The following is a 42,649-nucleotide window of genomic DNA, read 5'->3' as shown; positions in this document are numbered from 1 at the left end:
AATGACTCCGGCAGCATACCGAAGTCATTTAATCGCTGTTTAATGTAGCAAATGGTCTTTTATTAAACTGTCTACTTTATAGGGTTCAGTTCATACCACAGTAGATGAGCTTTTTATTAGTGACTCTATTAAAAAGTGATAAAAAGACCTCGTATCGAGGTCTTTTTATGTACTCCTCAACATCTGAACAGTCCTGTAATTTGATTTTTGACACGCCGAAATAAGCATTTGTTCTACACGATTTTAAAATGCTACATTTTTCCCTAATTCAAGCCAGTGAAACCAAAATAAGTAGTTATCCAGATATTTCGTTGCAACCCCATGGAAACGTTCCATCCAAGTTTTTAAACGAATATGGAAGTTATTAACATGCTGTATATGAAATATGCCTTTGGTGTAGATCGATATTTTGTTTGTAAAAATATCTCTAAAAATATTTAATTATCTTATTTTTGAGTTTTTTTTCTAAAGTATAAAAATAGTTAACTTTCGATATATTAATAATTTGTTTATAAAAATGCCATAATAATGTGGATAAAAATTGTCTGATACTATTTTGATATTATTTTATTGGTGCTATTACAGTATAATCCGCTCAGTAACACCTCAATATCGAGATACTAATATACAAAATAAGGAGGAATTTTGAATGATGAACTGGTTACGTACCAATGTGTATGCTTCATATTTTATTTTATTTCTAAGATTATATATCGGATATCAGTGGGTTACTGTTGGGATGGGCAAAATCAATGGAGGATTCGAATCTACAGGTTATCTAACAAATATAGTAGCTAACCCAGTAAAGGGAGCGGATGGTGCGGTTGTTTATCCGGTGTACAATTATTTTATTGAACATTTCGCTCTACCTAATGCAGAGCTTTTTAATGTATTAGTTCCATGGGGTGAGTTATTAATAGGTTTAGGCCTTATTTTAGGTATTTTTACTACTACAGCAGCATTCTTTGGTTTATTAATGAATTTCATGTTTTTCTTTGGTGGTACTGTTTCGACAAACGCAACATTTATTTTAGTTCAATTTTTCATCCTGGTAGCGGGGGCAAATGCAGGACGCATTGGTGGAGATCGTTGGGTACTTCCATGGCTTAGAACAAATGTATTCAAGAAAAAACAAACAAACAAACAAAATGCTTAATTAGCAATTATAAATTGGATATCAAATAATAGAGCTGTCATCTTGACAGCTCTATTATTATTTTTCCTAACTTTTTCTATTAACATCTTCGAGTAAGGGCATTAGTTGTTCGAAATTCAAAGTAACCACCGCTAATATGATATAAGAGGTTAACTTATGGACCATCTACTATTTGTAAGTAAGTATTATTTCACATCTTTTTTATAAGCAACAAATCGTAAACGCCAATAATCAGCAACCCATTCGTCCCCATGATAGTATGTTGGCTTTAATAGCTCTTCACATTTTGTATAGACTTGTTCTTTCTCAACATCGGATAAATGTTGCAATATATTATGACTAAACATCTTAAGCCAATTTCTTAGGCCATCTTCGCTCTGAAGCGGTGTAGGGCGTTCATATAAATAAATTGTTTCGACAGTGAAGCCAGTACTTTCTAATCGTGTTTGATACTCTTCAACTGATGGAAAATACCAGGGGAAGTAGTCTTCAATATATGGGAAATTTAGGGCAAACATGCTTTGTTGCAGGGCACCAACAATGGAAGCGATGTTACCTTGTCCACCCATTTCTGCGACAAAGCGACCATTTGGTTTTAATGCATTGTAAATATTTTGGATAACCTTGTCTTGTTGCTTCATCCAGTGGAGGGCTGCATTTGAGAAAGCGGCATCGAATTGATTGGTAAAGTCCAAAGCTGCAGCATCCTGTGTCTTGAATTCAATTGTTGGATATTTTTGTTGTGCAGCAATAATCATATCCTGTGAAAAATCGGTTCCAAGCACGATGGCTCCGCGGGTTGCGATTTCATGTGCCAAATCCCCTGTACCACAGCCGACATCTAATATCATTTCTTTTTCCTTTGGAGCAAGAACGTCGACTAAGTTTTCTCCAAATTTTGAAACGAAGTCGTGCTTTTGATCATATAAACTAGCATTCCATTTTGTTTTCATCATTTCTTCATCTCCTTTGTATGAGCATAACAAAGAGATTGAGAGAGCGAAAATGCTGAAAAATAGCTGTTTTGATTCCGAATTGGAATATGTTACAAATAATTCGCTTGTTAAACTGAATATTGAAACTTTATTTTGGATGTTTCGTATACAAATTAATGAAAGGGGATTATGAAATGAGCGAAATACAAATGAAAAGTAAAGATAGGAATGGACGCATGCTATTTTCAGTGTTTTTTGGTGCTTCAATAGGTGCGGTTCTGGGAGTTATTGCTTATGTGAATAATTGGTTAGGATAAAATAAAAAATGCCTACAAAGGGAGCTAACCCACTGTAGGCATTTTTATTTACTTTTCAAGTTTTGTTAATGTTTTACCAGACCATCCAAATGCAATTGTTAAAATCGGACCGAGTAGGCAGAAGAATGTGAAGGGTAGGTAAGTCATTGTTGGAATATCAAGTACACTTGTAATGAAAATACCACATACACTCCATGGAACAAGTGGATTGATGACTGTTCCCGCATCCTCCATAACACGTGATAAGTTTTTCGGTGCCAAGCCAACTTTTGCAAACTGTGCTTTAAATGCTTCACCTGTTAGTAAAATTGATAGGTACTGCTCACCGACAAGTGTATTAACACCAATACCAGTAACAGCTGCACCTGTAATAACAGAGCCTGCACTAGTGAAAAGACTTTCTACTTTCGCTAATAGGCTTTGAATAATCCCGAGTGTGAACAACAACCCACCCATAGTTAAAGCTAGTAATACTAATGCTATAGTAAATAACATACTATTCATACCGCCACGTGTAAGAAGGGCATCTACTTCTTCGATACCAGTTGCAGATTTATAACCGTTAAACAACATATCGAATACGCTTGATAGGGCAATAGGTTCATTCACGTAAGCAAGTCCAATACCAATGATTGAAACAACTGCAAGAGAAATAAGCGCTGGTGCCTTGTAAAACGTCATAATTACAAGTACTACAAGTGGCAATAATGTATACCAATGGACAAGCCCTGTTGCAAGTAAGCCTTCTTTAAACTGTTCGACTGTTTCAAAAGAAGCGCCTGTACCTGTTGGTGAAAGAATTGCGTATAACACAAAGGAAATTACGAAGGCAGGAATTGTCGTCCAGCCCATGTTTTTAATATGTTCGAATAAATCAACGCCAACTGTGCCTGATGCTAGGTTTGTTGTATCTGAAAGAGGTGACATTTTATCACCAAAGAATGCACCTGAAACGATGGCACCAGCCGTAATCGCTAATGAGATATCCATTGCACTTGCAATGCCGATAAATGCGACCCCAACTGTTGCGACTGTCGTAAGTGAACTACCTACTGAAATACCGACAATGCTACACACTAAAAAAACAATAGCAAAGAAAAAGCTAGGAGACACAGTTGAAAAACCGTAGTAAATGAGTGTTGGAATTGTACCGCCCATCATCCAACTAGATATTAAAATGCCGATGAAGAAGAAAATAAAAACAGCGCCAAGTCCAGCACTTGCACCTGCAATCATGCCTGCTTCAAGATCTCGAAATGAAACTTTTTTTATAAGTCCATAAGCTATTAATAAAGAAATTACAAGGACAATTGGAATATGGGGTGTGGCTTTCAAAAAACTAATACTAATCCCCATTGTAATAATAATTAATAATGTAATGATGCAAGCCTCAAGAAAACGAGGATTGCTCTTTGCTGCAATACGAAACATGATGATCCTCCTAAACACTTTTGCGCTTCAATGCGTTGAAGTCTAAAAGTATTATAACATGCTATAAAATTAAGTCAATTAACTGAAAATTTAATTTATTTAATAGATTTTGAGAGGGGAAAGTAAGAGATTACACTCAAAATTTATCATTAAAAAGTTTACTTCGATAGAATGTATCACACTCTCAATGAAATGGAACATTCCTGAATGGAACGGATTACTACGCCCACAAACGGAACATTCCTCAATCGAACGAATCTCTCTGCAAAGAAAAAAATTGTGTCCATATTAAATTATTAATGTGCGCCGAAATAATCCCATGCATTTTTTAAGATTAATGTACAAGTGACCGCAATAAAAATATAACGCATCATTGTAGCATCACGCTTTAATGCGAATTTCGAACCTAAAATCGCACCGAAAATCATAATAAAGCCCATAGGAAGTCCGTATGAAAAATTGACTTCACCTAAAGCTAAGAACATCATAAGTGCAGCTAAGTTTGATGTGAAATTAAATGCTTTCGCATTGCCAGCAGCTTGTAAAAAATCATTGCCCATCATTAAAAAGACAAAGATAAAAAATGAACCAGTGCCAGGACCAAAGAAACCATCATAAAAGCCTATTGCCGCAAAAGTGACCAAAAATAGTATTTTTTTAGTTGTATTAAGTACTTTTTGCTCAGGATCTTGACCCCAATCCTTTTTCCAAATCGTATAGCTTGCTACAAGTACGAGCATAACTAACATTAGCGGTTTTAAAATAGTAGGTGATACGAGGTGTACCGAGTAAGCACCAATTAACGATCCGATGAAAATAAATGGAAGGATTTTTCGTATTTTTGTAAAGTCTACTTTTCCCGCTCGAAAAAATGTAAGCATACTTGTTCCATTACTAATTGTATTAGCAAGTTTATTAGTTGCAATGGCAGTACTTGGTGGTAAACCAATTGCCATAAGCGCTGGTAATGAAATAAGGCCACCACCACCTACAATCGCATTCAAAAAGGAAGCGATGAATCCGAAAAATAGTAGTATTGCTAGAGATAGTAAATCAATGTTCATATGAATCGCCTCGCATCCTTTTTTTACTAAGCGTACTGTGTACGGTAAAAAATAACAATGTAATATGCAGATTTCGAGAAGAAAAGTTTACAATCCCTTAACATTTGACAGAATTATAAAGAAGTGTTTTTATTGAAAATTCCTATAGAAAATGTTTGTTTTCATAGCAAAAGTAATGTTTATACTAGCATAAATTCAATGAAATGGAAAAATCTACATGATGTTTTATAAATGTGACGATTTTTATATTACAGTATTGTAAAATTGTTTTTTTATGTTTAAAGTTCTGTAGACTTATGTTAGGAATTTGTTATGATTGTCTCGTTATTCGATAAAAACCTATTCAACTGGAGGAACACCATGTTCAAGTCAAATAAGCAAGATCCATTTTTTCAGGCGTTACTAAAAATTGCGAAAAATGTCAATGAAGGAATTTACTATGCACATAACGCACGTATTCACGACATTGATGCACTAAAAGAAATTAATGTGACAATGAAACGATATGAAACTGATGGCGATTCTCTTATTCACGAATTAATCGTGATGCTGAATAAATCTTTCATGACGCCGATCGAGCGTGAGGATATTCTTTCATTAGCAAACAAATTAGATGATGTAATTGACGGTATGGAGGGTTGTATTGCGCATTTTGATATGTACAACTTAACAGAAGTTACTGAGCCAATGCGTCAATTCTTAACATACATTGCAAAGAGTACAGATGAAATGGTACTTGCAATGGAATTACTGAACAAAAAGAAACTAGTCGAAATGCGTAAACACGCAATTCAAATTAAAGATTATGAACGTGAATGTGATGAAATTTTCCGCTCTTCAATGAAGCAATTATTTATTCAAGAAAAAGATCCTATGCGTCTTATTGTATTCAAAGATATTTACGAACAATTTGAAGAAATTGCAGATATCTGCCAAACTGTAGCAAATACAATTGAAACAATAATTATGCGTAACGCATAAAATGGAGTGTACTAGATGAATACGATTTTACTCATTACTATATTAGTCGTTGTTTTCGCATTAGTATTTGATTTTATCAACGGTTTCCATGATACAGCCAATGCGATTGCGACGTCCGTATCTACACGTGCATTAAAGCCACGTAAAGCAATTTTTATGGCGGCTATAATGAACTTTGTTGGAGCGATTACGTTCGTTGGGGTTGCCAAAGCATTAACAAAGGACATTGTAGACCCGTTCAGTTTAAATGCCTTTGATGGTGATATTACAGGTTCAGTCGTAATTCTAGCGGCTTTACTTTCGGCCATCACATGGAACTTGTTAACATGGTACTTTGGAATTCCGTCAAGTTCATCACATACATTAATTGGTTCAGTTGCCGGTGCTGCAATTGCAGCTGCGGGCTTTAACGTGTTAAACTACACAGGCTTTATTAAAATTATTCAAGCACTTATTTTCTCACCAATATTAGCGTTTGGAGCAGGTTTCTTGATGATGTCCATTTTTAAAGTAGCATTTAAAGATTTGAACTTATATAGAACGAATAAAGGTTTCCGAACGACGCAGATTTTCACAGCTGCCCTTCAGTCTTTTACGCACGGTACAAATGATGCGCAAAAAGCGATGGGTATTATTACGCTAGCATTAATAGCTGGTGGCTTGCACCAAGGCGAAGATATCCCATTTTGGGTTCGTTTAGCTGCAGCTACTGCGATGGGTCTTGGGACTTCTATTGGTGGTTACAAAATCATCAAAACAGTTGGTGGTAAGATTATGAAGATTCGCCCAGTTAACGGGGTAGCAGCTGATTTAGCATCTGCGACTGTTATCTTCGGGGCGACATTAATCCACTTACCAGTATCAACAACTCACGTTATTTCATCATCTATAATGGGTGTTGGTACAGCACACCGTGTGAAAGGTGTTAAATGGGGCATGGCACGTAAAATTGTGACAACTTGGGTAATCACAATGCCAATCTCAGCCGTTATGGCAGCTTCCATTTACTTTATATTAAGCTTATTCTTTTAATGGATATAAAGGAATGCACAATTGCGTGCATTCCTTTTTTTATTCAGCAATAGTAGAGGAGAATCGGATAAGTGATGGATAAACTCAAATTTGCACTTTTTATTGCTTAAAATGCCCACTATGGTAAAAATAAAGAAAGTGTAAAGTTAAGAAAATCAGCATGTATACATAGTAAGGTAAGTGCAGGAGGAAAAAACATGGGAGAGAAGATATTGTTAATTGAGGATGATGCGGCGATTGGGCGTATCGTAAAAGATACACTGACAAAAGAGGGCTATGCTGTTACTTGGGCAACAACTGGACTTGAAGGATTAGCGGATTTTCAAGTTGATGGTTTTGATTTAGTACTTGTCGATTGGATGCTGCCAGAAATGGATGGGCTTACAGTGTGTCAAAATATACGCTGGCAAAGTGAATTACCAATCATCATGATAAGTGCCCGTGAGGAAGAAGCGGATAAGGTGGAAGGCTTACAAGGGGCTGATGATTACTTAGCAAAACCTTTCAGCTTAGAGGAATTGAAGGCGCGTGTGGCATCACATTTACGTCGTTGGAATCGCTATAACAAAAAAGAGATAAATGAGGATAGCTCGTTTTTTGAGCATGGTCTAAACATCAATTGGCAAAAGGAAATTGTAACCTTGAAGGATGGAGAAATCTCCCTGACTCAAAAGGAATTTGCTCTCTTAAAACTATTGGCGAAAAATCCGGGCCAAACGTTTACAAAGGAAGAATTATATCAGCACGTTTGGCAACAGGCAGGGCTTGAAGATACACATACGGTAACCGTGCATATTAAGGCACTACGTGAGAAGCTGCAGGACTCTATAAAAACACCACATTATATTCAAACTGTATGGGGCAAAGGCTATCGTTTTATCGGAGAATCACTATGAAAATTAAATTTTGGCTACTAATCACGTTTTTCATTGTGATGATTTTACCAATTGGCAGTGTTTACGGTTTATATGTGTGGATCAATACCTACTACCAAGACAAAAATGTCGCAGAATATCTCGAGAAGTGGACTGAACTAGAGGCGCTAAAAGTAATGCTAGATGATCCAACATTGTACAACAAAAATAATGATTTTAGCGCTGTAGAAGCACTTAGTAGTGATCAGGTGGGAATTTCACTGTACTCGCAAAACGGTTTTATTTATTATAGTTCAAATCCATTGTCTTCAGTTTTTATTTCGAAAGATGACCTGTTCAGAGATTTATTTGAATTTCAGAAAAAGTATAACGCTTTTACATATAAAGAGCCTATCTATCAAAAGGGTGAACTTGTAGGGCTATATGAGGTACAACTTGTTCGTACGGATTGGGTGCAGGAGGTTGAAAGACGTTCATTCCTAGTGATTGGAGGAGTAATTACATTATTTATCTTAATTTATGGCATAGTAATTTGGTTACTTCAGAGTAAGTTGAATCGACCATTACAAGAGCTGATGCAACAAATGCGTGCTTTTGCTAAAGGTGAAGATGTGAAATCTGATTTTAGTGTACGAAAGGACGAAATTGGTGAGGTTGCACAAACCTTTTTTGCCATGCAAAGGGAAATTGAAGCTTCGCGTACACTATTAAAGAAAGAGCAGGAACAAAAAGAATTGATGATTGCTAGTATCTCACATGATTTAAAAACGCCGTTAACAGCCATTCAAACCTATGCAGAAAGCTTGCAAAACAAGAAGTTAACTGTTGAAGAGCAATGTGAATATCGACAAGTCATTTTAAAAAAGTCTACTCTAATGAAACAAATGCTAGAAGACTTACTCATGTATACATTGTTGCAATCAACAAGCTATGATTTAGAACTTGTTGAAGTAGAGGGCGCTGAGTTTTTTGAAATGGCTTTATCTGAATATGAGCCACTTTGTATTAATAGAGGCTTTGCTCTAGATGTCATGTGCGAAGTAGAAGGTATATATGCAGTTCACCCGAAACAGTTACAACGTGTAATTGATAACTTGATGAGTAATGCTTGGCGTTACGGTGAACCAGGAAGTGTCATTGGATTAGCTGCTGTAAACGCAGGAGATGTCCCAAAGTGGTGCTTTGACTTTGTGAAATTAGCATTAACAAAGCGTGATGGCATGTATATCATTGTCCAAAATTGTGGGCAAGGAGTGAAAGAACAGGAAATTGCAAAGTTATTTGAACCGATGTATCAAGCAGATGATGCGCGTACAAAGGCTGGACAGCGGGGATCCGGGCTTGGTTTAAATATTGCGAAACAAATTGTAAATAAGCATGGAGGGACAGTAGAGATGGTGTCACAAGATGGTATTGGGACAGCTGTACTTTGCTGGCTTCCATAACAAAGGAGATAATAAAAATGAAATGGAAAAACTCACTACGTGCAGCTGGTTTAGTTGCGACATTATCTATAGGACTCTTTGCGTGTAATACGGAATCTCCGTTTTCACCGCAGGAAGTCATTGCACAAGTATTACAGGAAACGGAAGCAATTAGTTCATATTACGGTGAATATACTATGGATATGGGTGAAGTTGGTGGTCTTGCAAAAGTGAAAGAGTGGACTAAGGATGGTAAACGTCGTATTGAAATGACAACTGAAGATGGAGAGCATAATATTACAGTTTATGATGGTGTACACACGATCTCTTTTGATGTAGTGAAAAATCATGTGCTGAAAATGGAATTACCAGAAGAACAGTTAGAGGGTTTAAACAGCCAATCACCTAAAGAACAAGCGGAAATGACACTAAACATGGTGAAGGATACGCATACTATTTCAATTGCAAATGAAGAAAAGATTGCGGGGCGTGATACCTATCATATCGTAGCAAAAACAAAAAAAGCAGATACTTTATTTGGCGATTTAGATATATGGATTGATAAGAAAACATGGCAAACGTTAAAAATGACAACTATCAGTTTTGGCAACAAAATGACGACTGAATATACAAAAATGGACACTGATATCAAGATAGACGATACAAAATTTATACTGGATATTCCTAAAGATGCAACTATTGAAGAAGTGAACTTAGAAGATAATCTCCCAGAAGAAGTTTCACTAGAAGTACTAAAAGAAAAACTTGGTGAATTTTTAATGGTTCCTGAAGCAGATGGTTTGCAGGCAATAAAGTTTGAAGATATGCGTGTAGAAGAACGCCCAGAGTTTGCGATTACGTATGTAAAGGATGATCTACCTGCCTTTAGTGTTTCGGTCTTTAAAATTGTCGGCAATTATACAGAATTTGGTGGAGAACAAACGCTGATGGAAAAGGAAATAGAAGTGCGTGGTAAAAAGGGTACACGAATAGAACAAGGAGATTTCCGTCTTATTAACTGGCAAGAAAATGGCTATCAATACAGCATCATGGCAGAAAATAAAGACCTAACTGTGGAGGATTTGCTCGCTTATACAGAAAAAATGAGTATTGTTCAGTGAGGTGAGGTACATGCAAAAAGGTGGCTTTGTAAAATGTTTAGCTTTATTTTTATTTAGCACGATATTTTTGTACGGCGTTGGTGAGACGTATAATATAGAGTGGCTACAATTTCAGTTGTTATCTGAAAGTAGTGAGGGTGGATTTAGGATGAGTTTTAGTTCACTCACGCCGGTGATCGGTGGTTTACTTGTTGTCGCGTTATACGAAATCGCACTTAAGCGGATAATATAACAGACTATTTTATTAAACGCGACCTAGTCGTTAAAATCCACTCGTGAAAGCGGAGTGGATTTTAACATGGTAGGGTAGATGAGAGCTAAACTTGAATAAAATGTTGATTAGCTAGTTTATTGTTGAGCCTCATTACAAGGGGCTCCTTTTTTATTGTGAAACGGTGGAAGCGTGGGAATCGTTAATATTATAGGAGGGGGAGGTGAACGATATTCTTGAAAAAATCATCGATGATCATGCGGAGCATTTACTGCGTTTAGCTTATTTTTATGTAAAAGATCGGCAAGTTGCAGAGGATATTGTGCAGGAAGTTTTTATTAAGTTTTCGTCGCAAGCATATGAGGAACGAGGGCTTTTGCGTGCGTATTTATCGACATTAACAATCAATAAAAGTAAAGATTACTTAAAGAGCTGGCATTATAAAAAAATTATCTTACAAGAGAAATTATTCCCCATGCGTGCAAAAAAACATAAGGATGCACTCGTAGAGGCAGAAGAACGTTCGCAAATTGGTGCTGCGATTATTAAACTGCCACTTCAATATAGAGAACCAATATTGCTTTATTATTATGAGGAAATGAAGGTTGCAGAAATTGCGACTACACTAGGTATCCCTGAAAATACGGTTAAAACAAGGCTAAGGAGAGCTCGTGAAGCATTGAAGCCATTTTTAAAACAAGAAGAATGGGAGGTGTTGATGCATGAATGATGTCAAAAAAGAACTGGTGAAAGTCGCGGGAGATATGACTAATAGTAAAGCGCGTATTAAGGAACGTGTACGCCATCAACATGCTCCCAAGTTGAAAAAACCACTTCGATTTATGACAATGAGTGTAGTTGTAACATTATGCTTAGTTAGTTTTATCGTAGTGCAGTTGGTAGAGAAGGACTCGAAGCAGATGGCGCAATTATTTAACGATACACAGCTAACATACTTTAAGGATTTAGAGCGCATCATGTATCTTAACGAGGAGTTAAAATTGGAGAATGCTTATGCACGATATGAGCAAAAACTAGCGTCCTATTATTATGCACAGTTTCTTGGATTTGAGAGTACAGTAAAGGAGATAGCAGCAGAGAAGTTCCAGCGCTACAAGGAGCTTCAAGACTTACCTGATACCCCTATATATGCAGTGTTCAAAGACAATGGGGTAGATAAATATTTTGCTACGTACATTGAGCCGATGTTACCGATGTTTGTTGCGGAAAAGAAGTTAATAAATTTATATAAGGAAAGATATCCAACTTTTCCTCAAACGATGGTACAGCAAATAGCTGAACAAGATGCGATCCGATACTTTAATAAGCATTTTACTGAAGAGGCACAGTCTTTTCAAGAAGAACTCGGCTTGGAACATTATGTGAATATTCCGTATAGCTCACCCTTTGTAGGGACTATTGTTGAAGTCGAAGATAATGCCTTTTTATTTGTTGAAGGGGCTATTCCAGAAGAATTGGAACAATTATCGGTTAAAGAAATCATTGAAAAATACGCGAATGCAACCTGGTATCCAGTAGAAGAGGGGGTTTCGGTAAAAACGGGAGACTATGTTGAGGTTTCATCATCGAGTTCGGTTTCAGAAAATAGCAACATTGAACGCTATGGCTTACTGCATAGTATGACAATTGTGGATCCTACTATCACAACAAAGCTTACGCTGCAAAATACTAATGATGTTGCGCAATTTTTGCAACAACTAAATTGGAAACAAGATAAAGCTAGTATCGTTCGACCTCCTGACTATTCATTTATGCTAGACAAAGTACGGGTGGACGTATGGGTTACTCATGCCAAGACACTCCGCTTATATGCACTAGAGTATGGTGAAGTTAATCTTGGTGACAAAAGTTCGGACCGATTAAAAGGATTGTTAGGTATCTAGAGTTCACAACAAGTCTCTTACGGAGAGGCTTGTTTTTTAGTTCAAAAGAAGTGGTATTAGGCTGTATTACTCATTATTTAGAAAATAAAGAGGTGTAAAGTATGGTGATATTTTTCTATTTGATATAGTATAAAAGAAGTGAGAGGTTTTAAAAAAAGGAGGAAGCTGTGTGGTTAGGGAAGAATTTGAAGAACTACTTCTAACATTAAAAGCTTTATATAGCGCGAATCGCTATTTAGAATATATTGAGTTGAGTAGTGCTGCCATTGATAATGCTTATGCACTGGAGATGTATGATCAAGCAATGATATTGCTCCGTTATCGTTGTGCGAGTTATTTTCAAATTGGCGATTTGCAAATTGCGATTAATGTTCTTGAACAATACCGTGAACTTACCTTTAAATACGGCAATGATATTGATTTAATTCAGTATTTTTCATTGGCCTCCACTTACTGGGGAACTTTCGGCCATCGGAAAAAATCCGAAGAGCTCATGCTGAAGGGTCTTGAAATTGCTAAACGCATTGAACATGTAGAAAGCATGGGGAAAATTTATAATAACTTAAGTGTTTTAGAAATTGAATTAGGTGAGTTTCGTCAGGCTAAGGAATTTGCATTGGAGAGCCTTTATTATTGTAATACATTCGAAACCAAACATGTACAACCTTTTACAGAAGTAATCCATCCAAAGACAAATTTAGCACTTGCACATATTGGGTTGGAAGAATTTCAACAAGCGGATGAGTTATTACAGGGACTACTAGCCGATATTCATGACCCGCCATACAGTAAAGCACAATTAGAGGTGTTCATTGCTCATGCCCTACTATGTGAAAAACGGGGGGATGTTGGTGAAGCGATTGATATTTATCAAAAATCAAAACACTATGCATTGCAAAATAACGATTTATCCTTGTTACAGTCAATATACAATTCATTAGTAAAGTTAATTGAGCAACAAGGGAACAAAATAATATTATGTGCTGTGCAAAAAGAATATATTAGCATTTTATTGGAAATCCAAAAAGAAAATTATACACAACTATTATTTGAAATGGAATATAATGATCAGAAAAAACAATTTGAAAAAACAGCGTTTATCGATCCATTGACAAACATTTATAATCGACGCTATTTTGACGAGCATGCACAGAAGATGCTTAAAATGGCCGCGAATGAAAAGCAGCAATTAGCGTTACTAATGATCGACTTAGATCATTTTAAATCGATAAATGATTCAAATGGTCATTTATTTGGCGACGATGCGCTAGTATTAACTGCGACAACATTACAGCAGTATTTTGAGCAATATGAAGATTCAATTGTTTCGCGTTTTGGTGGAGATGAATTTATCGTGCTGACAAAAATAATTGCGGGGCAAACGGAACAGACGGTGACTGAAAACTTATATAAAAAACTGACGTCGCTTGCTTTATCGGTAGGTGCAGAAGTTGTGAATTTAGAATTTAGTATTGGAGTTAGTACAAATGATGAAGCTAGAATTACAAATATTGGACAAATTATTAAAAACGCAGACAATGCATTATACGCATCCAAGCGCAATGGACGTAATCAAATTACAATTTATAACCACTATAGTAATGTTGGAAATGATAAATAATGAAACATAATGTGCAAGTACTCGAGTAGATGAGGAGTACTTGCACATTATGTTGTTTCTATTAGTAAATATGAAGATGGTATTACAATGACTATTTTTCATTGGAGAGGAATGGTGCATGTTCAAGGGACGTAATCTGTTGTGAGTAGCATTTATTTAGATTTTACTCTCAAATTATCAAGTTGAATCAATTTTCTTTGGAAATTTGAATCGGAATGGCGTTGTCATCCGTCAGTAGTGTAGAAGGTAGGTGAGGACAGCGGTGGAAATAGAAGATGTCATCGCGCAACACGGCGATTATTTGTTAAAGGTTGCGTATTTATATGTGAAAAATGAGGCGACGGCAGAGGATATTGTACAAGATGTCTTTATTGCATTTTATCAAAAGCAGGGGCAATTTAGGCAGCAATCATCGCTACGTACATATTTGGTGAAAATGACAGTTAATCGCAGCCATGATTATTTGCGAAGCTGGAAAAGTAAACGGCTGTCATTGTTCGAAAAAATAACGGGCAAAACAACATATCATACACCCGAAAAAGAGGTGCTCATTAAATCTAGTAAGCGAGAGTTAGTTGAAGCATTGTTTACACTATCGGTTCAGTACAGAGAGGTGCTAATTCTCTACTATTTTGAGGATATGACGACAGTGGAAATCGCACAGCTTGTAGGTTGTCCAGAAGCAACGGTGCGTACAAGGCTACAACGTGCGAGAAAACAACTAGCCGTGACAATTGGTGAAAATGACTGGGAGGTGTTACGCAATGAATCGATTTAAGGAAGATATACTGCAAGAGCTGCAAGATGTAAGGTTAACAGATGAAAAAAAGCATGCTATTGCGCAAAAAGCTCGTAGGAAAGGCATGCCGAGAAGAAGTGATCAGTGGCAGTACCGAATCGTTCTAGCGACATTTACCTTATGTGCAATTGCCTTTAGTTATTTATTTTCGCAGGATGAGGAGAATAAAACAGGTGTTCATCAAGGAGCAATGGTACAACAAAAAACGGATGCATCGAGCTTTTGGACATTTTTAGAATCTGATTTGGTGAGTGGATTGCTGTTAGTTGGAATAACAGCTTGCTTAACGTTAATAATTAAATACACCTTGAAGAAGAAAAATTATGGTTTACCTGTATGTATAGAATGTGGGGAGACATGGTCACATAAGCAAGCACATAAATTTCATTGGAAGAATGGGGAAATCGAGTGTCCTCATTGTGGGAAAAAGCAATATCGCACAAAAAAATCAGTACAATTAGGTGCTCTATTAAATATCCCTATTTCATTGATGGTCTTTATGCATTTTTTATTCGATAATTTTTTTATTGGATTTATTTTTTATTTTTTAAGTATCATTATTTTTTATCATCAATTAGTTCCTTATTTATTTGATTTGCAAGAAGATGATCCAATGAATGAGCCACTTTGGTAAATAATATTTACACAAGAAATTGCTAGTATGCTATAGCAATTTCTTTTTTTATGCCTATTTTTCAAAATTGATTGACAATAGTTATCATTTGATTTATCGTTGTGTTAACTTAATTGTAATTGTAGTTAACGCACAAGGGGAGGCACTTTATTTTGAAAAAAAGTAGTACATACCAATACGTTTTAGCAGCATTTGGGGCAGCGATTATCGCGGTGCTTGCGCAGGTGACGATTCCATTGCCACTAGTACCAATTACAGGGCAAACATTAGCAATCGGTCTAGTTGTAACAATTTTAGGTGCAAAATTAGGGACTTTATCAGTACTATTATATATTTTACTTGGAGCAGTTGGAATTCCCGTATTTACAGGTTTTGTTGGTGGACTCGGTATCATTGTTGGGCTTACTGGTGGTTACATTGTAGGCTTCTTACCGACAGCTATTATTATGGGACTGTATATGAAAAAATTTGGCTTAACGATTCCACATGCCATTGTAGCTAACGTCATTGGGATGGTAATCACACTTGCATTTGGTACAACGTGGTTAAAAATTGTAGCTGAATTATCTTGGAACGCAGCATTTATGGCTGGTGCAGCAACATTTATTATCCCTGGATTATTAAAAGCAGCTTTAGCAGCTTGGCTTGGCGTCGTTGTTCGTCGTCGTTTAGAAACAGCACATCTAGTCGAAGCTACTGTATAAGAGAGGCGAATGAACTTGGCAACTTTGTGGACAGGCGGTAAGATTTACACGATGGTAAGTGACGGCGAAACTGTCGAAGCTGTGCTTGAACATAACGGAAAAATTGTGGCAACAGGTGAGGTAGATCGCTTGTTGCCACAAGCTACTTTTATCCAAGATTTAAAGGGAAATGTCATGTATCCGGGCTTTGTCGATAGTCATTTACATATTCTTGGCTATGGGGAAAAGTTAAAGCATCTTGATGTATCCAATGTGAAAAGTAAGGATGAATTACTAGCGCTTATCCGTGCTCGAATGGAAATCGTACATTCGAATGAGTGGGTCATTGCGATTGGGCTCAATGAAACCCAGTTTGACGAGCCGATATTTCCAACGTTAGCGGAACTTGATGTACTCGGAGAGGCGCATCTTATTATCAAGCGAAGCTGTCATCATTTACTATTAGCAAACTCCAAAGCGTTAGTTTTTGCAGGGATTACTGATGCTACACCTTCTCCAGAGGGGGGGATTATTGAAAAGGTCGATGGCCGAGTAACGGGTGTTTTAAAGGATGCAGCGCTTTATATGATTGTCAATCATATGCCACATATTACACCAGCGTATATTGAGGATGCGCTTGAAAAGGCTGTGATGTCATTGCAAGCGGTTGGGCTCGTCGGTGGGCATTCTGAGGATTTAAGCTATTATGGACCACCTTATCAGCCAATTGATGCTTTTCGTAAAATCGTCGAAGATAGGCAAACATTTAAAGTTCATTTGTTACAGCATCATCAAGTATTTAAGGAAATAATGAACGCCGATTTGAACAAGAACAGGTCGCCTTATTTGGAGTTTGGGGCAATGAAAATATTTGTCGACGGAGCATTTGGTGGACGAACGGCGGCACTGCGAGAACCGTATTGTGATGATCCGGAAAATAGCGGAATGCTTGTTCATTCAAAAGCTCAGCTTGAGGAGTTAGTTCAACTTGCTAGATGTTACGATCAAACGGTTGCGGTGCATGCGATTGGTGATTTAGCCATTGATTTGATTTTAGATGTTTTTGCGAAATGTCCACCACGGGAGGGTCAGCTTGATCGTGTGATTCATTGTAGCTTAGTAAATGAGCAGATTCTTGCTAAATTAGCCTCACTGCCAGTTGCGATTGATATGCAACCTCAGTTTGTACAGGGTGAATACACAGCGGAAATGGCTCGGCTTGGTGACAAACGTACTAAGGGACTACACCCACTAAAATCATTATTAAATAGGGGACTTATCGTAGCTGGTGGCAGTGATGCACCGATAGAAGTACCTAATCCACTGTATGGAATTTATGCGGCTGTCACTAGACGGAATTTCGGGGAGTACCATGATGGTTATGGCGCACAGGAGAAAATATCACGCTTTGAAGCGGTGCAACTATATACAGTTGGTGCTGCTGCCATCATTGGACAACAACATAACCGTGGACAAATCGCACCTGGTTTTTCAGCTGATTTTACTGTGTTTACAGATGATATATTTAAGGTGGAAATTGAGAAACTGCCAAATATTGAAGTTGCACATACAGTCGTGGATGGCAAGATTGTTTATGAAAAGGACTAAAAAATCGTTGTGGAGATAATCTTCACAACGATTTTTTTTGTAGTTCCTCAACTTGTTTCTCTAAATGATTGATACGCATCGTTAACTCGTGTACTTGTTGATCAGGTGATGAGTGTTTATTTTTTGAGAAGACCGTTATTAGCAAACGAGTGATAATCACAATCATAGATATTAATATGGTGAAAATGAAAATCGAAGAAATGATATCTCCTATGTGGAAATTTTCCAAGTAATACAACTTCCTTTCTAGAATACATATACTTCTATTATGGGGGATTTTGCTAAATTTATCAAAAGTAATTTTACCTCGGGAATGGTTTTTGAAACGAGTGAATAACCTATTAAGCAGGGGGGGTGTATGTATGCAAAAAGAACGACAAATTATTAGACTAGCATTGCGAAACATTCTAGTTTATCGCATCGATTATATTCAAGTTTTTGCACTCATTCGGCTAGTTCAATTTTTGTTTATTGTGCCTGTGACGTCATTGGCGTTTAAGCTTATGCTATGGGTAACAGGTTATACGCATATCACAGATCAAAATTTGTATAGCTTTTTAATGCACCCCTTAGTAATATGCATGATCCTTTTATGGATATTTATTGTGTTATTATTCATTTATTATGAAATGGGCTTGTTATTTAACATGGCATACAACCAGCAGCGAGGCATCCGCTATAAGTTTCTTGCAATTTGGCAGCAACTTAATCGGAAGGCTGTGTTTTTTTGTAGCTTTCAAACTATTTATTTTGCACTTTATATTGCGTTTCTTTTGCCGCTTGCATCTGTACTTCTACCACTTACTTTAACACAGGAAATTATAATTCCACATTTTATTATGGATGAATTGATGCAATCGAGTGTTGGCAGATTATTTTATGCAGCTGTAGCGGGTTTGCTTATTATTTTTGGTATTCGTAGCACGCTGACTTTACCAATTTTTACAATTCATTCGAAAACCTCTATCCGTCAATCTATCATATCCAGTTGGCATTTTTCTAAACGACGCTTACTGGAGTTGCTTATATTATTAGCGATGCTTTTAACAGGGTACTTACTTGCACTTTTCGGTATTACAGTTGTCAGTATGGTTCCGTTATATGTAATCGAGAGGCATATGCCGAGTTCAGCGCTAGTGACTGCAGGGCTGACGTTGGCGTTTTTAGAAATTATTTTTGTCGTCCTCTTTAGTTTACTACAAGCAATGTTTTCGCAAGTAATGGTCGCGATTACATATAATACGTTGAGTTTTAAGAAACTGAATATATCTCCAAATTTTGTGAAAAAGCGATATAAGCATATATTAATATTAGTCAGTACTGTATTCATTGTATTGAGCGTAATTAATATTGATTCACTAGAAAAAAGTGTTTATGCACCCGATACGAAAATCATTGCACATAGAAGCTATATGGGGGAAGGCGTCGAAAATACACTTAGTGGACTAGCAAGTGTGGCGAATACAGGCGCTGATTTAATCGAACTAGACATACAGCAAACGGCAGACGGGGACTTTGTCGTCTTTCATGATCGTACATTGCGAAGGTTAGCTGGGAAGTCCAGTACGGTAGCGAATATGACGCTTAGTGAGTTAACGGCTGTGACGGTTCATGCGAATGGTTTTAGTGACAAAATTACGTCTCTCGATGACTTTATTGAGACGGCACAAGCACTAGATATTTCGTTACTCATTGAACTGAAAATTCATGGCAAGGAAACAGAAGATGTCCTAGTTCGATTAGTTGAAAAGCTTCGTGCACATAAAGTCCTTGATAAGTATTACGTGCAATCAGCAAACTCAGAAAAGATGTTGCAATTAAAGAAACTAGCACCCAATTTACGTGTAGGGATTGTCTATGCACTAAATATTGGTACAAATGATGAAGTAAAGGTAGATTTTATTGCACTAGAAGAATCATCAGTGAGTGATCGTTTAATAGAAGAAATGCAACTATTAAATATCGATTTATTTGTTTGGACGTTAAACAAGGACCACTTATTACAAGAATATATTAGCAAAAATGTAACCGGTGTGATTACTGATCATCCAATTGTAGCATTAGATATTCGGTCCAAGCAGGGCAGAAATAAGTACTTCCTTGAAAGAGTACTAAACAGATTGGACTTTGATTTTCAAAAATATTTTGGTAGCTTTGTAACCTTTTTCATTTTAAATCGACTAATTCTTTGAAACATAACAAGGGAGAGATTTTGATGAAAATGAAAAAAGTTATTCCATTCGCAATGTCAGCATTATTAATCGGAAGTGCAGCCGCGTCACCGGCAGCTTTAGCAAACGGAGGAGAGGCAATTGTGACAAGTGATGCACAAAAAAACGAGGCACAAGTACAACCTATCTTTATTAAGATCGCAGGAACAATTGAAGATGTAGAAGTACGTGACAACGCGACATACTACACAACTAAAGAAGGTGAAAATACAAATATATTTGCCGTGAACAAGGACACACTTGTTTTCGATAATACAGGTAAAGAAGTGAAGCTTCAAAAAGGTGACAAAGTAACGGCATACACTTATGCAAACAAGCCGATGATTTTGATCTATCCACCACAGTACAGCCCGGAAGTCATTATCGTTGAAACAGAAGCAATGGGCAGTGTAGCTGTTGGAACGTTCGATAAAAACTTATTGAGTGAAGAGCTTTCATTGAAATTGAATGTTAGTGAAGAAACAAAAGTTTCAAGTTTATCTGGCAAAGATGTCACAATTGCAGATTTACCAGAGCAAAACTTACTCGTTTTCTATGCCATTACAACAATGAGTATCCCAGCACAAACACCACCAACAAAAGTCATTATTTTAGACAACGAAGAACAAGAATCAGCTGAAGTTACCCCTGCAAAAGAAGTTCCAGAAGCAGAGGTGGATCCAGCGGAAGCTGCTGTACAAAAAATAATTGCCTCTGATTTCCATGAAGTTGATGGCATAAAAATGGTACCACTACGTTTAATCGCTGAAGAACTTGGCTACAAAGTAGAATCAACTGGCTACGGTGCAATCGTTTCAAAAGGTGCGTTATCGTATACAATTACTCGTGGTCAAAAAGCGTACGGTTTCAACAAATCCCTACGACAATTTGACGTAGCACCAGCATTACTAGAAGCAACAAAAACATATGTACCAGTTACATTTGTAGAAGACTTATTGAACACTAAATAAATAATAAACCTCTACGGCCATCGTGCTGTGGAGGTTTTTTCTAGGTTAGACAATTCGGTGTGTTTAGAATTGAGTACTGCTCAGGTGGAGGAGAGATACGCTCGAGTATAGAGAGTGCCGCTCGGGTAGAGAAGAGATACGCTCGGGTAAAGTGTATTGCCGCTCAGGTGATAGGGAGGTTCGCTCGGATAAAGTGAAGAATCGCTCAGGTAGAGAGGAGTTCCGCTCGAGTAAAGTGAGTACCGCTCAGGTAGAGGGGAGTTACGCTCGGGTAAGTTAGTACCGCTCAGGTAGAAGAGAGATACGCTCGGGTAAAGTGAAGTGCCGCTCAGATGGAGTAGAGATACGCTCGGGTAATGTATTTTGCCGCTCAGGTGGAAGAGAGGTGCGCTCAGGAATCTACAACAGGATAAAACCAAACCCCAGCTAAACAAAGTGCTTAGCTGGGGTTTTCGTAGTCCTATTTATTTTGCGTTTGGATAAATCATTGTTGCTGGATCTACGTATTCATCGAATTGTGCCTCGGTTAAGATACCACTTGCAATAGCAGCTTCTTTCAATGTTGTGCCTTCATTATGGGCAAGTTTCGCAATTTTTGCTGCGTTTTCGTAGCCGATGTAAGGGTTGAGTGCGGTTACTAGCATTAATGAGTTTTGTAGATTACGGTCTAGTACCTCTATGTTTGGCTCAATACCAACTGCGCAGTGATCATTGAATGACTTCATTGTATCAGCTAGTAGGCGCGTGGATTGCAAGAAATTATAAATAATAACTGGTTTAAAGACGTTTAATTCAAAATTTCCTTGTGAAGCGGCAAATGCGATCGTTGCGTCATTTCCGACAACTTGTGTGACAACCATTGTCATCGCTTCACTTTGTGTTGGGTTTACTTTTCCTGGCATAATCGAAGAACCTGGTTCATTTTCAGGTATGGTAATTTCGCCAATACCAGAACGTGGGCCACTTGCTAACCAGCGTACATCGTTGGCAATTTTCATTAAGTCTGCAGCAAGTGCTTTTAAGGCACCATGTGCAACAACGGCTTCGTCATGACTCGTTAAGGCATGGAACTTATTTGCTGCTGATGTAAAACTTTTTCCAGTGATTGCGCTAATTTCTGCTGCTACACGGTCTCCAAATTCAGGGTGAGCGTTAATACCTGTGCCGACCGCAGTTCCACCGATTGCGAGTTCCTTCATAAACTCAATGTTCAGACGGATCATTTTTTCCGACTTTGCTAGCATTGCTGACCAGCCACTGATTTCTTGACCTAATGTAAGTGGGGTAGCATCTTGTAAATGCGTGCGTCCGATTTTAATAATATCTTTAAAATTCTCCGCCTTCTCGTCCAATGTTGTTTTGAGTAGGCGAAGACGAGGTAGTAGGTAGTCTTCTACTTTTAGAACAGCTGCAATATGAAGAGCCGTTGGGAAAGTATCGTTCGAGCTTTGCGATTTGTTGACATCATCATTAGGATGAATGAGATCAGCCTCGCCAGCATCTTTTAAAATTTGATTGGCACGATGCGCAATCACTTCGTTCACATTCATATTAGACTGTGTGCCACTACCAGTTTGCCATACGACAAGAGGGAATTGGTCGTCCCATTGTCCGTTCAAAACTTCATCTGCTGCTTGAACAATTGCAGTAGTTTTTACATCTGAAAGTTTGCCAAGCTTATTGTTCGCGAGTGCTGCACCTTTCTTTAAAATCGCCATCGCCTGAATCAACTCGATTGGCATTTGTTCTGTACCGATACGGAAGTTCTCTTTACTACGCTGTGTTTGAGCGCCCCAAATTTTGTCTGCAGGTACTTTGATTTCACCCATAGTGTCTTTTTCAATACGATAATCCATTCCAAACAACTCCTTTGTGTATGTAAATCAATTTCGCCATGGCGTAATAGAGGCTTTAATTTTATTCAGTGGACGTTTAAAGACCGCTGAATAAATTAAAAAACGGATATTCTTAGTCTGATATAAGAATATCCGTTTGATGCATGCTTATTCAAAAAAAGAGGGGGATTTTGTTTAAGCATTGGAGAAAAGAAATAATCTATTGATAATGATAATCTTTATCAATTAAAAAGTCAACGGATATTTAATATGAAAATTAAAACAATTGAGAATATCTATTAAACATAGTATAGAAACATTTTCCTATTACTCGCGTTGTTATTCAAAATACCAATTAGGAGAGGCTATTTATGCAAACAAATGTTAATTTTTTTATTCGCATTTGGAACAGGGGTGATGAGCTTTATTTCGCCGTGCGTGTTACCTTTGTATCCAGCCTTTCTTTCATACATAACAGGTTTGACGATCAGAGAAATTCAAGTTGAGCAAATGACTAAACGCAAAACAGCGATACTCCATATATTAAGTTTTTTAATAGGGTTCTCACTTATTTATTTGATTTTAGGTTATAGTGCCTCTTTACTAAAGGGATTTTTTCTGAATTACGGTGAATTCTTTAGACAATTCGGCGCGATCTTTATGGTGTTATTTGGGATTATAACGCTAGTGATTTGGCTGCCTAAGTTTTTAATGAAAGATTACGGAGTACATATTCAGCATCGGCCTGCAGGCTATATTAGTTCAGGTGATAGGATTTGTGTTTGTGGCTGGTTGGACACCTTGTGCTGGACCGATATTAGGTGCAATTTCACTTATGGTGTCACAAAATCCAGGGGAAGGAATGGGGTATGTGGTTGCTTATATATTAGGGTTTCGTATCCCGTTTTTCACGCTATCCTTTTTCATTTCAAAACTAGCAATTGTTAAAAAGTATAGTCAGTCATTTATGAAAGTGGGTGGCGTCATTATGATTGTTGCTGGACTGCTACTTTTCTTTGATCAAATGGTCATTTTAATCGTATATTAGCACCAATTTTCGGAGACTTTACCGGTTTGTAATTTAGGTAAATCATAAAAGCGTCTCAATAGTTTTTGAGACGCTTTTAACATAGGAGAAACTTATCTTCTTTTCTTCCCAAGTTCCTTTGTGACTATTTTCTTTTTAGGCTCTTTTTCATAAATCACATGTACATGGTACTGGTTTTCATCCATCTGAATAACTTCTAGAACTTTTGCTTTTCGACCTTTAATTTTGATTAATTCATCGACATCAGGTATACGCACGACAAATTGATTTAACACTTCAATTTTATTTTCATAAAAATGAATCACCATCATATTTTACGGTCTCCTTTTTAATAAAGTTACAACTAACATGAGTCAATTTATGTTGTCAGTGAAAAATATAGAACGTGTAAAATAATGATGTGAGGGTTATGGTCAGTGAGATATCTGTTACAATCCACTTTTAACGTACATATAAATTTAGGGAAAAGCTGAAATCTAGATGTGTTATTTTTGAGCATTTACGTTATTCCGGTTGTAATGTTTTATTACAATGTTTGGATATTATTTATCTCAACTAGTTACGCAAAATAAAAAAGAACTAAAAGGACGAGAAGGACAACTTAGAAAATGGATGATTTATTAACTTGGATTAAACATGATTCGTGGATGACGAGAATCAGTAGCTTTTTTCTCATGGCAATGTTAGCATTTTTACCTGCAATTCCAATCCCCTTAGTAGCTGGCATTATCGCAGCGACCTATTCAGTTCCAGTTGCATTATTCATCAGCTTAGGTGGTACTGTGTTTGGCTCAATCTGCATGTTTTTTCTTTGTAGGTATGCATTTCAAAGGAATGCGCTAAATCAAGTCCAAAAATGGCAACGGCTTGATGGATTTTTTTCAATTACTCGGGCGCAATGGCTTTTTAGCAATCCTCATCAGTAGATTAATTCCTATAATGCCTTCAGCTGCAATCAATGCCATTGCAGGTGTAACAAAGGTTCATTTTGGGTCATTCTTTCTTGCTACAGCACTCGGAAAGTTTCCAACGATGCTGGCTTTCACGTTAAGAGGTGCTCGATTTGGAAAGAATCAGCTATTAATTGGTATCATGATAGGTCTATATGTTATAGTGATATTTCTCATTGGTTTGAAATTAAGAAATAAATGGGCAAGAGGATGATCAAAAGTGCATTTGATCATCCTCTTTTAATATTTCTATCCATAAATTTTAACCATTTTCGTTGTCGCCAACTACTTATAAAATAAACAAAAGTAGAAATCACTATTAACCCACCTGAAACTTTCGATAATACAGGATATTGTAAATACATGCCGGAAAAAGTACCTACAAATCCTAGGACACCTAATATAAAGGTATATTTTTTTTGATTTTCATAAATTGAGAAATAAAACTCCCTTTGTTGAAGTGTTTCTTTTTGAGCCAATAATCGCTGGGGTGACTCTATTAAATCTTGAACCGAGTGGAAGATTTTAAAAATTGGTAGTGCATTTATCCACTGTAAAACAGACTTCCAGTTATTTGCGCTTCCTTGTTTGAGCCAGTCAGAAAATGCTGGTTTAATGATGTCTAGAATCTCATTATTTGGGTTAATGGTTAGGAGCATGCCTTCTATTGTAATGAAGGAGCGCCCTAAAAAGATAAATCGTGTAGGTACTTGGATAGGTAGTTCTTTGACAATATCATTCATCTCTTTCTTTAAAGCAAATAAATCCATTTCTTTTACCTGATTAAGATCAAGGGTTAATATGTCTTTAAGTAGATTTTCAATTATTTTGAGATTGGCCCCTGGCAATAAGAAGCCTAAATCTCTTAATGCCTCTGCTGCTTGTGCAAAATTTTTCAATAAGATGGCTTGAATCAAATTTTGGAAGTGGGTAGCATCTTTTCTTGATATTTCACCGACCATGCCGAAATCAAGAAGTACAATCGTGCCGTCTGATTTCACCAATACATTTCCTGCATGAGGATCAGCATGGAAAACGCCAGCTTCTAACCATTGCGGCAGAAAAATGCGGATTAAACGCTGCGCCAATTCCTCTCGATTGATCTGAGCAGTATCTAAAAAATCTACATCCGTTATTCTAACGCCATCGATCCATTCCATTACTAATACCTGCTGAGTGCTAATGTCGGGATAAACTTTGGGAATAGTTAGGTATTGATAGGATTCAAAACGATTGCGAAAGTGATGCATGCTTTCTAATTCTTTCTTGAAATCTAATTCACGTTCAATTACGTATTTTAGTTCTTTGAATAGCATTTTAAAGTTGATAAATCCTTTAGGAACTGGGGCAAAGTGATGCGCAAACCAAATAATGATGGCTAAAGAACGAAAATCGATTCGCATAATTGAAGGGATTGATGGACGTTGAACCTTAATGGCAACCTGTGTTCCATCCTTTAATATCCCGCGATAAACCTCTCCTATGGATGCTGAAGCCACGGCTTTAGTTTCGATTGTAAGTAGTACGTTTTCAATAGAATTTCCCCATTCTTTTTCTAGTACACTTTTTATTTCTTCCCAAGGGGATGGGGGTACCTGATCCACTAAATCTTGTATTTGATCGATAAAACTGCTAGGAATCAAATCTTTGCGAATGCTTAAAAATTGCCCGACCTTAATTAACACTCCTTCTAACTAAAAAGTGTCTGACGGAATTGTCCTCCAAGCTTCTCCCATAATGCATTCCATTCCACATCAGATTTTTTACGAATACGATACCAATAGACTTGAAGGAACATAGAAAATGCAAAGGAAAGTATCTTCCACATTCGAAACCAACTTTTTCGATTTTTCATATCGTTATCATCAACCCCGCGTAGTAGAATATTTTTCCTTAATTATATACAAAAAGGTATTATAAGGTAATGAAGAATTGTCCATGTTGAAAATTTATAAACTTATTTTAAATAAAGGTGAATTTTTATCTTAATAGATAGAGGGAAAATCAGGATGTAGGGGGGACGGTAGATTTTGCGAATAATAGTCTACTAAAATGATTAATGTATGTAATGTTGCTTTTTGATGATGAGTCTTAGTAATTATAATAATAAAATAATGCATTAGGTTGTCTTACTGCTGGCGAGGTAGTAGCGTTTGAAAACAACTGATTTTGCCTACCATCACAAGACGTAAAAAAGAGTCAAATTCAATAATCGATTTGACTCTAGTTTCTATTGTTAAAACTATTATATATTAAACGTTAAAAACATTTTTAATGAAGGGGCTGTTCTTTATATTCTTCCAGCCAATACGGATAATATGGGTTATCCCACATCGTCCCATCATAATATGTAACACTCTTTACACAAGATAGAGTTTTTGAAATGCCATGTGGATCATCAAGATTCCATCCAACATCATAACCGTATGTCGCTCCTGCAACGATATTTACATCATCCCCATGACCTACAAATTCATAATCACCTCCAGAAAAATTAAATTGCGTTTTGATTTTAACTGGGTATCCATTATGGTCATAGCCTAAGGAACCAACATTCATAGATTTAATTGTTTTATCAGATTGATTTTTAATAATTACTTGAATCATATCAGGATATATCGTTTTAAAATCATCAGATTGTGAAATGATTTTAGAGCTGTTCACAATGACTAATTGAGCAGCTTTAGCATTTGTAATCTCTTGTTTTTTTTCAATAGCCTTTTGCTCAGCTAAATTTTTCTCATAGATTGCTAACTTCGCGGAAATATCATTATCATTTGGAAGTAATTCTGATGCCTCTTTTAGTGAAGAAACCGCGGCATCAAAGTCTTTAGAAGTCGCATTTTTTTCACTTTGCACCAACACATCTTTTTTATAGTTTTCTAAGATGTTTTTTGTTTCACTTTGAGCAGATTGATAATTTTCATCTTCTTTCACAACTTTTTTATATGCTTTGATAGCCTCTATATAATTTTTTTCCTTCTGAAATTCCCCGGCAGATTTATAAGCAATTCTTGAGTAATTCAATTGCTTTATGTAGATAATAGTTTCATTTACATCTGAAGTAATTAATTTTGTGTTCTTAATGGTTTCTAATTTTTCTATTGCCTCATCGGCTCCAATTTGTTGCTTTGAAAATGACTCTTTTATAGAGGTAACCTCATCAATAAGAAATGCTTTTACTTTTTGTTCGCCATCTATATCTCCTCGTATTTCTTGATTATATATTTCCGTCGCTGCTTTATAGTTATTACTTCTAATTTCATCTTTATACGTTTTCACAGGATTGTTAAAATACATAAATAGTGGTATTAAAGCTATAATCGCTAACAGTCCAATAATAGAGCTGAAAATGAGTTTTTTATTATTAAGCTTATTATTCTTTAACTTTTTATCGATTTTTTCCTCATTTTCTACAGTCGATAAGTTTGTACCACATTTACTGCAAAAAATACTATCATTTTGATTATCAGCACCGCATTTGTTACACTTCATTCCATTTCCTCCTTCGGAATTATCAGTAATATTTTACCACATTATTCAATGGTGAAAATTAATTTATTAATTGTTTTTTTGAGAGGGAAGAAAGAGTATTTGAATTTTAATTGGGGGATATCAATATCTATATAAGAAGAGAATGATTGCGCAAGAATCTAGGCAATACACTATCAAAGTGGATAATGCTAACAACTAAAAGATCTACATCATTGGAGATGTAAATCTTTTAGTTTGTTGTTTTTTATAAATCCTTACTATATTGAAAACTGTTCGTGGTTTATTTCTATATAACAGGGAACATGATATTATTGTACCGAACATAGGCTATGGTTATGCTAGAACGAAATAAGAATAGTTACTGTAAGGGTAACTTAATAATGAAAGTTGTTCCTTTACCTATTTCACTTTGGACCATAATTCGCCCATTGTGGATATCAACAATTTTTTTCACTATGGATAAACCTAGGCCACTTCCGCCATTTGAACGCACTCTTGCTTGATCCGCTTTATAAAAACGTTCGAAAATATATGGCTTATCTGTATCAGAAATACCAATTCCAGTATCAGAAATTGTTACAACAGCTTGTTGTTCTTTCTCCTCAAGATAAATAGTCAACTTACCGTAGTCAGGTGTGAATTTTATACTATTATGAATAAGATTCGTCCAAACTTGACTCATCAAATCATCATTAGCAAAAAGGGTGACCTTCTCTAATTGAATCTCAAGTTCTAATTTTTTTTGAGACCAGTTCGGTTCACTCGCTAAAATAATTGTACGTAATTGTTGGTCAAGAGGATAATTAATTTTTTCAACTACGTGATTTTCAGCTTCAAGTGAGGTCAACTTCAATAAATTATCACTTAGCTTTGATAATCGGCGACTTTCTGTTTCGATTATGGTTAGATAGCGCTGTTGCTGATCTTCTGAGAGTTGTTTGTGCTGCAAGGCTTGTGCGAATCCGACAATTGACGTGAGTGGTGATTGAATTTCATGAGAAACATTGGAGATAAATTCCTGGCGCATATCCTCCATTTGTTGTAGTTGCTCGACCATATGATTGAATTGATCGACTAGGTCTGTAAATTGATTTCTTTCATGCATTTTAATATCTAAATAGACATTAAAATCACCATTCGCAATTTTTCGTAATGCTGAAACGATTTCAAGATAAATATTTTTACGCTTATTAGGTAAGATAAAGTGCATAATCATACTAATTAAAGTCATGAATAATAAACCTGTAATTATTGTTAAGATAAAGCGAATATAGCTTGAAGTTGGGATATGGAGATGTTCGATTAAAAAGTAAGCAACTGAAAAGCTACTTACAATAAAAAGTATGAAAAACACCGTACCTAGTATTGGTTTTATAATAGGTTTCTTCATCATTCGTTCAGCTCCAAGCGATAGCCTAATCCCCAAATCGTTTTTATACGAAATGAAAATTCATCTTCTGGGAATCTTTCACGCAATCTTTTGATATGAACATCAACGGTACGCTCATCCCCTTCATAGTCATAGCCCCAAATATCTTCAATCAACTGTTCTCGAGAAAAAGTTTTACCAGGATAATTACCTAGTTTAAACAATAACTCAAATTCTTTTAAAGGAATCGTGTAATTTTTATTATTTGCTACAATTTCATATGTTTGCCGATTCATTTTTAGTTCACCAATGAAAAGGGTATGGGAGAGGGCGATGTTGTAACGTTTTAATAATGCTTTTACACGTACCACCAATTCTATTGGTTCGAATGGTTTCACAAGATAATCATCCGCACCAAGGTTGAAGCCTTTTACTTTTTGGGAAGTTTCACCTCTAGCCGTCAACATTAAAATAGGAATATTACTGAAAGTACGAATTTCCTGACAAAGCTGCCATCCATCCATATTCGGCATCATGATATCGATAATTGCCAAATCTATTTTTACCTTCTCAATTATGGCAAATGCTTCGACACCATCAGATGCTTCAAAAATATCAAAGCCTTCCTGGGCCAAAAAGAGCTGTAATAGCTCTCGAATGTGTGCATCATCATCAGCGATTAATAGTTTTGTCATGCATTTTCATTCCTTTCAATTGATTAGGCAACTTCAATTGTGTGTAATTGCTGATCGGCAAATTCGCGGTATAACGCATGTGATTTGTATAGTTCTGTATGAGTACCACTGCCTGTTATGATTCCTTTTTCAAGGAAAATAATTTGATCTGACTCAATTATAGTAGACAAACGGTGTGCAATAACAATCGTTGTGCGGCCTTTCATTAAATCATTTAACGCCTGTTGGACGACTTTTTCGGATTTACTATCAAGACTAGAAGTTGCTTCATCTAACATTAAAATTTGGGGGTTTCTTAAAAATGCACGAGCAATCGCGATACGTTGTCTTTGCCCACCTGACAGTTTCATACCTCTTTCGCCAACTTCAGTATTATAACCATTAGGAAGGTCAGAGATAAACTGATCTGCGTATGCCATTTTTGCAACCATAATTAATTCTTCATCCGTAACTTCTCGGTCTAAACCATACGTAATATTTTCTCGTATTGTCCCTGAAACGATTGGATTTTCTTGTGACACATAACCAATTTGACTACGCCATGAATGTAATGAGAAGTCGTTGATTGATTTGCCATCAATGGAAATCATGCCGTCACTTGGTGTGTAATAACGTTCGAAAAGAGAGAATAGTGTAGTTTTTCCACTACCACTAGGCCCGACGATTGCTGTTACTTTACCAGCTTCTACGTTAAAGGAAATGTCTTTTAATATTTGATCTTTATTATTGTAGTTATAGTTTACATGTTCCACTTTGATGGTTTGATTCATTTTTTGAACTTCTTCAGTTGCATCTCGTTCCTCGTCCTCATCTAAAATGGCAATTATTCGTTCCGTTGCGCCAGTTGCTTTTTGAAGGTGGGTAAAGAAAGTAGCCATCTGCGCCATAGGCATGATGATTTGGAATAGGTACATGATGAAAGCCACTAATGCACCTGTAGTTAACGCACCAGAAGAGACACGCATACCGCCATAACCTAATAATAAAACAAGCAGCGTCATCATAACTAAACTTATGATTGGTCCAAGTACCGATTGTACTTTTGCTTCTCTTAAGCCATAGTGAAACAAGTTCATAATTCTTAGTTTTCCATTTTGAAATTCAATTTTTTCAGCATTAGAAGATTTCATAAGACGAATTTCTGATAAGACTTGTTGCAGTACTGCAGTGAATGTAGCTGTCTCATCTTGCATGCCTTTTGAAATTTTGTGCATTGTTTTACCAAGTGGAATTAAGATTAAAGCAGCAAGCGGGAAAGCAATAAACATAATTAATGTCATTTTCCAATCGAGGATGAATAAGACAATGACGGAGCCGATAATGGAAATCGTACCGGCAATAAAGTTTGCTAAATGCTCAGAGATTAATTCCTTTACAATGGACGTATCATTTGTCATCCGACTAACGGTTTCACCTGAAGGGTGTTCGTCAAAGTAGCGAACAGGTAAAACAAGTAACTTTTTCCAAAGCTTCTCCCGAATACCCGCAACAACAGATTGACCGATTCGATTTAATAAGTAAATAGAGAATCCACTCGCTAACGCCTGTGCAATAATTGCTATGACCACGATTGTTATATTGCCTGCATTTATGGAACTAATAGAAAAATCATTGACGAGGTTTGCGGTGAATAGAGGGACTAATAATCCAACTCCTGTCGTTGTTAAGCTAAGGATCAACGCGATGAAAATCATAATTTTTGAAGGTTTTGTTTCAGTAATTAATCGTAGAAACTGACCTAAGCCTTTTTGTTTTTTAGTATCTTTCATGTATAAACTTCCTTTCAATTCGTGTTTACAAAAAGCAGTATATAAAAAAGTTGTGAACTGAATATGAACTGAAACAAATTGATATTTACCACTAGGACAAATAAAAAATTCCCACAGAAGTGCTAGGCTAAGGACACTATTGCCGACGTGGTGGCATAAAAGCTACGATAAATGCAAGATACACACCATATTCAAAAAAACGTTTGTTTCTAAAAGTAAGTATTCTCTTAGCTAAAAGATAGTAGATTGATGAATAATTCAGAAAAATAATACCTAAAATAGCAAATTTATACTTGACTCAAATTAACTGAACATTCAAACTGTAGTTGTTGCTAATAAAAATAGTGAGGAGTGGGGATATGGAATTTTTATCTTTTAGACAAACAGAGGATATTGCTTTTGTTACCTTAGAAAATCCGATTGAATATAATACTTTAACAATGAAATTACTACAAGAACTAGATGAACTATTAAGAAAAATTGGTAATGAGCGTGAGGTAAAGGTTGTCGTAATTGAAGGATCTGAAAAAGTATTTTGTGCGGGGCATAGTTTAAGAGAAATAGAAGCTAAAACGGAAAATGAAGTGTTACAGCTATTTCAGACTTGTCAGCTTTTAATGCGGACAATGAGAGAAATTCCGCAGCTTATTATTTCGAAAGTACGAAAAGCTGCTGTAGCGGCAGGATGCCAATTAGTTGCAGCTAGTGATATGGCTATAGCAAGTGATGATTCGAAATTTGCTACTCCTGGCATTAATAGTGGTCTATTTTGCAGCACACCAGCTGTATTCCTAAGTAGAAATATTGGAAGGAAAAAGGCAGTAGAATTATTATTCACTGGAAACTTTATGTCTGCAGAGGAAGCTTTACAACATGGCTTAGTGAACAAAGTGGTACCTTCAGAGCTATTAGATGAAGCAGTTGAAAAATTAGCGAAGGATGTAACAAAGCAAAGCTTAAACATTATTGAATTAGGAAAACGACAATTTTATCAACAACTTAATATGGAAGATTTCCAAGCACTCAATTATGCAACTGAAGTCATTGCGCTTAATAGTAAACATCCTGATGCTCAAGAGGGGATTAATGCCTTTTTTGAAAAAAGACCGCCTGTATGGAAGGATACAAAAAAACAGTATGTAAATGAATGATTAGCGTAGATGGCGATGTGAATGTAAACTAGCATTGGATGTATTGTCACATATGTTAATTACAGTTGCATCGCGTTTGGAAATGAATATTGAATAAACCCGAGAATCTTTATGGTTCTCGGATTTTTCACATTAAAAAGTTAATTTAAGACAGCGCCGAGCAAAGTGTACCGAGAAGAGGGGATATTAGAAGGGCCCTATTAGATATAGTTTTTTAGTATCTAATAGTGATAGAATTCAATGAAGGAAGAATTTTGGAAACTAACTCATAAAAATGAAACTATTTAACATGAAGCTCGTAAATATAGTTATTATTACAAATAAAATAAGTTGAGGTGTTTTAAATGGAGGTAAGTAAGAAGGAATATATCAAACCTGACAATTTTGGAAGTGAATTTAAAAATCGTGAATTTTCTGCGATTTACAAACAAACAGCAAAGGAATTTCAGGAGCTTGTAACGATTGAACAATTCACTGAGATGTCCGCATCCTTTAATAGTGGGGTAGAGTACTATCAGCTAGAAAGTCGTACCTCTTTAAATAATTATATAACACAATATTTATGGTTGGATGATAGCCGAGAAAAAGAAATACGCGTGTCTTTTGATACTAATGATGCAATCTTAAGTTTATACCTTGGATTGTTTGTTTCATATCCAGAAAGTGATCAGAATTATACAAAAAATACATATATTATGCCAATAAAAGACGAGTGGTTTGTGGTATGGGGCGGAACAAATGAATTTTTAAACTATCATTATGTACATGAAAGTCAAAGATATGCGTATGATTTAATCATTATGCAAGATGGAAAATCTTACAAGGATTCAATAAACAAAAATGGAAATTATTATGCTTTTAGTCAAGAGATTTTAGCACCAGCAGATGGTAAGGTCGTGAAAGTATTAGAGGGAATTGAAGATAACATACCTGGCGAAATGAATTCAAGCCAACCTGAGGGCAATTGCGTCATTATTGAGCATGAAAATAATGAATATAGTATGCTAGCACATTTAAAACAAAATTCCATTGTTGTGAAGGAAGGAGAAGTTGTAAAGCAAGGACAATTGATTGGCTTATGTGGAAATTCAGGAAACTCAACAGAAGCTCATTTACATTTTCAAGTGATGAACTCCTCTGATTACTCGAGTGGTCAATCTATTCGTATCCGATTTTTGAATGACCTCGAACCAATACAAGGCGATTTTGTAAGTCCGCATGTGCAGAGGTAATATAGTTGTTTAAAAATCCTTCTTCCACAAACGAGGTTAGTTCAATAGGAAGTCTCGCAAGATTTATGTGGATTTACAACTTTATGCCAATAAAGTACCAAAACGACGCTTTGAGAAGCTTAATAAAATTGAGAATACAACCTCAAAAAATGAGATAATAAACAATTTATCAATAAAAGTTGGTGTAACGAATGCAGAAAAAAATATTATTTTCAATAACATTTGCACTTATTGTAATGATGTCTGTTTTTATCATAAATAGAATTTTACCTAATAATGATATGCGATTTATTTTAATTGGCATTAGTATTACGATTATTCTCGGGTTTTCTCAATACTTAAGTGATAAATGGTTTGCTAAGAAAGAATAAAACTAGTTTTCACTATTTATCCTATATCACGTAATCCGTAGAATAATTTTCACAATGAATGTTTATAAGATTTATAAAAAAACGTTCCCAAATGAAAGTAACAACTTTTAAAAGCCTTATTACAATAAAAATGTAGTAAGGCTCTTGTTTATTATAGCGAAATTAAACACTTTTTTTGCTCTGCACAACAAAATAGCATTTAGTAATAAAGGGACGAATTCTTTATTATTGACTGGATAGTGGACCACAGGTGATAAACGATAAGACCTTTGTTCATCCAACTAATTTTTGTATTTGTCTTTTTTAAAAAGCTTGACGCGGGTGACTAATTGATTTAGTGTATATAGAAATAATTAACAATGATTGGAAGTAGTAATGAATATTGTTTGCCTTGCAGAGAGATGATGGTTGGTGAAAATCATCGCAAACGATTCGTGAACTCGTCCAGGAGTTTTTGTGCTGAAAATAGTAAGCATGAACGGCAGCTACCGTTATAGTCTAAGTGAGCTAATAAGCTAAACAGAGTGGTACCGCGGATAACTTCGTCTCTATATTTTTTAGAGACGGAGTTTTTTTATGGGGAAATACTCAGTTTTTATGAAAAAGGAGGAAACAACAATGGAAATTACGAAAAAACGAATGGCGGCAATTGGCTTAATAGCATTGGTAATATCAGCATTGCTAACTGCGATAAGCCAAGTGTTTTATGCCAAACAAGTGCAACAGGTACCGACGTTTTTATTTACAGGCATTAGTTTTTTCCTTACAGCTGTTTATTTCTCTTTTTTTGCAAGGAAACATAAGCAGGAAAACCAATGGCAGGGAAATATCGGACAAATTGTGAAATTGAATATTGCATCTGTATTGACGTTTATGGGCTTTTATTTCGCTTTAAAATATGTAGAATCAGCAATTGTTAGTGCACTTGAAATGGGAATCGCACCACTTTTTGTTTTATTGCTCGCTGTTTTTGCGAAAGAATCGATTCCGAGAGTGCAATGGATCATTGCAACTGGTACATTATTTGCATGTATATTTTTAATAGTGGCCGTTCTTAGTGGAAACTCTGCGGTGAAAATGGAAGTGACATTTCCGGTTATACTTAGCTTAGTAGCAAGTGTTGGCTGCGGTATTGGGGCAGTGTTTTGTACGAAGTATTCAAAGAAACTAAGTGAGGCAGGTTGGACTTCATCTATGATTTTGACGCATCGTTATTATGGCATAATTTTATTATCTTTTGTGGCAACTTATGATAATTTCTTCAATTATTTCTCAGGAAATATTTTGTGGATAATCGCTGTAACGGTAGTGGGTGTCATGCTTCCGATGTACTTATTACAACTAGGTATTCAGCATTGCTCATCTTTAATGGTAATGATGAGTTTATGCTTTGTGCCAGTCTTTACTTTCTTCTTTCAACTGTTCGATCCAAGGCTATCTTGGTCGCCAATTTCATTCATTGGCATTCTTCTATTATTTATTTTAGGTGTCTGGAGTTTATTAGTTGAAAAAAGGGCAGTTCACGTGGAATGATATAGTTGTAATTGAGAATGCTGTTGGTGAAGGAGATGCACAGGTGTATTTGAAATCATGTAAGGTGTTACAGGAAGAGATTGTGAATAAGCGAAAATATCCTTTTGATATTCCAAGTTTGCGGGATTTAGAAGAAATGGAGTTTCCAACGAATGTTACGTTCTTCGTGGGTGAAAATGGCTCTGGGAAATCTACTTTGCTAGAGGCCATTGCAGATCGCTGTGATTTTAATACAGCAGGCGGCGGCAGACAAAATACGTACGAGGTACATAAAGCAGAATCAGCTCTTGGAGAATATATCCGCTTATCGTGGTTGCCCAAAGTATCAAGTGGCTTTTTCTTACGTGCTGAGACATTTTATCAGTTTGCCAGCCATATTGATCAATTAGAGGAACTAGATTGGATAAAGTATGCGGCATATGGTGGCAAATCCTTGCACCAGCAGTCACACGGTGAGTCGTTTTTATCACTATTTATGAATCGATTTAAAGACAAAGCAATATATTTACTCGATGAGCCAGAAGCGGCATTATCGCCAACAAGGCAGCTAAGTTTGCTGAAAATCATGAAGGATTTAGAACATGAGGCACAGTTTATTATAGCGACGCATTCACCGATTTTACTTGGTTATCCGAATGCGACGATTTATAGTTTTGATGAAGGAAATATTGAATCAATTCGTTATGAAGACACGATTCATTATATCGTGACGAAACGATTTTTAAATGCACCAGAAACAATTTTTGCAGAGTTATTTGACGAGGAGCGAGAACGATGAATCAGCGAAAAGGACTAGTCATGCGCGAAATTAAGCAAGATGAAATGGCGCAATCGATTGATTTACTTAATTATGTTTTTCAAATTTCATTGTCTATGAATAAGGATAGACGCTTTGTCAATGCAAAAAGTAAGCAGTTTGACGAGGGACTTGCAATTGGTTGGTTTGATGGCAAACAGCTTGTGTCTCAAATTTTGAATTTACCATTCCAAGTAAATGTTCATGGCAAAGTGTATGAAATGGGAGGAATTACGGCAGTCGGCACGTACCCAGAGTATTCAGGATTTGGTTTAATGGAAGGTCTTATAATGGAGTGCTTACAGCGAATGCGTGATGAGAAGCGCTACATTTCTTATTTATTCCCATACTCTATTCCGTATTATCGTAAAAAGGGATGGGAGATTATGAGCGACATAGTGGAGTTCCAAGTGAAGGATACGCAGCTTCCTCATTATGCTGGCTTGAATGGGAAAATACGTCGTGTAGAACCGAAACATCATGATGTAATGGACATTTATGCGCGTTATGCAATGAAAACACATGGTGTAATGGTACGAAATAGTATTGCATGGAATGAAAAATTCCAAGAAGACTTCTGGGAAGAAAAATTCATTGATAGTGATGTGAAGCTACAGGCTGCTGTGTATTACGATGAAGATGATGTCCCACAAGGCTATTTGTTCTACCGGATAATGGAAGAAAATTATTATATTGATGAAATTGTTTATATGCAAGAAGAGGCGCGTAAAGGATTATGGAATTTCGTTTCTGCACATCGCTCAATGGTGTACAATGTGTACGGCAAAACAACGGGAAATGAACCCGTTGCATTTTTACTTGAAGATAGTGAAATTATTCAAAAAGTGTCACCGTATTTCATGGCCCGTATTGTGGATGTGAAGGAATTTTTACTGCGCTATCCATTTGCACGAAGTACTTTTAATATTCGTATAGCAGTATCTGATCGTATTGTAGAATGGAATCATGGCACATTTGACATTTCCGTGTTAGACGGACAAGTTGTCGTTGAAAAAGTGAGCGATAAGTTAGAAGAAAATGCCGTGCAGTTGACGGTACAGACACTTGCTACGATGTTTTTAGGATATAAACGACCAAATTATCTAGAGAAGATTGAACGTTTACAGGGAGATCCATTAGCGATTGTATTGCTAGAAGAAATACTTCCAGTAGGTATTCCTACATTTATTGACTACTTTTAAGAAAAAGACAGTGACCCTCCACTATAATGTATGGCATACTTTATAGCGGAGGGGAATTTTATGCCAAAATGTATTGAATGCAAGGAGAAATGGACGTGGAAACAATCGATGCGAACAATCGTGTCTTTTTCGCGTTTTCATGCATGCCCACACTGTGAGCAAAAACAAATGTTAACTTCAATGACACGTATTTCAATCTTATTACTAGTGTTTGTGCCGTACGTCGCTATGCCATATGTAATTGATGATGAAGTAAAAAGTTCAGCAGTAGCAATTGGCGTGGCCATCTATTTATTTGCACTACTTATGATGATGCCGTATTTAATGGATTTACGGGCAATCCCAAAGCATTTGCAAAAATACGCACAAAAGTAATACATAGGATAGCTTTCACTGATATTGGGTGAAAGCTTTTTTGTTAACGATTAAAATGAGTAGAAAATTGTTTATAGATATAAATATTTTACAGGGAGGTTTACATATTGGATGATTTTTTTCTGCAAGACATCTATTTAGAAAACGCAAAAATTAGAATGGTCCCTTTTTCTATTATATATAAAGAATCGTTGAAGGAAATCGTTTTCGACGAGTCAATTTGGACATACATGGGTTTTGCTATTCGAACAGAAGCAGAGTTAGAGGAATACGTACGAGTAACTTTGCTTGAAAAGTTGGAAGGCAAGTCTTATCCATTTATTATTCTAGACAAGGAAAGTAAGCGCGTTGTTGGCAGTACAAGGCTTGGCAATATTAACTTTCGAAATAAAAGATTAGAAATAGGATGGACATGGTACGGAAAAGAATATCAAGGAACTGGTATCAATAAAGCTTGTAAATATGAATTATTAAAGTATGTTTTCGAGCAGATGCAATTTAACCGAGTTCAATTAAGTGCAGATATAGATAATAGTAGATCCCAAAAAGCGATATTAAAGATTGGTGCGAAACAGGAAGGCATTTTCCGTCATAATTATATAGACCAGCAGGGAAATAAAAGAGATGACGTCTATTTTAGTATTATTGCAGATGAATGGCCAGATTTGAAAAGCGAACTATTTAGTGAATTTGTAAACTATTTAAAATCTCACACGCTATAAGAAACAAAAAGGAGGCACTGATATGAAATCAGATTAAAAAATGTTTCTCTTGTGTACATTTATTCTGATTTTCACCTATTGCTTATGCCAATCAAATTGGTAAGGAGCTGGTTAGAGATATGTACGGCAGGTAATATATCATTTCCTTTACGATTACGATGCGAAAATAAGTTGTTAGGAATTAATCGTTATGTCTTCGAGCAAAATTAGAAGAATGGATTTTAGTTGCTACAAAAGCAGAAAAGATATGTATTGAAAGCGGGGGAGAAGCGTATTTTGTAAACTTTCATTATCAAAAATGCTAGAGCAAATGCCATTAAACGATTACCAGGACAACAAAGATTAGTTGCGCTCATCCCTTGGTCAGAAGCAATTCAAAACAACTGTTTTATCCTAAAAATCCTACATGTAAATTATCTTTTTTCTAAATAGAGCAAAACGCTATACAAAAATTGCTTTAAGATAAATGTAACAATATATTTTAAGATTTTTGTAAGAAATGAGTAAGAGGAAATTTATTTTTGTAAGGTAAAATCAGGTTAGTAGAAAAAGGGAATTTGAACAGATGGATGTGATTGGATGAGGAAAATAATTGTAGGTGGGATGTTAGTTTGTGCTGTAGTTTTGATATGTATGGGGTCTATTAATTCATTTTCTACAATGGTTTCTGTACTGGAGGAAGAAGAATTTAAGGTCGATGGTATCGAGATGTTGAACTTTCAAACAACTGCAGCAGATATTGAGATTAAATCGAGTTCAAGCGACCATATCGCAGTGAAATTAGAAGGGAAGATCAAGAAGAAGTTAAAAGATAAATTTCGGGTGAAGATAGATGAAGATGGTGTTCAGCTGAAAGTTTCGTACTTATCAAATGATAACAGCCTAGGAATTCAATTAGGAAGTGAAAGGGATATGACTCTAAGAGTGACGTTGCCTGAAAGAACTTATAAAGCGTTGTCGGTGCATACAACGTCAGGGAATATTGAGGCCGTAAGCGTCTCAGCTGGAAATATTAATTTAAAATCAGCTTCAGGAAATCAAGATATTAAAAAGTTTACATCTGAAGATACTTTATCGATTCAATCTACAAGTGGTGATATTGAATTAGAACGAAATATGATGAATAACTTCTCAATTGGGTCAACTAGCGGCAGTGTGAAAATTGAAGAATTGGTTTCTCGAAGTGGGAAAATAACTACAAAATCTGGGGACGTCAAGGTGTTAATTGAGGAAATGATTAATTCGCTAGATGTGATTACAACAAGTGGGGATGTCAGAACAACTTTTAAAGACAATCCTGAATCACTCAAGATTGATTTTCAAGGGGATTCTGGGGAACCAGACATTAAGCTGAAGAACATTATGTATGAAGACAAAAGTGAAAATAGTGCTATTGGGTTAATCGGTGATGGTATTAAAATATTAAATGTTAAAACTACATCTGGAGATTTTACAGCGGAATAAGGCTTTGAGGTTAATCACTCTGATTCTTGTTAGACCTTATAGGAACGTACTCTTTTCATGTTCTTGACCATTATTTGTTAATAAAAAACATCCAAATACCATCCATGCAGATGGCATTTGGATGTTTTTTTCTTTATAATATGTTAGAATATTCATGATAATTATTAGGTAGTGAAGGGATGATGTTTAGATGGCAGAAACGGAGAAAATCACAATTAATATGAATGTAGTAGACTTAGGACAAGTGGATTTGTTAGTAGAACAAGGTTTTTATTCAAACCGAACTGATTTTATTAAAACCGCTATACGTAATCAAATAACTTCACACTCTAAAGTTATTGAAAAAGTGATTACTGATAAAGCATATTTAATTGGAGTAACGTATTATGATCGAAAAACATTAGAGCAAGTAGCTGAGAACAATAAAGTTTTGGATATTAAAGTAGTAGGTATGTTGGTTTTAAAAGAAGATATAGATGTAGAGTTGGTAAGGAAAACGATAAAATCAATACAGGTTTTTGGAGTTTTCAAAGCGAGTCCTGAATTAAAAAAAGCATTAAACCAGTAATCAGAGGGGAGAATACTTATGAATAAAATTTTACTGGAAGAATTTGGGGACTGTTTTCTTAATGGACAATTTTCGGATATTTATCATCAATCAACTGATGAATTTAAACATACAGTAACTTTTGTGCAATTTGTTGATTATGCTACAACATTTAATGACGGAGTCGAGAAGTATAGTCTGCATATGCAAACAGGATTAAAGGAAGATATAAGTCTATATATTTGGTTAGATAACAATAGACAAAAGGCGATTAGTGTATTTTTTGATGGGGATGGAATCATTTATGGTGTAAATCTTGCTCCTTATGTTAACTATCCTGAAAGTGACCGAAAATACACAAAGAATACTTATATTATGCCGATTAAAGAGGAATGGTTTGTTTTCTGGGGTGGCATAAATCAGTTTATTAATTATCACTATGTCTACGAGGAGCAAAGATATGCTTATGATCTGGTCATTTTAAAAGAAGGCAGTGCGTACAAAGATTCCCCCGATAACAATGAAAACTATTACGCTTTTAATAAAGAAATAGTAGCTCCGGCGAACGGGAAAGTGATAAAAGTGATAGACGGGATCAATGATAATAAGCCAGGAGAGATGTATCCTGATATCGCTGAAGGAAACTGTGTAATTATTGAACACGCAAATAATGAATATAGTATGTTAGCCCATTTAAAATATCATTCTGTTATCGTTAAAGAAGGAGAAATGGTAAGTCAAGGTCAAGTTATAGGTACATGCGGAAACTCCGGTAATTCAACAGAAACCCATTTGCATTTTCAAGTAATGGATTCCCCAGATTATTTGAATGGAAAATCAATCCGTATCCGTTTTAAAGATAGTATTGAACCAATTCAAGGTGATTTGATTTATCCTTCTAAAACTACTGAATAACTTATGTTGTACCACAGTTAAATTTGTTACTGACCAGTCGGGGCCCTTTTCTGAAGTAACTAAAGCCTAATCTCTCAATTATAACACCAGAGAAATTAGGCTTTTAATATGGTTCTATAATATTTGTTGGGGTTTTTACACAATTACAAGCATGAAAAAAACACAGATTCACCGATTTATATATACTTGAATTGTCAAGAAAC

41 protein-coding genes, 2 pseudogenes and 1 other annotated feature are annotated in these 42,649 nt (G+C 36.0%); of the genes and pseudogenes, 30 read left to right on the top strand and 13 right to left on the bottom strand.

Annotation, left to right across the window (positions count from 1 at the left end; all coding sequences use genetic code 11):
- Positions 1-165: 165 nt before the first annotated feature.
- Positions 166-393, bottom strand: a pseudogene (locus tag ACIQZG_RS20540) (IS1595 family transposase); the annotation flags it as partial.
- A gap of 256 nt (positions 394-649) precedes the next feature.
- Between ACIQZG_RS20540 and ACIQZG_RS20535 the strand changes: the two are divergent.
- Positions 650-1,156 carry a DoxX family membrane protein gene (locus ACIQZG_RS20535; RefSeq protein WP_402757361.1) on the top strand — a complete coding sequence of 169 codons (507 nt, stop codon included), beginning with the start codon at positions 650-652 and terminating at the stop codon, positions 1,154-1,156.
- Positions 1,157-1,341: 185 nt separating this feature from the next.
- On the opposite strand, the gene ACIQZG_RS20530 is transcribed toward ACIQZG_RS20535, so the two are convergent.
- Positions 1,342-2,112, bottom strand: a complete 771-nt coding sequence (locus ACIQZG_RS20530; protein ID WP_402757359.1) for a class I SAM-dependent methyltransferase — start codon at positions 2,110-2,112, stop codon at positions 1,342-1,344.
- Positions 2,113-2,285: 173 nt separating this feature from the next.
- On the opposite strand from ACIQZG_RS20530, the gene ACIQZG_RS20525 reads away from it, so the two are divergent.
- The gene (locus ACIQZG_RS20525; protein ID WP_402757357.1) at positions 2,286-2,408 is read left to right on the top strand and encodes a hypothetical protein; all 123 of its coding nucleotides are present in this window, start codon (positions 2,286-2,288) and stop codon (positions 2,406-2,408) included.
- A gap of 48 nt (positions 2,409-2,456) precedes the next feature.
- Here ACIQZG_RS20525 and nhaC read toward each other — a convergent pair whose 3' ends face one another.
- Both nhaC and ACIQZG_RS20515 read right to left on the bottom strand, forming a co-directional pair.
- Entirely contained in the window at positions 2,457-3,839 is a 1,383-nt protein-coding gene (gene nhaC, locus ACIQZG_RS20520) for a Na+/H+ antiporter NhaC (protein WP_402757355.1), read from the bottom strand.
- Between the two features lie 296 nt (positions 3,840-4,135).
- Positions 4,136-4,903 carry a sulfite exporter TauE/SafE family protein gene (locus ACIQZG_RS20515; RefSeq protein WP_402757353.1) on the bottom strand — a complete coding sequence of 256 codons (768 nt, stop codon included), beginning with the start codon at positions 4,901-4,903 and terminating at the stop codon, positions 4,136-4,138.
- 360 nt (positions 4,904-5,263) lie between these two features.
- Here ACIQZG_RS20515 and ACIQZG_RS20510 point away from each other — a divergent pair, with 360 nt between their 5' ends.
- From ACIQZG_RS20510 to ACIQZG_RS20440, 15 genes are all read left to right on the top strand, one after another.
- A complete protein-coding gene (locus tag ACIQZG_RS20510; protein ID WP_402757351.1) occupies positions 5,264-5,884 on the top strand; it encodes a DUF47 domain-containing protein in 621 nt (206 codons plus the stop codon).
- Positions 5,885-5,899: 15 nt separating this feature from the next.
- Positions 5,900-6,916 (top strand): inorganic phosphate transporter, encoded by a 1,017-nt coding sequence (locus ACIQZG_RS20505; protein WP_402757350.1) that lies wholly within the window; start codon positions 5,900-5,902, stop codon positions 6,914-6,916.
- A gap of 197 nt (positions 6,917-7,113) precedes the next feature.
- The gene (locus ACIQZG_RS20500) at positions 7,114-7,812 is read left to right on the top strand and encodes a response regulator transcription factor (protein WP_402757348.1); all 699 of its coding nucleotides are present in this window, start codon (positions 7,114-7,116) and stop codon (positions 7,810-7,812) included.
- Positions 7,809-9,236 (top strand): HAMP domain-containing sensor histidine kinase, encoded by a 1,428-nt coding sequence (locus ACIQZG_RS20495; RefSeq protein WP_402757346.1) that lies wholly within the window; start codon positions 7,809-7,811, stop codon positions 9,234-9,236. Before ACIQZG_RS20500 ends, ACIQZG_RS20495 begins: the two co-directional genes overlap by 4 nt.
- Before the next feature lie 17 nt (positions 9,237-9,253).
- Positions 9,254-10,336 (top strand): LolA family protein, encoded by a 1,083-nt coding sequence (locus tag ACIQZG_RS20490; protein ID WP_402757344.1) that lies wholly within the window; start codon positions 9,254-9,256, stop codon positions 10,334-10,336.
- Between the two features lie 10 nt (positions 10,337-10,346).
- Entirely contained in the window at positions 10,347-10,568 is a 222-nt protein-coding gene (locus tag ACIQZG_RS20485) for a hypothetical protein (RefSeq protein WP_402757342.1), read from the top strand.
- Between the two features lie 202 nt (positions 10,569-10,770).
- Positions 10,771-11,277 (top strand): sigma-70 family RNA polymerase sigma factor, encoded by a 507-nt coding sequence (locus ACIQZG_RS20480; RefSeq protein WP_402757340.1) that lies wholly within the window; start codon positions 10,771-10,773, stop codon positions 11,275-11,277.
- Complete coding sequence (locus ACIQZG_RS20475) at positions 11,270-12,451, top strand: DUF3221 domain-containing protein (RefSeq protein WP_402757338.1); 1,182 nt, start codon at positions 11,270-11,272, stop codon at positions 12,449-12,451. The genes ACIQZG_RS20480 and ACIQZG_RS20475 overlap by 8 nt, the downstream gene beginning before the upstream one ends.
- Before the next feature lie 169 nt (positions 12,452-12,620).
- Positions 12,621-14,072, top strand: coding sequence for a GGDEF domain-containing protein (locus ACIQZG_RS20470; RefSeq protein ID WP_402757336.1), 1,452 nt, complete (start codon positions 12,621-12,623; stop codon positions 14,070-14,072).
- Positions 14,073-14,334: 262 nt separating this feature from the next.
- The gene (locus ACIQZG_RS20465; RefSeq protein WP_402757334.1) at positions 14,335-14,850 is read left to right on the top strand and encodes an RNA polymerase sigma factor; all 516 of its coding nucleotides are present in this window, start codon (positions 14,335-14,337) and stop codon (positions 14,848-14,850) included.
- Entirely contained in the window at positions 14,837-15,505 is a 669-nt protein-coding gene (locus ACIQZG_RS20460; protein ID WP_402757332.1) for a TIGR04104 family putative zinc finger protein, read from the top strand. The genes ACIQZG_RS20465 and ACIQZG_RS20460 overlap by 14 nt, the downstream gene beginning before the upstream one ends.
- Before the next feature lie 152 nt (positions 15,506-15,657).
- The gene (locus tag ACIQZG_RS20455) at positions 15,658-16,209 is read left to right on the top strand and encodes a biotin transporter BioY (protein ID WP_402757330.1); all 552 of its coding nucleotides are present in this window, start codon (positions 15,658-15,660) and stop codon (positions 16,207-16,209) included.
- 15 nt (positions 16,210-16,224) lie between these two features.
- On the top strand, positions 16,225-17,796 hold the full coding sequence (locus ACIQZG_RS20450; RefSeq protein ID WP_402757328.1) for an amidohydrolase: 1,572 nt from the start codon (positions 16,225-16,227) through the stop codon (positions 17,794-17,796).
- Between the two features lie 362 nt (positions 17,797-18,158).
- Complete coding sequence (locus ACIQZG_RS20445; RefSeq protein ID WP_402757326.1) at positions 18,159-19,988, top strand: glycerophosphoryl diester phosphodiesterase membrane domain-containing protein; 1,830 nt, start codon at positions 18,159-18,161, stop codon at positions 19,986-19,988.
- A gap of 23 nt (positions 19,989-20,011) precedes the next feature.
- The gene (locus ACIQZG_RS20440) at positions 20,012-20,977 is read left to right on the top strand and encodes a stalk domain-containing protein (RefSeq protein WP_402757324.1); all 966 of its coding nucleotides are present in this window, start codon (positions 20,012-20,014) and stop codon (positions 20,975-20,977) included.
- Between the two features lie 464 nt (positions 20,978-21,441).
- Here the strand turns inward: ACIQZG_RS20440 and fumC are convergent, their stop codons facing one another.
- A complete protein-coding gene (fumC, locus tag ACIQZG_RS20435) occupies positions 21,442-22,833 on the bottom strand; it encodes a class II fumarate hydratase (RefSeq protein ID WP_402757323.1) in 1,392 nt (463 codons plus the stop codon).
- 360 nt (positions 22,834-23,193) lie between these two features.
- Here fumC and ACIQZG_RS24575 point away from each other — a divergent pair.
- Together ACIQZG_RS24575 and ACIQZG_RS20425 are read left to right on the top strand one after the other, a co-directional pair.
- Positions 23,194-23,364 (top strand): annotated as a pseudogene (locus ACIQZG_RS24575) (cytochrome c biogenesis protein CcdA); the annotation flags it as partial.
- A gap of 232 nt (positions 23,365-23,596) precedes the next feature.
- Complete coding sequence (locus ACIQZG_RS20425; RefSeq protein WP_402757321.1) at positions 23,597-23,860, top strand: sulfite exporter TauE/SafE family protein; 264 nt, start codon at positions 23,597-23,599, stop codon at positions 23,858-23,860.
- Between the two features lie 92 nt (positions 23,861-23,952).
- On the opposite strand, the gene ACIQZG_RS20420 is transcribed toward ACIQZG_RS20425, so the two are convergent.
- Positions 23,953-24,171, bottom strand: a complete 219-nt coding sequence (locus tag ACIQZG_RS20420; RefSeq protein ID WP_402757320.1) for a hypothetical protein — start codon at positions 24,169-24,171, stop codon at positions 23,953-23,955.
- A 290-nt stretch (positions 24,172-24,461) separates the two neighbouring features.
- Entirely contained in the window at positions 24,462-24,587 is a 126-nt protein-coding gene (locus tag ACIQZG_RS20415; RefSeq protein ID WP_402757318.1) for a hypothetical protein, read from the bottom strand.
- 116 nt (positions 24,588-24,703) lie between these two features.
- On the opposite strand from ACIQZG_RS20415, the gene ACIQZG_RS20410 reads away from it, so the two are divergent.
- Positions 24,704-25,024, top strand: coding sequence for a VTT domain-containing protein (locus ACIQZG_RS20410; RefSeq protein ID WP_402757365.1), 321 nt, complete (start codon positions 24,704-24,706; stop codon positions 25,022-25,024).
- A gap of 16 nt (positions 25,025-25,040) precedes the next feature.
- Here the strand turns inward: ACIQZG_RS20410 and ACIQZG_RS20405 are convergent, their stop codons facing one another.
- From ACIQZG_RS20405 to ACIQZG_RS20380, 6 genes are all read right to left on the bottom strand, one after another.
- The gene (locus tag ACIQZG_RS20405; RefSeq protein ID WP_402757316.1) at positions 25,041-26,495 is read right to left on the bottom strand and encodes an ABC1 kinase family protein; all 1,455 of its coding nucleotides are present in this window, start codon (positions 26,493-26,495) and stop codon (positions 25,041-25,043) included.
- 5 nt (positions 26,496-26,500) lie between these two features.
- Positions 26,501-26,665: a hypothetical protein gene (locus tag ACIQZG_RS20400; protein WP_402757314.1), complete on the bottom strand. Its 165-nt coding sequence runs from the start codon at positions 26,663-26,665 to the stop codon at positions 26,501-26,503.
- Positions 26,666-27,081: 416 nt separating this feature from the next.
- The gene (locus tag ACIQZG_RS20395) at positions 27,082-28,305 is read right to left on the bottom strand and encodes a DUF5780 domain-containing protein (protein WP_402757312.1); all 1,224 of its coding nucleotides are present in this window, start codon (positions 28,303-28,305) and stop codon (positions 27,082-27,084) included.
- Positions 28,306-28,663: 358 nt separating this feature from the next.
- Positions 28,664-29,698: a sensor histidine kinase gene (locus tag ACIQZG_RS20390; protein WP_402757310.1), complete on the bottom strand. Its 1,035-nt coding sequence runs from the start codon at positions 29,696-29,698 to the stop codon at positions 28,664-28,666.
- Positions 29,695-30,369 carry a response regulator transcription factor gene (locus ACIQZG_RS20385; protein ID WP_402757308.1) on the bottom strand — a complete coding sequence of 225 codons (675 nt, stop codon included), beginning with the start codon at positions 30,367-30,369 and terminating at the stop codon, positions 29,695-29,697. The genes ACIQZG_RS20390 and ACIQZG_RS20385 overlap by 4 nt, the downstream gene beginning before the upstream one ends.
- Positions 30,370-30,392: 23 nt before the next feature.
- Positions 30,393-32,138 carry an ABC transporter ATP-binding protein gene (locus ACIQZG_RS20380; protein WP_402757306.1) on the bottom strand — a complete coding sequence of 582 codons (1,746 nt, stop codon included), beginning with the start codon at positions 32,136-32,138 and terminating at the stop codon, positions 30,393-30,395.
- 359 nt (positions 32,139-32,497) lie between these two features.
- On the opposite strand from ACIQZG_RS20380, the gene ACIQZG_RS20375 reads away from it, so the two are divergent.
- The 10 genes from ACIQZG_RS20375 (at position 32,498) to ACIQZG_RS20330 (ending at position 42,446) form a co-directional block, all read left to right on the top strand.
- Entirely contained in the window at positions 32,498-33,289 is a 792-nt protein-coding gene (locus ACIQZG_RS20375) for an enoyl-CoA hydratase-related protein (RefSeq protein ID WP_402757304.1), read from the top strand.
- A 344-nt stretch (positions 33,290-33,633) separates the two neighbouring features.
- Positions 33,634-34,521 (top strand): M23 family metallopeptidase, encoded by an 888-nt coding sequence (locus tag ACIQZG_RS20370; protein WP_402757302.1) that lies wholly within the window; start codon positions 33,634-33,636, stop codon positions 34,519-34,521.
- Between the two features lie 721 nt (positions 34,522-35,242).
- Positions 35,243-35,445 (top strand) — a binding site (T-box leader).
- A 65-nt stretch (positions 35,446-35,510) separates the two neighbouring features.
- A complete protein-coding gene (locus ACIQZG_RS20365; protein ID WP_402757301.1) occupies positions 35,511-36,425 on the top strand; it encodes a DMT family transporter in 915 nt (304 codons plus the stop codon).
- 43 nt (positions 36,426-36,468) lie between these two features.
- Positions 36,469-37,203 (top strand): AAA family ATPase, encoded by a 735-nt coding sequence (locus ACIQZG_RS20360; RefSeq protein ID WP_402757363.1) that lies wholly within the window; start codon positions 36,469-36,471, stop codon positions 37,201-37,203.
- Entirely contained in the window at positions 37,200-38,423 is a 1,224-nt protein-coding gene (locus ACIQZG_RS20355; RefSeq protein WP_402757299.1) for a GNAT family N-acetyltransferase, read from the top strand. Before ACIQZG_RS20360 ends, ACIQZG_RS20355 begins: the two co-directional genes overlap by 4 nt.
- Before the next feature lie 60 nt (positions 38,424-38,483).
- Positions 38,484-38,798, top strand: a complete 315-nt coding sequence (locus tag ACIQZG_RS20350; protein ID WP_402757298.1) for a TIGR04104 family putative zinc finger protein — start codon at positions 38,484-38,486, stop codon at positions 38,796-38,798.
- Positions 38,799-38,905: 107 nt separating this feature from the next.
- Positions 38,906-39,520 (top strand): GNAT family N-acetyltransferase, encoded by a 615-nt coding sequence (locus ACIQZG_RS20345; RefSeq protein WP_402757297.1) that lies wholly within the window; start codon positions 38,906-38,908, stop codon positions 39,518-39,520.
- A gap of 579 nt (positions 39,521-40,099) precedes the next feature.
- Positions 40,100-40,984 (top strand): DUF4097 family beta strand repeat-containing protein, encoded by an 885-nt coding sequence (locus ACIQZG_RS20340; protein WP_402757296.1) that lies wholly within the window; start codon positions 40,100-40,102, stop codon positions 40,982-40,984.
- A 190-nt stretch (positions 40,985-41,174) separates the two neighbouring features.
- Positions 41,175-41,552 carry a CopG family transcriptional regulator gene (locus ACIQZG_RS20335; RefSeq protein WP_402757295.1) on the top strand — a complete coding sequence of 126 codons (378 nt, stop codon included), beginning with the start codon at positions 41,175-41,177 and terminating at the stop codon, positions 41,550-41,552.
- Between the two features lie 18 nt (positions 41,553-41,570).
- Entirely contained in the window at positions 41,571-42,446 is an 876-nt protein-coding gene (locus tag ACIQZG_RS20330; protein ID WP_402757294.1) for a M23 family metallopeptidase, read from the top strand.
- The last annotated feature ends 203 nt before the right edge of the window (positions 42,447-42,649 follow it).

This window comes from Lysinibacillus sp. NPDC096418 (assembly GCF_044762775.1).
In the GTDB taxonomy this organism is placed as follows: Bacteria; Bacillota; Bacilli; order Bacillales_A; family Planococcaceae; genus Lysinibacillus.
Note: the sequence above shows the minus strand (reverse complement) of the source record. Positions and strands in the feature narration are given on the sequence as shown.

Bases quoted from the DNA above. Each gene is read 5' to 3' on its own strand.
- ACIQZG_RS20535 (WP_402757361.1), top strand. From the start codon at position 650: ATGATGAACTGGTTACGTACCAATGTGTATGCTTCATATTTTATTTTA.
- ACIQZG_RS20530 (WP_402757359.1), bottom strand. From the start codon at position 2,112: ATGATGAAAACAAAATGGAATGCTAGTTTATATGATCAAAAGCACGAC.
- ACIQZG_RS20525 (WP_402757357.1), top strand. From the start codon at position 2,286: ATGAGCGAAATACAAATGAAAAGTAAAGATAGGAATGGACGCATGCTA.
- nhaC (WP_402757355.1), bottom strand. From the start codon at position 3,839: ATGTTTCGTATTGCAGCAAAGAGCAATCCTCGTTTTCTTGAGGCTTGC.
- ACIQZG_RS20515 (WP_402757353.1), bottom strand. From the start codon at position 4,903: ATGAACATTGATTTACTATCTCTAGCAATACTACTATTTTTCGGATTC.
- ACIQZG_RS20510 (WP_402757351.1), top strand. From the start codon at position 5,264: ATGTTCAAGTCAAATAAGCAAGATCCATTTTTTCAGGCGTTACTAAAA.
- ACIQZG_RS20505 (WP_402757350.1), top strand. From the start codon at position 5,900: ATGAATACGATTTTACTCATTACTATATTAGTCGTTGTTTTCGCATTA.
- ACIQZG_RS20500 (WP_402757348.1), top strand. From the start codon at position 7,114: ATGGGAGAGAAGATATTGTTAATTGAGGATGATGCGGCGATTGGGCGT.
- ACIQZG_RS20495 (WP_402757346.1), top strand. From the start codon at position 7,809: ATGAAAATTAAATTTTGGCTACTAATCACGTTTTTCATTGTGATGATT.
- ACIQZG_RS20490 (WP_402757344.1), top strand. From the start codon at position 9,254: ATGAAATGGAAAAACTCACTACGTGCAGCTGGTTTAGTTGCGACATTA.
- ACIQZG_RS20485 (WP_402757342.1), top strand. From the start codon at position 10,347: ATGCAAAAAGGTGGCTTTGTAAAATGTTTAGCTTTATTTTTATTTAGC.
- ACIQZG_RS20475 (WP_402757338.1), top strand. From the start codon at position 11,270: ATGAATGATGTCAAAAAAGAACTGGTGAAAGTCGCGGGAGATATGACT.
- ACIQZG_RS20460 (WP_402757332.1), top strand. From the start codon at position 14,837: ATGAATCGATTTAAGGAAGATATACTGCAAGAGCTGCAAGATGTAAGG.
- ACIQZG_RS20445 (WP_402757326.1), top strand. From the start codon at position 18,159: ATGCAAAAAGAACGACAAATTATTAGACTAGCATTGCGAAACATTCTA.
- ACIQZG_RS20440 (WP_402757324.1), top strand. From the start codon at position 20,012: ATGAAAATGAAAAAAGTTATTCCATTCGCAATGTCAGCATTATTAATC.
- fumC (WP_402757323.1), bottom strand. From the start codon at position 22,833: ATGGATTATCGTATTGAAAAAGACACTATGGGTGAAATCAAAGTACCT.
- ACIQZG_RS20420 (WP_402757320.1), bottom strand. From the start codon at position 24,171: ATGATGGTGATTCATTTTTATGAAAATAAAATTGAAGTGTTAAATCAA.
- ACIQZG_RS20415 (WP_402757318.1), bottom strand. From the start codon at position 24,587: ATGCCAGCTACTAAGGGGATTGGAATTGCAGGTAAAAATGCTAACATT.
- ACIQZG_RS20400 (WP_402757314.1), bottom strand. From the start codon at position 26,665: ATGAAAAATCGAAAAAGTTGGTTTCGAATGTGGAAGATACTTTCCTTT.
- ACIQZG_RS20395 (WP_402757312.1), bottom strand. From the start codon at position 28,305: ATGAAGTGTAACAAATGCGGTGCTGATAATCAAAATGATAGTATTTTT.
- ACIQZG_RS20390 (WP_402757310.1), bottom strand. From the start codon at position 29,698: ATGATGAAGAAACCTATTATAAAACCAATACTAGGTACGGTGTTTTTC.
- ACIQZG_RS20385 (WP_402757308.1), bottom strand. From the start codon at position 30,369: ATGACAAAACTATTAATCGCTGATGATGATGCACACATTCGAGAGCTA.
- ACIQZG_RS20380 (WP_402757306.1), bottom strand. From the start codon at position 32,138: ATGAAAGATACTAAAAAACAAAAAGGCTTAGGTCAGTTTCTACGATTA.
- ACIQZG_RS20375 (WP_402757304.1), top strand. From the start codon at position 32,498: ATGGAATTTTTATCTTTTAGACAAACAGAGGATATTGCTTTTGTTACC.
- ACIQZG_RS20370 (WP_402757302.1), top strand. From the start codon at position 33,634: ATGGAGGTAAGTAAGAAGGAATATATCAAACCTGACAATTTTGGAAGT.
- ACIQZG_RS20365 (WP_402757301.1), top strand. From the start codon at position 35,511: ATGGAAATTACGAAAAAACGAATGGCGGCAATTGGCTTAATAGCATTG.
- ACIQZG_RS20355 (WP_402757299.1), top strand. From the start codon at position 37,200: ATGAATCAGCGAAAAGGACTAGTCATGCGCGAAATTAAGCAAGATGAA.
- ACIQZG_RS20350 (WP_402757298.1), top strand. From the start codon at position 38,484: ATGCCAAAATGTATTGAATGCAAGGAGAAATGGACGTGGAAACAATCG.
- ACIQZG_RS20340 (WP_402757296.1), top strand. From the start codon at position 40,100: ATGAGGAAAATAATTGTAGGTGGGATGTTAGTTTGTGCTGTAGTTTTG.
- ACIQZG_RS20335 (WP_402757295.1), top strand. From the start codon at position 41,175: ATGGCAGAAACGGAGAAAATCACAATTAATATGAATGTAGTAGACTTA.
- ACIQZG_RS20330 (WP_402757294.1), top strand. From the start codon at position 41,571: ATGAATAAAATTTTACTGGAAGAATTTGGGGACTGTTTTCTTAATGGA.